The following is a 57,671-nucleotide window of genomic DNA, read 5'->3' as shown; positions in this document are numbered from 1 at the left end:
GAATTGTTATGGCTCGGTTAATGAATAAGATTGATTTCTTACAGAACCATTCATCTTTTCGGATGATTGATGACCCAGCCTATATGACGGTAGAGTTTCCAGATCAAACGGAATCAGGGTTTGAGGTTATTTTTCGCTCAAACGTATTTCCTGAAGGACATGATGAAGGAATCTGCATGATTGCTGCTCTTGTTCAAGAGCCTCTGCCAAACGAAAAATCGAGACTGTGTCAGCTCATCATGAAAATCTCTCAATCAGAATTCCGCTCCTTAGAAAGCGTAAGTTTAGATTGGTTTAAAGTCTATTGGAAATGTGCTATTGAATCATTATTAAGGTTATACGATGAGTATGGGATAGCTCTCGAAGCACATCAACAAAATAGTGTGTTAAACATTTCTTCAGGATATCCATCTACTTATTATTATCGAGATAACCAAGGATATTACTTATCAAAAACATATAAAGAAGAACTTCTTTCAATAGAGCCTTCTTTGCATGAAACAGAAGAGCTATTTTACGAAGATGACCTTATTCATGATAGATTTATAAATTATTTGTTTATGAATCAATTGTTTCCCGTTATTTCCCGATTTGGAGCAGATCAGCTAATCGATGAAAAAGTACTACTGAAGTGGTCTTACGATCAACTGCATTTATTAGAAAAAGAATTTACAGGTCTCGGGAAGGCATTTGTTCGTAACATTCTAAATCAAGAAAAGCTTGCGTTCAAAGCAAATTTATTAACAAGGTTTCATGATGTAGATGAACTAGAAGCCGAACTTGAACAAGCGGTATACACGAAAATTCCAAATCCGTTTGTTCTTCAGTATGAGGAGGCAGAATATGCAGCAGCTACAGCATTTAGCTTCTAAACAAGGGGAGCTACGTGTAAGGCGGCAGCTCGTGGAAGCAATGATATTTGAAGGACTAATTAAATATGAAGAAACTTGTCTAGATAAATGGACTTCAAACCTTACTCTTGTTGGACAGAAGTGTACCTATCGTTGTGAAGGTAGAAGAATGGCATTTGATCGCATCCGAATAAAGGAAGATAGTATTTTTCAAGTAGGAAAGGATGAAACGTTACTAGAGGCAACGCTTGAGGATCTAGTAGATGAATTACTTTCGACTCATAGAGACAAAGATAGATTACTGAAAGAACTTCATTTAACGAGTTTGCTTTGTGACTGGAATAATCGTCATCTTCAAATGCAACTGTCGAGAAGAAATTCGAGCTATGAAGAATTAGAATCAGAAATCATTGAAGGACATCCATATCATCCTTGTTTTAAATCAAGAACCGGTTTTACAATCGACGACCATAGAGACTATGGCCCTGAAGTAAAGCAATCATTTACCCTTCAATGGGTTGCAGTGAGAAGAAGCTACGTACATATCACTGTTCTTGAAGAGGAAGAGAGCTTTTGGAAAAGAGAGTTAGGGCATTTGATGTGGGGAGACCTTCTTGAAAAACTTGCGGCATTCGATGGAACTCCTGAAGAATATACATTTTTACCGGTTCATCCTTGGCAGTGGTCCAACATGAAACATGAAATAGCCGGATTAATAGAGCAAAAAGATCTAATTCCTCTAGATGTGAAAGGAGATTACTATCGGGCAACCCAATCGGTACGAACATTATGGAACTTTTCAAATCCTGAAAAGGCGCAATTAAAATGTTCGATGAATATGGTGAATACCTCTTCACTACGAAAGTTACATTCTCATGCTGTTTGTGCTGCTCCTCACATTTCAGCATGGCTTAGGCAGGTAATTCAATTAGACTCCTATTTACATAAGGAAGCGTCTCTTATTGTACTGGAAGAATATGCTGGGATTATTTTTGAACCGAATGCAAAAAAGCATAGCGGAAAACTAGAAGGTCAACTTGGCTCAATATGGCGAGAAAGTGTGCGCTCGTATATGAAGGATGATGAGGAAGCGGTACCGTTTACGGTGTTAATGATGATGGAGAAAGATGGGCGTCCGTTTATAAATGAATGGCTTTTACGATATGGAACGGAGGAGTGGGTAAAGCGCTTGATCGAAGTGAGTGTTATTCCTGTGTGGCACTTGCTTGTCGCTCATGGTATTGCTGTTGAGGCTCATGCGCAAAATATGATCTTATTACATCAAAATGGCTGGCCGACTCGGGTTGTACTGAGGGATTTCCATGACAGTATCGAATATATTGAAGAATTTATTTCAGACAGAACCCTCATTCCAGATTTTGAAACGATACACGAACGTTTTAAAGATGCACCTGTCGATCATTATTATTGGATGTCTTCTGTAGAGGCTTTACGAGAGTTAGTTATGGATACATTATTCGTGTTTCACTTAAGTGAACTATCTTATTTGCTAGAAGAGCAGTATGGATTTGTAGAAACACGTTTTTGGAGTCAAGTTAGGGACGGAATACAGAAGCACTTTGAACGTTTTCCATTATTATGCTCAAGAAATGAACAGCTTCAGCATACTAGCACACATATTTATGTTGAATCTTTGCTAACAAAGAAACTTCAAAATCAAGAAGAAGGAAATTTTCGACATATCGTCAGCAATACGTTAGCAAAAGAGGATAAAAAGGAGAAATGATGATGTTTTATGTCAATGATCAATTTTATACAGTAGAAGATATCGAGAAGCAATATGAAATATACGAAAGCTTATCTCATCTAAGAGAATGTAACAATCGTAGATTAGCTATTTGTACGGATGATATTTTCCAATATATAGCTCTTTGTTTATATATACGCCAAAAAGGTGGATCAGTCGTCCCAATCCATCCAGCGACGCCAAAAGAGGGATCTGTGCGGCTTGCTTCTTCAGCAGGTAGTCATCTTTTATTATTCCAATCGATCGATTCTTTCATCGAACTATCAAATCATTCCAATAACCAAGAAGGAGTATTAGTTCAAATGAGCTCAGGTACAACAGGAGCTCCGAAATGTATTGAACGACCGTGGAGTTCAGTAGAAGAAGAGATTGAAAGCTATGTGAAAACGTTACCTGTCGATTCCTTGACGAATTCTGTTGTCGCTTGTCCAGTTACTCATTCATATGGATTTATTTGTGGTGTCTTGGCTTGCATAAGAAGGGGAGCAAAGCCGATTATTATTACGAATAGTAATCCTAAATATATTTTGAAAAAGCTAAAAGAATATCCAAAGCACATTCTCTATGCGGCTCCAACGTTACTTTATACATTAAGTCGATTATTACCAAGTGATCAACAATTTGATCGTGTGATGACGTCAGGAACTGTGATGCCGCATAGTTGGTTGACCTTATTAAGAGAGAAATCTCGCCAAGTATTACAGCAGTATGGATGCTCTGAATCCGGGTGTGTTGCGATTCACCCTAATGTGGAAGATCCGAAAGAAATGGGCTACCCCCTTCCTCATGTGAAAGTGAAAGCTGGTGACAAACAAACACCGAGCGAAATTATCATTGAATTGTCTACACAAACGATTTATACAAAAGATCTTGGCTATTTAAAAGATAATGTTCTTTCTTTTCTTACTAGAATGGATGACATGATTAATGTAGCAGGCTTGAATGTGTATCCGCAAGAAGTTGAAACCGTGTTAATGGATGACCCAAGAATAGTCGAAGCAGTCGTATATAAGAAACAAAATAACCTATCAGGAGAGCGAGTATGCGCACTATACGTGTCTACTGAACCAATCGAAAATATGGAGCTTAGAGAATGGTGCAGTAAATTTCTCGCTCCCCATCAAATTCCGATGGAGTTTGTGTTTGTTCATGAAATTGAAAAGCTGCCAAATGGAAAAGTAAGTAGAAAAAAACTTGGAGGCATACCAGTATGACGAGACAACAATTGATGAAGAGCATCTATGATTTTATGGAAAATTCATTAGAGTTGCAGACACTTTCTTCTTTTAATGAAGATGCCCGGTTAAATGAGGATTTGTATATGGATTCAATTATGATCCTTCAACTGATTCTTCATTTAGAGTTGGATCATGGCATTTCCATTCCCGATGACATTCTCGTTCCTAAAGATTTCAAAACAGTAGGAACACTAGCAAGTTTTTTAGAAAAACAGCAAAAAGTAGGATAATCGGAGGAGAAAAATGATAAAAGTTCATTGTTTTGTAAGCTGTGTTTGTGAAGTTATTAAGAAAACGAAAGGCGTTGATCATAGACCCTACTATTTTGGGGTATGGGACGCAGATTTTGATGTGCTCGATAATGGGGTGCTCTCATACCACTCAGATCGTATTGATCATCATTTCTTTCAAACATGGTATGAAATGCTCTATGGAATCAAGCTTTACAAATGGTATGACGAAGAACAATCAAAACAAGAAAATATAAATAAGTTACTAAGGTTATTAGAAAATGAATCTCCACATCAACATGTGATGGTGATGCTGGATTTATCGATGCTTCCAGAGCGAGAGAATAAATTTCATCAACGTCCATTTCCACATTATGTGATGCTAGAAGCTACAGAAAATGAAGCAGAGTGGTTGATGTATGACCCTGATTTTCGCTGGGAAGGGATATTGCCGAAGGAGAGGATTTTAGATGCAATCCAAGAGCCAACTGTCGGAGGTGGCTATTACTTTGATTCCGAGACGATTATTACTCCAACTACAGAGACGGTTGAAGCCTATTTTAATACATGTATAAAGCATCATATTAATCCGTTGACAGAAGCAATTACCGAGATTATTAAAGAGCATATCGTAGGAAAAGAAAAGGAAAGTATGTCAAAACTTCCGACTGCATTAAAACAATTGCCAGTTTTAGCGATTAGAAAGTATGCATATGAACATGCGTTTGCATTTTTTTGGGAAGCTCTTGGCCGTGATGAGGAAGGCTTTGAAACATGGTGTGATGAAATTGAGCGTCTAGTGAATGGTTATACAACGATTCATTATCGAGCAATGAAACTTACGATGACACAAGATTTGTTATTAGCTGAAGATATTTATGTGAAGTTGGAAGAGCAAAATCTACTTGAGTTCAAGATTAAGCAAGGATTACAAGAATGTTTTCAAGCATGGTTAACATTACAGCACAAGAAAGAGGTCATGTTATGAAATTATCTATCTGTACTATCTCGTTTAGGCACCATCTCCACTCGATTGATCAATTAGCTGACTTTGCAAAAACTCAAGGTTTTCAAGGAATCGAGCTCTGGGGTGTTCATGCAAAAAACTTGGCAGATGAACTTCATTATGGAGCAGATTGGCTAAGCTCCTACGGTTTGGAAACGAGCATGCTTAGTGATTATTTGCCATTAGAAGCACCAATTTCTGAGATGATGGCTGAAACAGAGAAGTTATCTTCACTTGCAAAGCGTTGGGGAACGAACAAGATTCGTACATTTGTAGGAAAACAGGGCAGTTCAGACACGAGTAAGAAAGAAAGGGAAGAACTTACTTTCAGACTTAGAATGCTCTGTGATTACCTTGAGTCAAAAGGACAATATTTACTTGTTGAAACTCATCCAAACACATTGACAGATAATCTACCTTCAACGATGCAGTTACTTGAAGAAATGAATCACTCAAGCCTAAGAGTGAACTTTGACGTTTTGCATATATGGGAATCAGGTATAAAACCTATTGTCGCCATGAACCAACTTCTTCCTTATATCTCACATTTTCACTTTAAAAATATTGCCTCACGTGCACAACTTGGTGTTTTTTCTCCAAACAATGTTTATGCTGCATCAGGGTCTAGAGAAGGGATGGTTCCATTGTTTGAAGGTGCAATTGATTATTATGAATTCCTATCGGATGTACTCCCAATCGTGGATGTAGATGCGTCATTGGAATGGTTCGGATCGAATGTGAAAAGCGTATTAGCGAAAGATATTCAGGAGGTTAAGAAGGCGTTGCAGTTGGTACAAATATAATAAAAGGTTGTTTAAAATATATATTGATTATGTAAAAATTGAGTTTTTTTAGCTACCCACTGTTACAGCAGTAGTGTATTTGATAATTTGGCTATTGTGGTTGCATTAGGAGTAATTCTAGGGCCTTATTGAGTGACATAAACCATAAAATTCCCACAAAATAACCCTAAACTTCCCCTCCCAATATTAACAAGGCTTAAAGCCATTTTATAGAGTGAACTAAACGAATTATTATACGAAATTTGTATACTTGGTTGGATATGTACATGAACACAATTGAAAATAGACCTATAAAAAGAGGGGGCTGTAAGAATTTATTTTAATATTGCTTCAAAACTTTAATATTTAGACTAGAAACTGACAACTTCTAACCAAATGAAGTTGTCAGTTTTTGCTTAATAGATTTAATCTAATCTGTTTTTTTTGAAGTAATCCACTCTTTGTTAAATTTAAAAATAACTTTCTGTTCAAATGTGCCTGTAACGCAAACGAAGGAGGAAGCAAAAATGGCACAATTATTGAATGAAACAGGTCGAATTGAAATCCGTGAATTACTAAAAAAGGCTCGTAAAGCTAGAATTATCGATGCAGCATTCCATACAGATGAAAAAATAGGTAAGTACACGGACATTGAATTAATGAGCTATCAAGCAGCCTTCGTTAATCGTACTTTTAAATAAAAATCAGTAAAGCCCGTCGCACTTTAAAAATCAAGTGTTCCCCTTTAAGTAGACAGTGGAATAATAAAAACACATCATTAAGTGAAAACAGACTTTCATGAAAAAACTCCCCATTGGATAAACAGATTTTATTTTTTATCTGTTAACCTAAAGGGGAGCATATCATACAATACACGCTTTTCAACGAAAGGTGTTTTTATTTGTCTCATTTTTTTGGGTAAGTGCTCGGCTCGTCATCAGAGAAATCTGTAGTGCTTTGTATTTTATTCGATTTACACTCTAAATTTAGACACTATTTCTTGTAATTCAGATGATAACTCACCTAATACCCGTGCGGAAGTTGAAATTTCTTCCATTGTTGCGTTTTGCTCTTCTGCAGCTGCAGCAACCGTTTGCGCCTTATCAGACGAACTTTCTGACAAAGTAGAAACTTCGTATATTTGCCCTTTAATGCTAATTGTATTCGCATTTAATTGTTCAATAATAGCAGAAATATTTTCTGTTTGATTCGTTACTCCTTCTATCATTGAAGAAATACTGTGGAAATTATCTTCTGATTTCTTCACTAATACCATACCTTCATTTACATTATTAGTTGATTTCTCCATAGCATTTATAGCTTCCGTTACTTCCTGTTGAATCGACACAATTACCTCACGAATTTGATTGGTTGCCACGGATGAATTTTCGGCTAATTTTCGGACTTCATCTGCTACCACAGCAAAACCTTTGCCGTATTCTCCAGCCCTTGCTGCCTCAATAGCGGCATTTAAAGCAAGTAGGTTTGTTTGATCTGCAATCACAGTAATTAGCCCTAAAATTTGGCTTATTTCAGTTGATTTTTCTCCTAACGATTGAACGACTTTTGATGTCATTTCAGAGGAACGTTGAATATTCATCATTTGTTTCATCGTTTGATCCATCATAGATGCCCCTACAGATGTATACTCCTTAGTAGATATAGCTAGATCAGATACCGATTGAACTGAGGAAGTTGCATGCTCCATACCTGTTACCATTTCTGTAATTGCTTCATTGCTAGTTTTGGCTCCCTGAACTTGCTGATCCGCCCCTTCGGAAACATCTACCATAGCACTTGTAATTTGTTCTGTCGCTTTACTTGTTTCTTCCGCACTTGCAGAAAGTTCTTCAGAAGTAGTAACTACAGTTTGGATATGTTCTTGTAAACTCCTTACCAATCCTTTCAGATGTGCTAGCATGATATTAAAATCTATCCCCAATTGACCAATTTCATCTTTATTTTTAATATTTACTGGTTCTATTGTTAAATTGCCATCTGCTAATTGTTTAACTTGTTCTGAAAGCAATTCAACAGGCCTCTTAATAGAACGTATAAAGAAGACAGTAATCCCAATCGTTAGCATGAAGGTAATCAAACTAGCTACAACTAAAATAATAAAAGTTCTATTAAAATCAGCTGTTCCTTCATTGCGAATGACTTCCGATTGCTGTTTGAGTAAAGCGAATAAAACTTCGACGTTTTCCTGCGTTTTATCAAATAGAAGGTCTACCTCATAATACTTTTGTATTGCTTGTTCCATATTACCAGCATTGCTTAGACGAATAACTTCATTATTTTGCTCAATTAAGTTAGCCCAGTTTGACATAAGCAAATCTAACGTTTCTATTCCTTTTTTTGTTTCCACGATTTTTTCATAAGATTTGAACGAATCTTCTATTTGCTTATTAATTACGGCTACTTCTTCTGCATATTTTTCTTTATAAGGTAGATCAATAGCCAACAGATTCTTTTGAGTACTAATAAACATGTCATCAGTTTGATTGTTTAATTTGGTGATCATTGCTATTTCGGGCATTACAACGTCATTAATAGTTGTTGTATTCTTATTTAAGTTAAAAGCACTACTAATTGAAATAACACACATTAATAAAATTAGTAACATAATAACCGAAAATGAAATACCTACTTTTTTTCCTATTGTCCATTTCATAGATTTTCCTCCTGAAGGTATGTAGATACCTCTATATTATTTCTTTACTACGTTAAGTATATCGACTTTAATGAGTGATTATTTAGTCCTTTACAAAACATTTACAAATACCTAGTTTATAGGCGAAAAAAATAAAAAACTGACATTTTTCAAGTTTACGAACCCTTCATTCCCGCCATGGATTAACGAAAACAATAGGACGCTAATTTATAAAGAAGATAGTGAATATGCATTCAATTAATCTCGCTCGGAGTTCAAGGGACGGAAATTTTACAATAGATGAAACTGAAGAATATTCAACCAGAAACGTTTGCTGGCTAAAGATAAAATTCGCGTTGTAAAGTGGACGAAAATTGACGAACATTTCAGCGATGTCACGATAGCAACGGCTGGTGAAGATATAACCATCCGTTACGCTAATCGAGCAATAAAAACGCATGTTGAAAATTTGCTTTTGGTTAGAACAAGCAATTGATTATGTTACTTTATTTATAGGGGTAGTTTCAGAAAAATGCGGATTTACAATGTGAAGAAAAAAATTACCAAACGACGCTTTGGGAACTATCCCGAACATAAAATCCATAAATAAGCATTTATGATATAGTTTATTAAATAAATCTAACGAGAAGGAGGGGAATTTATGAGTTTTTTATCGAAGAAGTTTTTAGGTAATACTTTAATATTTTGGATATTATTCATTTTATTGGGACCAATTGGATTTTATTTAGTTTTTATGGAACATGATTCAAAAGGTTTTTATTTTTTAATTTTAATGTGTGGTTTAATGATTCTTTTTGAAAGTGTTATATTTAAAAAATATAAAAGATAAATAAAACATCCATGATTTTATCACTCTCAACTTTTTTTTATTACTATTTCCATCTTTTTTATCTTTTTTTTGAATCTCACTTAAATTTTTGTATTCATTAAGATCGATGAGTTTGCAGTAATTGTTACTAGAAAAAAGGTCATGAGACTATTGGGGATGCTTGGTATTTATATAGTGATACGGCAAGACTATCCACACTTCAATTAATTAATAGAGCCTCGATGAACGGCTTTGTTACAGTTATTAGTAATACGGTCCCATAAGGTTAGACAAAGGTGCTTTCTTATTGTGTTAACAGGTGATTTAGTGCAACAAGGATTTATAACGTATACAAAACAAACCTAGTAAACGTTCCCAAATGAAAGTTTTGGGACGAAATAAAACACTTGAAACGTTGTCATACCAATGCGCACTGACCTAAAAAAATGAGACAAATAAAAAACACCTTACGTTTAAATTAGGTATTTAATACCAATAAATTAACGTGGAGGTGTTTTTTCTATGGGAACAAGAGTAAGTTATCCAGCTGAAGTTAAAATTAAAGCAATTGAAATGAGATTAGCAGGTATTCCAGTTAAGGAAATACTAGAGGAATTAAAAATTAAGAATAAATCACAATTAATGATTTGGATGCGATGGTATAAAGCAGGAGAAACTCAGCGATTGCATCAACCGGTAGGAAAGCAATATTCCTACGGAAAAGGGCCAGAATATGGATCTGAGGAAGCTCGTTTACAGGCTGAAAATCTTTATCTTAAACAACAAATCGAAGTTTTAAAAAAGTATGTAGAATTGGAGAGGAAGTGGTTGGGGTAGTATTCGTAGATTTAGTGGAAAGATTGAAAGGATTTATGTCAATTCAATCGATTTGTGTGCATATGGGTGTAGCACGTGCGACCTATTATCGTTGGCGAAAGAATACCGGAAATACTTCTAAAAAAGCCGAGCGAGATCAAGCGATTGGTGAAGCTTGTGCAACCCAGAAATATCGTTATGGTTATCGGAAAATAGCAGCCTTATTCTCTGGAATCAGTGAAAAGACTATCCAAAAAGTGATGCAGAAATATAATTGGTTATGTCGGGTAAAAGTGAAAAAGCGCAAACGGACTGGTCAACCATCTAAAGTAGCTGATAACATGTTAAACCGTGACTTTAACGCAACAGCTCCTTTACAAAAGCTCGTAACCGATATTACTTACTTGCCTTTTGGACAGTCGATGTTATATCTTTCAAGCATTATGGATTTGTATAATGGGGAAATCATCGCGTATACAATTGCCAAAAGGCGTCCTTTTGCATAGTGATCAAGGTTCAGTTTATACGTCTTACGATTATCAAAAAGAAGTGAAAGAAAAAGGAATTACCATGAGTATGTCTCGTAAAGGCACACCGGCGGATAATTCCCCAATCGAAACGTTTCATTCCTCGTTAAAGTCAGAAACGTTTTATCTTGACGACATACACAGCACGACTAATGCATGTGTAATTCGTATCGTCGAAGAATATATCAATTATTATAATAATACCCGTATCCAAACGAAACTAAACAACCTGTCACCGGTAAAATACCGACAACAGGTTGCTTAAAATAGGTGTTTTATTACTGTCTCAAAAACGACAGGCAGTGCCAACGCATCAAATGGGACAATGTAACAGCACGTTTTGGGAGAATGTGCCAAATCGTAACCGATTGGAATAACGCAGTGGAAAATGGGTTATATATGGCTAACAATTCGGCGAATGGACCCGCCGCCACTTGGGTCATGGGACAAGTGATAGTGCATGATATCAACTACATTGAACAACGTGCGGTTGCATTCACTGATGAATTTAAAATAAAATTCACTCGCTACAAAGAAGCGGGTACATGGGGCGGATGGTCATTCGATTTAGCGGTTAATACCCGTAGGCGTGGTGTCCATGTAAACTTAGATTTTTATATTTACCCTGGCGAATATGCAATGAGTGCTGATTTTTCTAATGGTCCTCATGGAGACATGGCTACTTTTAGATGGGGCACATTAAAGGTTTTGGTTTCCGAAGATGTTATTACCCAAGTCTTATATGGTAGAGGTAATGTAGTTTGTATGAGAACTAAAAGCGCAAGTCTTGATTGGTCAGTGTGGAAACGAATGCTGAATGAAGATGATTATAACACGTTTTTCACATCTGTCAGTAATGGTAAGGCTACCGTAAATCGGGCGGTTACTGACATGGGTGTATATACACCGCCCGATGCAACATTCGATACCACTGCGGCTAATGTACGCAAATTAAGTAGTGCGCAGTCTGGTAATGGTAGATCATATACAATTGGCGACAAGTGCTATTTCGCTATAACTGGATTACCATTCATCCTACGAGCTGTTTTCATACATTTTGACCAGTTTGAGGGAAATATAGTCTACAATACGAACTGGAGCCACCAAGCGAGAACCTATTCAGTGAATAGAGGCATCCCAGCTCCGTCTGGGTGGCAAAGTTGGTCTACTGATACTACTAGAAGCGGCAATGACATAACATTCATAGTTGGAAACGGCAATCACGTAACAAACTTTAGATTTGACGCAATCAAATGATTGGAGGAAATTGCTTTGGGAATTGGAAATAGAATCTATTACAAAGCTAATAATGGCTTTGTAATCTTCCAGACTGGTGAACTAAACAACACAGAAGGGCAACGCCCAGATGAAGAAATTAAGTATATTGATGTTCCGTTTGGCTCCATTGACTACTCTACTAGTTATATTGCTGGTGTGGATATCGAAAGCGGAAAGCCGATAGTGAAAGTATTCATAGAAGGTGTGCCAGAAGAGGGGTATACCAGAGAATTAGAGGACGCTTTACTATTACAAACAGAAAATGAAACTGGAGGTATTCTATAATGACAAACACGACAAAAGTAAATGCAGTAGTAGTGCGTATTGCGGCAGAACGAATCATGAGTGGCGGGTTAAATCCAAATACTGGAAAAGTTTATGTAATTGATGATGTTACGAATCCCGATTACCGAAAAGCTATTGAAGATTACATCTTAAATGCTTCAGAGGGAGTTTAAGCAATCGTCCCAAAACGTGTAGTAACTTTAAATTTCTTAATGAACCAACGGCGCAGGTTAGTTTAACACTTTTATAACTAAAATGGTTCAAATGATGAAATATTTCGGTACTTTAAATGCCATTATTAACCACTTGACGATTGGCTAGTAAAAAAGTTAGTATGAAATTAACTTCACGTGAAACAAACTTCACTAAAGGGGAATAAGTTGGTTAGGAGAGGTATATTTGAAAAATCTATTCATGCAGCGACTTTTAGTATCAATCTTATTAATAGTAATTGGGTTCATTCAAGTAATTCTCGATGCATCAGTAGGATTTAATAATGGCTATATCACAGTATTGTTAGGTGGAATAATTTTATTGTTCTCAACAATTTCTATCATTAAATCCCGAAAGAATAAATCAATAGAAAAGGAATTAGCAAAGGAATATGACGAAAGAGATGCCTTAATTGATGGAAAGGTAGCTCGCTTCACCTTGTATATCCTGATACCCGAAATTTTAATTCTTATGTTTTTAACTAATTTTGTGCTAATTCCATCAAATATTGCATTATTTATTATTTTAATATCTTTAATGATTATTGAATTCGGATCTAGAAAATATTATACTCATGTCCTTTAATTAGGAGGTATTTATGGAAAATAGAGTAAAAGAATTACGAATAGAACATGGAATAACGCAACAAGATTTAGCTGATAAAGTAAGTGTATCTTCAAGAACAATCATCTCATTAGAAAAACAAAAATATAATCCATCTGTACTACTTGCATATAAAATAGCTTCAGTTTTTAATTTATCAATTGAAGAAACTTTTGTTTTTGATGAAGATGACAAATAATACATTTCATAAAGATGCACATATAAAGTAAACAACGGAGGAATGTAAATGTATATTATAGGACTTATTTTTGGGATGATTTTAGTGATTTGGGGTATTTATCGTATGAGAACAGATGATGGCTTATTTGGAAAAAATCAAAAAAACAAAAACTTATTTAATTTACTGTTAATGGGAGAAGCTTCAGGAATAGGACAATTTTTGGGTGGAATTATTTTAATTATTGCAGTGATTATCGGATTTTTTGTGAAGTAGAAATAAATATGAATTTCAATTTCTCACTGAAACATTGTGAACGAAAACACTTAAACTAACGGAGTGCATTAGTTAAACAAGTTAAGTCAACAATTTGTTGGCTTTTTTTGTTGAGTATTCGTCGCAAAATGCGTAGTAACTTTTATTTTCTTATTGAACCAACGGGCAGGATTGTTTAAGAAGGATAATGTAAATTATGTTAAAATAACACGGATAAGGACTCCTATTTCATTAGGGAATGCTTATTTAATTAAAGTTTAGGGGTAGGAAATATGGATAATTTAACTGTACTGGAATGGCTAGAAAAAGAGAAATTAAGTGAAGATGAAATAGATTTTCTTTTAACATTTATACCTAACATCTCTGTGATAAAATCGCAACCAGCTAAAACAGTTGTAATATGTCAGTCAATGAATAAACTGTTTCCAAGGGCTAATTTAAAGATGGAAGAGAATTATCTGGATTATGATGTATTTAAATTTACCATTCAAAAATATATAGTTAACAAGATTTCAGTAAAAGAATTATTAATACGTATGTCTGCACAAAAAATATGCAAGCCTTTATGTGATTATTTTCTACAATCGGAAATTAGAAATTAGAAATTAGTTTTTATTAATTATAGTTTGTGAAAAGAATTGATTTTATGAGAGTAATTACACTTCTTATCGAAAGAAGGAAAGATTAGTTATATGAAGTTTATATCTAGATAGCTATATATATATTCAATATATATAATAGAAAATGTTCTTATTTTTATCAAGGGAAGTAAAGGACCAAAAACATAAGTGTTATTAATGTATTGGAGGATGTGCATGAAAAGCGATATTGAAAGGATTTATTCAATTGATATCATTAGAGGAATAGCAATTATGGGGATTTTCTTAATTAATATTAACTCTTTTATATCGGAAAAAGCATATGAGAATTTACAAGATTCTTTATATGGAGTGATTACAGGTCTCTTGATTCACGGGAAATTTCATTTTATTTTTGCATTTCTCTTTGGTGTTGGATCTCACATTTTTTTATCACGATTAAATAAAAAAGGATTAAGTAATTGGACTTATATTCGCCGAATGTCATTGTTATTTGTATTTGGATTGCTTAACGCTATGATGACAGCTCCGGATGTATTAATGGGCTATGCTGTAATTGGTATTATATTTTTTGGATTTATGCGATTCAATAAATATTTCCTTTTGGTTTTGGCTCTAATCTTGACGCTATCTGTCGATATTTACTACCTGATACACCATTTTACTCGCATTACAATTTCAAATGGTGTAGTCAACGGATTTGTAGTAGGACAAACTTTAGGACATATGCTCCTAGGTTATACGATGTATGGAATTGGTCTGTTTGATTTAAAAACAAAGAAGTATTTTGTAAGAAAGATATGGATTGGTACGTTTATTTTATCAATCGGTATTGTTGCATTACAACTAGGATATGGACTAAAGCTTACTCTTTTAGCAAGTGTGCTAGGTCTTATGTATATTACTGGGACGTTGCTAGTTTTAGAATATAAAAATATTTATAAGTGGTGTAAAGGTTTAGTTGCATATGGCCAAATGTCGCTTACAAATTACATTATACAATCCATTTGTGGAATTACATTTATTGCATCGCAAGTTACAACAGTTAATGAAGCTATTTTATACAGTTTACTTATATTCATAGTTCAAATTATCTTTTCAAACGTATGGATGAAATATTTCCATTTTGGACCATTAGAATGGCTATGGAGAACGGGAACATATATGACTGTTCCTAAGTTTAAAAAGTAAGAAGAATGCCACTTGGTTTTTAGTTTATATTTGAAACACTTGATATTTTATATGTATCAAGTGTTTTTGGTTTGCATTGAAATGAAATATATAAAAATTTATCCCGTTATTTCGGGACTATAATACCCCTATCTCAAAACATAGGAGAATACGGAGAAGTTTGATGAGGGACTAAATAGTGAGTTCAAACTAAAAAATATAAATTAGGGGAGTTGAAAGTGAAACTACTAAGAATAGGTGAACTTTCTGAATACTGAATATTAATGACAAAGACGCTTGGGAATTTTAAGGATACGCTATTGCGTGACCTTATTAAATAAAAAGGATGGTGTGCAAAATGAGTATTGATATCCTTATTTTAGTAGGTATAGGAGGATTGTTATTCGCTGTTTTTGGTTATATTCTCAATCGTGACCGTGAAAAGAAAGTAAACGCTACAAGTGAAGCTGAAATGAAGGTGACACTTGCTCATATTAGTAGAGGTGTAGACGACATTAAGCTTGATGTTAAAACGAATAAAGAGCAAATGAACGCATTTTCTCGCGATTTGGTGAGAGTAGATGAAATTGCGAAATCGGCGCATAAACGAATCGATAAACTGGAGGGAAAACAAAATGAAAATTAACTGGAAAGTACGTTTAAAACACAAAACTTTTCTTGTATCACTCTTTGCCTTACTACTTTTATTGGTGCAGCAGTTGGCAGCGGTATTTGGATATGACACAACACTTTATAACGAGCAAGCAACCGAAATTTTTAATACGGTGCTTGCTCTTTTGGTTCTCGCAGGTGTTGTTATTGACCCGACGACAAACGGTACAAACGATAGTAATCAGGCGCTTAAATACGTCAAACCAAATGGTGATACGAAATGACAAAACCAACCGAAATCGAATTGCACGTAGGACATTACGGCGACAGGACAGGTGCAAGTGGGTATGTTGACGAGGTACAATTTGCTAGGAAATTTATTAAGCGAATTTATGATATTTTAGTAGCCAATAAAGTACCTGCGACATATTACGAAGATATAGTTTCTAAAAACCAAACTCAAAACATTAATAATTTAATAGCTCACCATAATGCTGATCGCAACGGCTTAATCGTATCTGGACATTTAAACGCAAGTGGTTCATTAACAGAACGGCCTATTGGCGTAGAGGTGTTATACACTACCAAAAAGGATTTAGCGGCAGCAGTAGCAAAAGCGATGAGCGATGCTTCTGGCTTAATAAATCGTGGCGCAAAATACCGAGATAATATTGGTGTATTCACGAAAACATACGAGCCAAGCATTTCAATCGAGTTCGGATTTGTGAACAGTAAAAAAGATGTAGAGTTATTGGATAAACATTTTGAAGCTATTTGCCAAGCCGTAGCTAAAGAGTTAGCAGCAGCTATTGGACATAAAATTACGGGAAACAAAAAGGAGGAATCAACAGTGTCGCAAGTATTATTAAATGAAACGGGACGTGCTGAAGCAAAAGGACTGATTAAGAAAGCAGTAGCTGCAGGTATATTTGAAAAATCCCATTTGGATAAATTAGATAAGTACTCAGATGTTGAATTAATTAGTTATAGCGTTGCTTATGTAAATCGTACAACTAAATAAACGAAACGGACCAGCAAAGCTAAAATAGCCGAGCTGGTCTTTTTTATTTTATTCTAATTTATCTAACGCTTTTAATAAAACAACTAAAATAACTGTAGAAACGATTGCGATAATTAAAATCCCATTGGAAGATAACTGAACAGATGTTAAGTGAAGAGTTTTCATCCAATAATACCCTACAATTATAGAAAGGAAAGATGAGATTACTGAAATAATAGTACCCAGAAATCCTAACTCGTCTATCTTTTTTTCTGTTAAACCTATTAGACTTAAAATCTTAGTAAAAATACCAGCTATTACAAATAGCTCAATAGATAAAATAAATAAAGAAATGGTTCTTGTAAAGGAAATTTCATCTGGCATCCACTTATCTAAAGCCATCATAATAAATGCGGGAAGAAAAATTGGCAATATTAGACCTGCAATAATAGTTAATGCAACTAGAGAATTTTTTTTTTTATTCTGGTTGCTCATATTTCCTCCTGAAATATTTGTCTTAAAGATGGTTTAAACTATAGCACAGTAGAATAGTAGAATTAATATTATTATTTATTCAGACAAAAAATATTATTTCTTAAATATTTACACTTGCCAAACAAGAACGTTCGTTCTATTATAGATACAAACAAATGTTCTTATTAAGGGGTGCTTATAATGCAATAACAATTAGTGAAAGCATTGCAACGCAATCAATTAATCGATTTAATGTACCATATATCCTTGATGATTTTAATGGATCTGCACCAAAGACTTCATGTTTTATACCATCTTAATCGTATGTAATAGGCTTCTCATCTCTTTTAATAAACTCTATCGACTTTACCTTTACAGGTGAATCACCTGTACAATTAATTAGAACAACCAAATAAAAAGTTTCTTTTTTTCAATCAGCACCAAACGTTAAGTTTGAGTGGATATTTATTCATTGGACGGGACGTGTGAACTTACTAGAAGCCCGTCAATCCAACGAAGTATATTTGAATAATAATATAAGGATGGAAGAAAAGAAGAAGAAGTGAGATTCCGTAAAGGTTTGGCTGTAGGGGATTATATGCCCATTCAATAAAATATATTTTTCATACTCTATATAAAAATGTTAATTATATAGGAGGAGAATTAGTTTGGGTGAAGAAAGAAAAAGTATTGCAAATGAAAAAATTAGTAGTGCAAGAGAAAAAATAAGTAGTGCAAAAGAAAGAAAAAGTAATGTAAAAGAAAAAAAGGATGAGGATTATGAATTAATTGTTAAAAATAAAGATAAAAAAGATATAAAGGTAAGTATTATTATGCCTTCATACAATAAGTACGAATATGTTTCTTTATCTCTATATTGCTTATTGAGACAAACATTTGATTTTTCTAGTTTTGAAGTTATCTTAGTTGACGATTGTTCCTTTGACAAGACTTCTCATATTCCTAAAGAATTCGATCCACCCTTTAAGTTTAAATATGTGCGTCCAAGAAAAAACCAAGGTCGGTCACGCGCACGTAACTTAGGCATCCAGCTTGCGGAAGGAGAAGTGATAATCTTTCTAGATGCGGAAATGCTCACTGAGCATAACTTCATTGAAAATCATTATAAACATCACATTAATGATAAGAATATAGTAGTAAGTGGTGCAATGCACTATAGAGGTATTTATACCTTTCTGACTTCCGATTTCAATAGTAAACAGTGGGAACACATAGATGATTTTGTTCCCATTGATCCATATTTCACATTCCTATATAATGAATATAAACAAAATCATCAAAACTCTAATCAGTTATTCCCACTCATCACTAAGAAGGATATAGATAATAATTCCTTTCAAAATCTATCATTTCCGAATTGGTATTTCACCAAGGAGCTTAACAATGGATTAAGCAATTTTGGATTAGATCTAAGTAATTATACGCTTCCTTATATTGCGTTTTTAACAGGGGACGTATCAGTCAATAGAGAACTGCTGGATAAGGTAGGATACTTTGATGAATCATTTCGAGGGTATGGGGCAGAAGATTGGGAGCTTGGATATCGCTTGTACAAAAATGGCGCCCGCTTTTTATTAGATTCTTCAACATTTTGCTATCATCAGGAACACCCAATATCTTCAAATAACTTTCCAGAAGCAATGAGTAATTTACATCAATTCATGAAAAAGTTCCCTAATTTCGATGTTCTAGCTTTAGCCTTAGAACATAAACCAGCTCTAAGTTTCACTCAAATTCATTATGTGGTCTCTCAATACAATGAACTATGCAAAATACATCCACTTAAATACCGAGAATTTAAACAAGTATTCCGTACCATGCTTATTAAACTGGTAGAGAATTTGAGAGATAGTAAGCCCATATCAAACCTCTATGATTGCAACACTTCTTCGGAAATGAAAATATCAGAACAATTAAATGAAATAAAAAAGCTTCGATTGTACGCACTTACTAATTCTTTTGAAGCACTCTCAGAAAACAAATGGAGAAACAGCTAGACGGGGTGCCGCTTTTATATAGGTTCTCAATAAAAAAGTCAAGTTCATTCAATTTTTATTTGAGAATAAACCAAATAACGGCAAAAAAAGAAATTTCGGGACTTTATATAGATTTAATTACCACTTTACTGTAAATTTATGCGTATAAGGGGTGATTTGATGTATAGATACAAATTTCTGACGAATTGTGGAATAAACTTAAAGTTTGAAAGTGAATATCATATCGACGACTTAGAACCAGTGATATTTACCGATGCGGTGTTCGTTAGATTTGAAGATGTAGAAATTGTAGTAAAATTAACAGAAATAAAAGATGCAGAGGTAAACGGTGTTAAACATCAAATTAGATCATATGCAAATTAAAAAATAAGCCTTCCACAAAAGTGGAGGGCTATTTTTATTTCACTTTATAATCTTGTCGTCTCAATTCACTGCACGGTATTTTAAATGAAACTATGAGTTATAAAATAATTCGTCACATATCCGTCACGCAACAGTAAAAATGATTCAATTTTAGGTGTAATTTATCGAATAAAAAAAGCTGAAAACCCTTATTAATAAAGGCTTTCAGCGTGATGGTCCCGACTGGTCTCGAACCAGCGACCCCCACCTTGTCGAGGTGGTGCTCTCCCAACTGAGCTACAAGACCGAGATAAGATACAAAAAACTTGTTCTTATTTATCATCATAGCATTTTAGTTGGAAGAGGTACATAGAAAACTACTAATTTAACTTTTTATGTTATTTTTATGTGGAATGATCGCGCATTCCTCTTATGCACTAACGTCTTTTCTTTTTATCGTCTTTTAGTAATAGACTCTTCTTTATTAATTTTTCTAATTCTACATGGACGTGGTATTTATTTTCTTCAATTTGGGTGACATTTAAAACCTTTCCATTACGTCCTTTAATTCTGATACTTTCATCGACTTCAGGTATACGTCTTAAACATTGACTTAGTACTGATGTGTTTTTTTCATAAAAATGAATCGCAAACATTTTGATACACCCCTTATAAACTCAAATAAAACATTGAGTGAACTTTTTTCCAATTTATGATGAATCCGAGACGTATAGAACTGTCAGAAAAGGACATTAATAAAATTTGAAAAATAGTTTCCATCTTTTAATAATATGCTAGGGTAATCGGATGAATTGAGGTGGAGAAGAAATTAAGAAAAAATGGAGTTTACTTGCTGTACTAACATTTGGTCTGTACGTTGTGGCGATGTATTTCTATTTTTTTCATAACCAAAATAGTGAGATACCAGTAGCTCTGAAAGGTACGGCAGCAGATCCAAGTACTTTTCTAACAGCGCGGGAATTGGTGTTAAGTGAGGATTTATCAAAAATAAGAAATTTCCTATTTTTTATCGCAATGCCGTTTGAATGGTTGCTCTACTTTGTTATTTTGATTACGGGTATCTCACGTTTGTTCGAAGGATTGAGCCCCAGCCAACATAAATGGGCCATTTGGAGAAATGCAAAGTATTTATTTTTACTATCGCTTCTATTGTTTGTCCTCCAATTTCCACTAGATTATTTCCGGTATGTACTGAGTAAAAGCTATGGTATTAGTACGCAGCTTTTTTCCTCGTGGATGAGGGATAATGTGATTAATTTTTGGATGTCTTTCGGGATGTCCGTTATCGTGGTCACGGTTCTCTATTGGCTCATCAAAAAAAGTCCGAAGAGATGGTGGTTATCAGCCTGGACATTAACTGTTCCATTTTCAATTTTTCTTATGTTCATCCAACCAGTCGTGATCGACCCAATATACAATGACTTTTCTCCACTAAAAGATAAAGCATTGGAGACGAAGGTTTTGTCACTCGCACAGCAAGCAGATATTCCTTCAAATCATGTATATGAAGTGAACATGTCAGAGAAGACGAATGCATTAAATGCGTATGTAACAGGGATTGGTGAAAATTCGAGAATTGTGTTGTGGGATACGACATTAAACCGATTAACGGATGAAGAAATACTCTTTATAATGGCACATGAGATGGGCCACTACGTGAAAAAGGATATTTACCTAAACATCACAGTATACTTGTTGATGACGCTCATTGGACTATGGGGAATTGCAAAAATCATGCCTTGGATGATTAGACGTTATGGATCGATATTAAAAATTAAACAAATGAGTAGTATTCATTCATTGCCATTGTTTTTATTGATTTCATCTTTTCTAGTATTCTTTTCAAGCCCACTATCCAATGCAGTTTCACGCTATCAAGAGGCCCGAGCTGATGAATATGCAATGGAACTAATGGAGAATCCCGAGGCTGCAATCTCGACGTTTCAACAGTTGACCAAAGTTGGGCTGGGCGAAGTAAATCCATCAGTACTTGTCAAATGGTTTCGCTACTCCCATCCGCCTATGTTAGAAAGAATCAATAATGTAGCCGATCAAGCTGATAAGGAATTGAACTAGGTTTGAATCAATTGAAAAGCGTATCAAATCCTTTCATATCATGGATGTGACGCGTTCCCCCTTTTTCTGAGAAACTACTTTATTTCAATCAAAAGTTGTAAAGTATTGTCCTACCTTTTTCATTAAAATTGAAGGAGGGGGAATGATTATGAAACAGTGGACACAAACATTGCATATCGCACAATTTCGCATTGCGCGACCAACAGATAAATTAGATCTGATAGAAAAATTTTATTGCGAGGGTCTAGGGCTTACGAAAATTGGAGAGTTCAAAGGACATCGTGGATATACTGGCATTATGATTGGGTTACCAGATGAGTCGTATCATTTAGAATTTACTGAGCATGTTGATGGAAGTCCATGCCTTGCACCGACCAATGATAATTTACTCGTTTTTTATATGCCCGATAACTCGCAAATTCAAGTTGTACAATCTCGACTCGCTAATATGGGCTATCCTGAAATTCCACCAGAAAATCCTTACTGGGAAGAAAAAGGTGTGACCATCGCGGACCCTGATGGTTGGCGTATTGTATTGATGAATACTGAGGGGATTTAAAAGATATCAGAAATAGTTACTCAAAAAATTTTCTTAAATGTAACTTTTGAATCGAACCAAAGAGCCACGAATGTCACCAACATTCGCGGCTTTTTCTCTGACTATTATTTATAATGCTTAATCCGAATGGAACTTTGTGGTAAAGTTTACTGTGAGGGGTTGATGAAATGTTAGATGAAATGAGAAATATGATTTATCAGTTGGATGAGAAAGAATTGAAGTCCACATTATTTCTATTCTATTGCCGCGTGCAAGCTGTTGAGGAAGGTGACGGTTATTCAGAGGAGCAATTCTTTTTAGATATAAAAAATTCATATAATGATTTATTAGATTTCGGAAAAAATAAGGCGAATGATGATCAAGACGCGCAATATGAAGCTACCCATATTGTATTTGGGGATTCTCCGATGGGTAGCTTAAGATTGGCATTAAAAGAGTTAGAATTAAATCAAAAAGAAAAAATTATTACTTTTTCCGATTTATTTTCAATAGGTCCGATTTGGCAATTACATGCCGCACAAGGAATGGATCATCGGTATGAATGGTTAAGAACGCACATTAATATTGATGATGAAGTGCTATCTAATTATCAAACGAACTTTGAACGGACTATTTTAAACATTGAACAAATCCCAACCAATCATCCAATTATTATTTGGGCTGGAGAAAATGCACATGAGCAAACGGGTTTAAGACTTGTACTCAAGTTATTAAAAGGGAAAACAAACGACATCATAATCATTAATACAAACGAAGGATATAAAACTCATTTTGATCGACCCGAAATCGATTTTACACCAAGAAACATGGGGGAACTTTTACATGAGCAATTAAAACAAATTTATGAAAATGAGAAAAATGGTAATACATTAACGCAATCTGAACGGAAAACGCTTGAACAACAATGGGAACAACTATGTGAGGAAAAAGAAGTGTTAAGGATTTGGCAAAATCATAAAATAATTAGTGTTTCTGAAACTTTTTACGACGAGTATATCATTCAAACAGTTAAGACATCTCATAGTAAGCGAAAAAACAATGACTTTATAAAATCAGCTCGAATCATTGGTGAAGTAATCGGTCATTTGGATCAATATGTTGGCGATCAATTTATCGAATATCGTGTTAGACGCTTAATCGTGGATGGCATATTTGATATGGAAGGTGTTCCGAAGGCAATGAGATATTATAGTATTAAAATGCGATAAGACTGGCCTTCAACTAAAATGGATTAGTGGATTAAATAACAGTGGGACAAGGTGACAATGGAAGTAAAAATTCTCGAAGCAGAAACAAATGTGAATATTAGAGAGTTTGAATTTCAAATAAACATGCACTTTACTCAGGTTTTTTAATAAAATGCAGTGATTTAGTACAACGAGGATTTATGAAGTAAGAATTTAGCTATGGAGGGGGCAATGACTTTGAATAAAGGCAAAGTGAGTACAATTTTAGGTGCTTTATCAATTTTGCCGGTGATCGTAAGTAGTATTGTATTTTTTGCACTCAGGGGACCTAATGCTGATGTTTATTTAATAATTATTATTTTTGGTATTTTATCTATTATCGGCATTATACTTGCCATTATTTCTATCTTTATGTCGATATCGTCTAGACTCATAAGGAAATTATTATTTGGATTAGTAGGGTTAAGCGCAAATGTATTTGTTTTATTTTTGGCTTTCTTATTATTGTTAGCAATGGGAATTGGTGAGGCTTAAGTATTTTAGATAAAAGGGGATAGAAAGTGGGTTTACTATTTTGGCTAACTCTTTGTATCTGCATACTCGGTTTTATTGTCCTCGCCCTTATAAAAAGAAATATGGGAAGAAAGAGAAATATTACTACCCAATCGAATGTTTGGTTTATAGTGGCAACCACAATTTGGGGAGTAGCAAGTATATTTCTTCTTGTACAGACAATTCAGCGCAACGAATATTTGTAAAATTGAAAAAGTTAAACCAAAACTCTGATTCTAAAGATGAAAGTAGGTACAATATATGAACATTATTCCTATCAAGTCGACTGGCATCGCTGCTGTATTGTTAAAAGAGATAAATAACATATATCATGTTTTACTACTAAAAAGAACATCCCATAATTTAAATAATATTTGGTGCTATATAGGAGGCAGTATTGAAGATGGAGAAACGGCAATAGGAGCTGTTTATAGAGAAATTGCAGAAGAAACAGGTATTACAGAACTTGTATTGTATTCCTCGAATCAATTTGACCAAATTTTTTCTCCACAAGAGAATTACATTTACATTGCACCCGTATTTGTAGGGTTTGTACATGAAGAACAATCTGTCGTTTTAAACGATGAACATAGTGAATATCAATGGATTCCTTTTGAAAAAGCAAAAGAGGTTGTAAGTTTACCTGGCAATGAAGAAGTTCTCCAATCGATCGAAAATAATTTTGTTAAGAAAAAACCTTTAACATATTTAAAAATTAAACTGCTTCAAGATATTTGATGCGGTTAAGACTTCGAAAGGGTGTTCGTATATCACATGCTAATAACTACGTTTAAAAGTGTAATCAATGCCATAGAAAATACATATCAAACATTAGATTGTACGGGTGCAGCTCTTGTGATTTTTCACAATAACGAGTTGCAGGTCGAGCGATATTGGGGGAAACATTCTGCCAAAAAAGATGCTCGTTTAGTGCAATCGGATACAAAGTTTCATATCGCTTCCTGTCGTAAAAGTTATGTCGCATTTGCTGTTGCGTATGCGCTTCATCATGGATTCATTCAATCATTAGATGCTGAAATTTTAATCTACCTCCCATTACCGCAACAGAAGGAATTGTATAAAGGAATAACAATTCGCCATCTTGTTACGCATTCACACGGACTTATAGAAAGAAATGGCGAAGTAGTTAGAGAATTTACTGCTGGCACGAGCTGGGCATATCGTGATATTAATGTTGAGTTGATTTCTGAAATTATTCAATTTACAACGAAAAAAACAATTGCGGAAATATTAAACTATGAAGTATTTACACCTTCAAATTTCATTGAAACAAATTGGTATAACACATTTGATGATACTTTCGTTGACGTCATAGGAAAAGAGAATAATAGGCATTGGTCTGCTTCCCTAAATCTGGATGGCAGCAAAAAGAATTTGTATGCCTCAGCACGTGAACTAGCGAAATGGGGGCTTTTACATCTAAATAACGGCTCGTTAAATGGTAAACAAGTGATTGATTCAAACATTATTCAACTTGCTACGACTTTACAAAGTCCTTCTTATTCAAATGCGGATTTACCTGAGAACGGGATTTTTTGGTTTGTGAAAGGTTCACAAGCGAAAAAATCTGAAATTGGTGCGCTTGTGCCAAATGGTGCCTATCAAATTTTAGGCTATACGACGGTTACACTATTGATTATTCCAAGTGAAAATATCGTAGCTGTAAGAGCATTTAATAGCTATGGAAATCCTGAGGGCTATGATTATTTGAAGGATGTAAGAGCTTTTGGAGATGCCATAATGTTGGATTTAACTTGATTGTTATTTACAATTAACAGACTAAGAGTATCGAAATGGGGAACCCTCCAAACAATGTATATCACTTATTAAAATAGCTTTTCTCTATATAATTATAGAAGAAAAACAGAAAGATTGGTTAATTTATAATGGAAATAAAGTTCAATAGCTTTTTTAGAGAAGAACTATCAATCGATCGAATTCAAGAAGCCATGGAAAGTGGAGAAATAACATCAAAAGAATTAGTTATGTATTATTTATATAGAATTGCAAATATTGATCAAGGTGGACCGCGAATTAATTCCATGCTTGAAATAAATTCTGAAGCGATATTTATAGCAGAAGCACTAGATAATGAAAGAAAATTAAAAGGTTCCAGAGGCCCCTTACACGGCATTCCGATTGTACTCAAGGACAATATTGAAACAAAAGATTCCATGCATACAAGTGCTGGAACACTCGCATTAGAAAACCACTTAGCCTGTCAAGACGCTTTTCTTGTAAAAAAACTTCGTGAGGCAGGTGCTGTTATATTAGGTAAAACCAATATGACAGAATTAGCAAATGGTATGTCGAGTGAAATGTGGGCAGGTTATAGTGCAAGAGGAGGACAAACATTAAACCCATATGGTGATCCGACACTTTTTGTTGGTGGTTCTAGTTCTGGATCCGCAGTGGCAGTAGCCTCGAATTTTTCAGTACTAGCTGTTGGGACTGAAACAGATGCCTCAATTCTTAGTCCTGCTATTCAAAATTCAGTAGTGGGAATTAAGCCAACTGTTGGTTTAATCAGCCGCAATGGTATTATTCCTTTTACATACTCTCAAGATACTGCCGGACCGTTTGCGAGAACTGTTAAAGACGCAGCCATTTTATTAGGTGCATTAGTGGGAATAGATGACCACGACATTGCTACTTATAAAAGTGAAGGGAACGCACAACAAAATTACACAAACGATTTAGATACGAAAGGATTAAACAACACTAAAATTGGCATATTTAATGATGCACCCAAAGACTATTATGACTCTGGAGAATATGATGCACAATTATTTCAACATGCGATTCAAGCTTTAACTGAACAAGGCGCAACGATAATTGAAAATATCAATATTCCTTCCTTTCATATGGATTGGAAATGGGACGTACCTTTATATGAATTGAAGCATAGCCTAGATAATTATCTTTCTAAGTTGCCTTCTCATATGCCAGTACATTCAATATCTGAATTGATTCAATTCAATAAAAAATTTGGCGAAAAAGCATTGAAATATGGGCAAGATAAATTAGAACGTAGAGAAAGTTATTCAAATACACTAAGAGACTCAAAATATTTAAATGCAAAATTAGAAGACTTATATTTTTCTCAAGAACAAGGAATTGACTATGTATTGAAGAAGTATGACCTCGATGCAATTGTTTTTCCTTCTTACATTGGTTCAACTATTAGTGCGAAAGCGGGCTACCCATCTATAGCAGTACCAGCTGGCTATATGGCCAATGGCAGAACGTTTGGTATAACTTTTGCAGGCACAGCTTTTAGCGAAGGGGACTTAATCAAATTCGCTTTTGCGTTTGAACAGGCGACAAAGCACCGTATTGCTCCAAAACTCTTTTTAGAACGTCGTAGAAAAGATGCAAAAGAATAGTACAGGGAGGCTATGAAATGAACATAACAACGGATAGATTAATAATACGTAAATTTACTTATGACGATTGGCAAAGTGTACATGAATATACATCCGATCCGAATGTTATGAAATATATTCCCGAAGGTGTTTTTACTGAAGGAGCGACAAAAAAGTTTATAAATCAAAATATGGGTGATCAAGCTGAAAAATTTCCTGTTATCTTGATAGATGAAAACATTCTTATTGGGCACATCTTTTTTGGTAAATATTTTGGTGAACATACATACGAGATTGGATGGGTATTCAATCCGAAATATTACAATAAAGGTTATGCTTCTGAAGCAGCAAAAGCGATTTTACAATTTGGTTTTGAAAACATGAAGTTACATCGAATTATAGCAACATGTCAGCCTCAAAATATTCCATCGTATCGAGTTATGGAGAAGATTGGAATGAGAAGGGAAGGCTACTTTAAAAAATGTATTCCGAGCGGTAATGATTGGTGGGATGAGTATTATTACGCAATTTTAGAGGAAGAATGGAAAACAGATATAATAAATTATTAGTAAAATATTGATTGTGCACCTGGTGTATTAATTTTTGTAAAAGGTGGTGTTATTGATGCTTATGAAAGAAGGGCATTTTAATTTCCCTTTAATATATTGGATATTTTTTATTCCAACATTTTTAGCTTTAAGTTATAAAACACTAATTTTAGACGTACAAATTTAAAATTTTTACTTCGATGAACTTGAGGATTTTGGTAGGTATGTATTTTTTCTTGGAGTTAGTTTTGTCGAAGCCTTTATATATTTTTTAATCATTCGAATAGTTGTTGGATTACTCCAATCTTTTTTTAAGAAATTTCATGTTCATTCATAAAAAAAGTTCCCAAATAAAGGTTTAGGTATACATTATTAAGCAATGACTGTTGTTAACTTGACATTCTAGTTATTTGTATGCTAAATGCATTAATCTTACATTCCAAAGTAGAGCTTTGCTATATAGCAATATTGAGAGAGAAAAATCGTAAGGGAGGAATAAAATGTTAGGTAATTTTGCAATAATTATACTTTTAATCACACTTGTGTATATTGTAACGAAAAAATTAAAATTTACAAATCCAATTCCTTTTGCGCTCTTAATGGGCTTAGTCTGTACGCTTTTATTGTGGGTATTAGACTAAATTAGATATAAAGAGATGCTTTGAAAAAATTTGTAATTATACCTTATTTATAATTTCGAATTTGATTGTGCGCTCGGTGTATAAATTATAAGTGTAAAATCAGCATTTTATGGATTACTAATAGGCTGCTTTACTTAAAAATCATTGATTTGCCGCTGTAGTTTTTAATTCTATATTAAACTAAAGAGTAGGTCGTTTGTAAAAAAATGTAATATTTTCGATAAGATGAACGGGAAAAGGTGAGTATAAAATGGAGTATAGACCTTCGTTAAAAGAACTGTTGTTTCAACTAGAGGAGAAATTGTTGAAACCAGAAATCAGGACATCAAAAGATGAACTAACTAATCTTCTAGCAGACAGTTTTTTTGAATTCGGAAGCTCAGGTAAAGTATTGTACAAAAATGAAAGTATTGGTGAAATGAGTCTTGGCATAGTGCGGATGAAAATGAGTGACTTCGAAATTCATCCATTGTCAGAGGGAATAGTTTTAACAACTTACCGAATTTATAACGAGATAAACAAACAATATTCATTACGCAGTTCGATATGGAAGTTAAATGATGGACGTTGGAAGATGCATTTTCATCAAGGGACAAGAGTAACTTCTTCACTTTAATTATTGCTCATTTACAAGGTTAACTTAGTTAAACAAGGATTGATAAAGTATACAAACCTACAAACCGAGTAAACGCTTCAAAATGCAAGTTGGGGGATATACTATTAAGCTACGACTGTTGTAAATCAACGTTCGTGGCTTTTTCTCTTAGCACTATTAATACATCTTTGTATGTATTAATCCCCCAGTTACTACAATGACTTATGGATGCTGAAGAGGACTATTTGTATCCAAAGGGTCAAATGACAAGCGTTCGTTTTGTTTTTTGACCTTGTGCACGAAGAAATTTCAGCAAAGCCTAGACAATTATAGCTGTGAATAACTGAATGATTTCACACTCCTGTTTTTTTGATTAGTTTGAAAGAAACACTTGAATTCTACAGGTCGATAAATCAACAAACGTGTTAATTTATAGTATAATGATGACTTGAAATAATTTGTTGGAAACAGGGAAAAGAGGGAACCAATGCCTACTATACTAGTTGTTGACGACGATGCGAACATTCGCGAACTCGTCTGTTTATTTCTACGCAACGACGGATTCTCAACAGCTGAAGCAGCGGACGGCAAGGAAGCACTGGCCGTCTACACCTCAACGAATGTCGATCTTGTCGTACTTGATATTATGATGCCGAATATGGATGGTTGGACGTTATGCAAGGAACTTCGAAGAGCCAATCCTGATCTGCCTTTACTTATGCTGACTGCGAGAGGAGAAACATGGGAGAAAGTGAAAGGTTTCGAACTTGGGGCGGATGATTATTTAACCAAACCATTCGATCCGTTAGAGTTGACGGTTCGTGTTAGGGCATTACTCAAACGATACAAGATTGGCTACACGCAGAAGATACATCTCGGGAACGTCATCCTTGATCGACAGACCTATAAGGTGATGAAAGGGACAGAGTCGCTTACATTGCCGCTAAAGGAGTTCGAATTGCTGTATAAGCTCGCTGGAACACCCGGACAAGTCTATACGCGCGTGCAGTTGATCGATCAGATTTGGGGAATTGATTACACCGGAGATGATCGAACAGTAGACGTACATATTAAACGCCTGCGTGAACGGTTCGCGACAATAACCGATTTTCGGATCGAAACGGTGCGCGGGCTTGGGTATCGGCTTGAGGTTTATGAATGCTCAAATCCTTATATATACGTGTTGTCCTGACATTTTTAGTCTCCATCATCGGGGGCACAATCATTTCTTTTTTTGTGTCAACTTGGATATTCGAAGATAAATTGAACGAAAACGCTCAAATCAACATACGAAACTTTGGCCAAGACATCATCCAGATTTACAATACCATTCCGTTTCGTGAAGCGGACTTGTTCGTAAGTGAAATGAAGCAGCTTGATTCTTATTATATTCGAATTTACGAAGCAACGGGTCAGTTCAAGTCTTACGGTAAACCTCATGGACACAAACCTTCGCCTGTGACGATGGAGCAACTAAAGAAAGTATTAGATGGAGATGTTGTTCAGGACACTCCTAATGGTATTGCCACGGTTCTCTTAGGGTTGCCGTTGAAAACGGAAATGGGAACGAAAGCGATATTTTTGGAAGCGCTCGCCCCTCCTTCAGCCTCATTTGTCACAAAGTGGGCATTGGTCTTTGCAACATGTTCGTTGATTGCAGGAAGCGTATTGATTCTAGTTGCCTCTGTATTCCTGGTAAGACCGATCAAAAAGCTGACAAAAGCGACCAAGCGGATAGCATCTGGAGATTTCAACGTCAAGTTGAATATTAAGCAAACGAGTGAGCTGGGTACTTTGGCTCGCAGCTTCGAAGAAATGATGCACGATCTTCAGCAACTTGAGCAGATGCGCAGGGAATTCGTATCGAACGTGTCGCACGAGGTTCAATCACCTCTCACTTCGATATCCGGTTATGCTCTAGTGCTTAAGCAAGTTGACCTTACAGAATACGAACGAAGCCGATATCTTGATATAATCATCGCTGAAGCGAAAAGGATGTCCAAAATGAGCGATAGCCTGCTAAAGCTGAGTTTGCTTGAATCGCAGTCAAAGCAACTGCGGCTCTTCACGCTTAGTCTCGATGAACAAATTCGACGGATAATCGTGGCGCTCCAGCCACAATGGTCTGCTCGCAATATACATTTTGAGCTTGATTTACAGACAGTTAAAGTAACGGCTGATCATGACCTGTTACATCAGGTATGGACGAATATCCTCGGAAATAGCATCAAATTTTCCGATGATGCTGGCGTGATTAACGTAAGCATCAAACAAGATATTAAAAACGTGACAATCCTAATATCCGACACTGGTATTGGTATTCACCTTGCCGACCAGAAGCGTATATTCGAGCGTTTTTTTAAGGCCGATCGTTCCCACAGTCGTAAGTATGATGGAAGTGGTATGGGACTTGCTATCGTTAAACAGATTGTGTCACTTCATCAAGGTGACATCCGAGTGAAAAGTGAACCTGGTCAAGGAACAACCTTCATTGTCACCTTGCCAATCACTACACCAACAGATTAGTTAGATTTATTCTCTATGCTACGGCTCTATATGCAATCTTACTTGCATATAGAGCCGTAGCATTTTTTGGACAGTTCATATTCAGTTCATATTGTCGTCATGGGGAGTACATCTTCATTGGTTAAGATTTCATTACAGACACATGAAGGCAAACAAACAGATCAGGACACGACAGGAGAAGATGACAGTGACACAACAAGAGGAAAAGAAAATGCGGAGTGGAATGAAAATAAAGAAAGTGCGAAACATCTTACTTAAAATCATAGGAGCAATCGTTCTAGCCATTGTACTTTTTTTAGGTATTGTTTATATCGCAAATGTGATGAGTAGTCATTCGGAGCAAAAACGAATAGTGCCTTATGGGCAGCACGTATCTGTAGACGGGAAAAACATGAATGTGTTAATTCAAGGCGAGGGCGAGGAAACGATAGTGCTCCTGCCTGGTTATGGAACAGCTACTCCAGGGCTTGATTTTAAGCTTCTTATCGATGAATTATCTCCATTTTACAAAGTTGTTGTGGTAGAGCCTTTCGGTTATGGATTAAGTGATGAAACTGTAAAAGAGCGAACTACGGAGAATATTGTTAGTGAAGTTCATGAAGCACTACAGCAGCTTAATATTAACAGATACATGCTCATGGGCCACTCTATTACAGGCATTTATGGAATTGATTACGTGAACAAATATCCAAACGAGGTGACAGCATTTGTCGGAATCGATAGCAGTGTTGCAACACAACCGGGTATGGATGTCAATTTCCCATTGAAAACGTTTGCATATCTCAAAAAATCAGGTCTCTTAAGATTGACTATGAAAATCAGTGCTGACCCCTATGTTGGACTGGCATTTGATGAAAAAACCGTAGAGCAAATGAAAATGATTTCGAATAAAAATATGTTTAATGACACAACCTTGAATGAAATGAGCCATATTTCGTCTAATTTTAAAGGGGCTCAAGGTTTAACCTTCCCTAAATATCTTCCACTTCTACTCTTTGTACAAGCGGATAATGAAGATGTAGCAGGATGGATACCTCTGCATGAAGGGCAGATTAATGACTCGGTACATGGAAAATTAGTAACCATGGATGGATCACATTATTTACATCATACCAAATTCAAAGAAATCGCTGAAAACGTTAAACTATTTATGAAAGAAGTAAAGTAAGTGTTCAGAGAAAGGTTCATCCGTTATTTTATTCATTTGTCTACAGTCTGCAAGACCATCATTTCGATGGTCTTTTTCTTATTTTTAAAACTGTCAATATATATAGTATCGGAACTAAATCCAAGATAGGTAACCTATAACGCAAATTTATAAGATGCGAAAGGTGAGTTATTAGTTTTTTATTTATTGAATTTGTTTGATCTGAAGTGGCTGCCAACAGGGGAATACCATACGGAAGAAATCTCTCCTGATGGCACATATACTTTAATAGCCTATGTATCGAGACCTAGCTTAAGCGCTGATGCTGTGAGAGGTGAATTAGTATTTAATAGGCGTAATGGTAAAACAAAAAATATTTACTGGAATTATCGAGAATTAACAGCCAAAATTGAATGGTTTGATAATAAAACAGTAGTAATTAATGGGCATACTCTTGAAATACCTAATGAAAAATATGATTGGCGTAAACAATAGTTTGGTTTACATTATTTCGTTATGCTTACTTATTCTAATCTATTTTTTTCAATACAAGAATCTCCACAAATAGAATGTTGCATAGGATTCCCAGCCTTTCCAAGGGGCAGCAATTTTCAATATTTCTTCTTTCGTTGGATTCTCATCTGCACCCGTTAAATGTTTAATCGCATTATGCAAACCGACATCAGCAATTGGAAATGCGTTCGGGAATCGAAGACAACGCATTAATACATAGTTTGCAGTCCATGGACCGATACCGCGGATTTTGATCAGCATTTTTTCTGCTTCTTTAAAGTTTCCATTCCCCATTATAAGTGATTTTGAAATACGACCTTCAACAATTAGCTGCGCAACCCCAATAAGGTATTCACATTTTTTAATCGTCATTTTTAGCGAGGCTAGATCTTCAACAGTAAGATTGGCAATGTCTTTCGCTTTAGGGAAAATCCAATATTGACGGCCTTCCCATTCAAGTGACTTGCCAAATTTTTCGACAAGGCGTTTTTTTAATGTGTAGGCATATGTCAAATTAATCTGCTGTCCGAGAATTCCCCAAGTCAATGCTTCAAATAAGTCTGGAATCCCTACGTTACGTAATCCATAAAATTCATCAATCGCTTTATGTAGCAACAAGTCATTTTTGGCCATTTCATAAAAAGGCTTTAAATCATTATCCAAATCAAACCATTCCCGTACATAGTTAATAACTTCGTCGCGTACTTTTTGGCTTGTCGGATGAGTATTTCCTAAAAACCGAAGTACAAGATTTCCATCAGTATTTCCGCTAACCTCAACCAATAGAACTTCATCTAGTACAGGAATCGCTTTAATAATTTTGTCTTCGCGAACTTCAAACATGCACTCATTTGAAGAGCGTTGCATATAACGAATATTTTCTATAAAGCTGAATTCGTTTGGAACTTTTATTACTAAATCATCACTTTGATAAACAACCATACATAAACACTCCTTCAACATTAACTACTTATCTTAGTTGTATCATAAAGTTGCAATTAAATATTTCGTTATCTTGCTCTTACATCCTATTAAGTACTGATTAGCAAATAAATGCGGGTATACTACAAGTAGTAAAGAGGTGATTTTATGAATAACAATCAAGACATTTTGCAATTAACCGATGAACGATGGCAAGCAATTACGCGAAATGACAAATCGTATGATGAGGTTTTTATATACGCAGTAAAATCAACCGGCATCTGTTGTCGTCCCTCTTGTAAGTCGAGAGATCCTAAAAAAGAGAATGTCCGCATTTTTAACGATGTGAACGAGGCCATTGCTGAAGGTTTTCGTCCTTGTAAACGATGTAAACCCGGAGGCATACATTTACCTGATGAAGAATGGGTCACTCAAATCAAAGTATATATAAACACGGATTATTATAAACCGTTATCGTTGGAAATATTAGCAGACGTGTGTCATGGAAGTCCCTATCATTTGCATCGGACATTTAAGAGAATCGCAAGGCTGACACCTGTCGAATACATCCAACAAGTACGTATTTCAAATGCGATGAAGGAACTTAAAACAAGTGATAAATCCATCGCAGAAATTGGTTTTTCTGTCGGATTCCCGAATACTCCCTATTTCATTACATTATTTAAAAATAGAACGGGCCAAACACCTAAACAGTATCAAAAAAAACAAATGGAGGCGAAAATAGATGGAGAAAAACAATGAAAATCTTGTATATTGGATGCTACTCAATAACGGGAAATGGGCAATGTATATTGCAGCAACAACAGAAGGACTTTGTTATGTCGGTTCACAACATGCCCCATTTGATGAACTTGCCACTTGGGTGAATAAACAGCTGCCCTTTTATGTACTTTCAAAAGATGAGATTGTATTGAAACCTTATGCAATAGAATTAATTGATTACTTAGAAGGGAGGCGTCAAGAATTCACATTGCCAAGAGTCCTCCATGGCACAGCGTTTCAACAAGTAGTCTGGAAAGTGTTGCAGGAAATTCCCTATGGACAAAACGTTTCATACACAGATATTGCCGAACGAATTCAAAAACCAAACGCAGTTCGCGCCGTCGGAACTGCCATTGGCGCCAATCCTGTCTTAATCTCAGTTCCTTGTCATCGAGTCGTTGCAAAAAGTGGAAAATTGACAGGTTATAGAGGTGGTTTAGAGATGAAGGAACAACTATTAGGGCTAGAAAAGGGAGGGGAAATAACAGGTGACTACAAGTATTCATGACCGAATTATAGCTTTGAATTGGGGAAATATACACGAACAGTTAGATGATTTTGGATTTGCAATTTTTTCCGGAAAGTTAGCTCTATTTGAGTCAACAAGGATTCGAACCTTGAGAGTAACTGACAGTAAGATTCCGAACTTGTCTCGGCTTTTTTAGGTCACTATATAACAATGCGGCATTCATTTATATGAATGCCGCATTGTTATCTTTTCGTTCATGCTATTAACTTACCAGTCATGAATGATCAATCTCAATATCATTTATACAGCTTTATATGCAAGAATCCTCAAATGTAATCCCCAGTCCATTAATTTCATTCCCCGCGCGCAAGCTCTCGTGATCGTGTTTCGGCACTGCGTATACAACTGGCAATCGCTTCGTTAAACTGCATCGCTTCTAACGCACGAATGCCAGCCTCCGTTGTACCACCTGGACTTGTCACTTTGCGTCTTAAAACTTCAGGTTCATCCTTACCAGTTTTCATCATTTCCGCTGAACCAGCAATCGTTTGCACCATTAATTGGCGGACAATTTCTTTTGAGAGCCCGAACTCAGAACCAACTCGTTCAAATGCTTCTAATAAATAATATAAATATGCAGGACCACTACCTGAAAGCGCGGTAACGGCATGCAGTTTATCCTCTGGAACCTCAATCACAATGCCAACTGCTTCTAATAATTGGCGGTATAACGCACGCTGAACATCTGAAACGAGCAAATTAAAAGCAATGCCTGATGCGGACATTCCAATTGTGGCAGAAGTATTTGGCATGACGCGTGCAATTGCGCGTTGTCCGAAATGCTGTTCAATCGTTTCGATACTAATTCCAGCTAAAATGGAAAGAATCGCAGCATCCGAATTAATATAGGGTTGTATTTTGTTCATTGCTTCTTTCGCATCTTTTGGTTTCATCGCTAAAATAATTAAATCTGCATCTTCCATTTCTTCATACGCTGTCAGTTGGTTGACACCATAGTTTGTTACGAGCTGTTGTAGTCGATCGATATTAGAGCGATTGGACACATAAATAGCGGCTGGATTGACGACTTTATTTTCAACCCAACCATGTATGAGTGCTTCAGCCATTGAGCCTGCACCAATAAAAATGATTTTTTGCATAGTTTATTCCTCCAGTTTACTATCAATTTCGCCTCGGCTTCATCACATCTAGATTTTAAATTATGATTAGCGCTGTACTTTACACGATTTATCACAGTTGAACAATACAAAAAGCGCTCTCATCCTTAGCATTTGCAAGGACGAAAACGCTTGTTTCCGCGGTACCACCTTATGTTCACATCAATATGTGCAACTTCATTCGCCTTTTTATCGCAAAGGATACGGTTATGTTGTCATAACGGCTCCAAAGTAGGTTCAATTATTTGAGCGGGCTATGCCGATTCCAGCGTTTACGGCACTCTCTTTAACCATCAAAATAATTTACTTCGCTTTTTCATCGCCTGTAAATTTAGAATTATCAAGAATTATATAAGTGTAATGCAAAACTGTCAACCTTTGACGTGACGAATCGATGAGAAAGAGGTAGAATAAATGAATAACCATTCACAAATAGATAGACAAAAAGGGGAATTGACGATGGATATTTTTAAAATAGAAATACCAACACCATATGCGGTAGGGGATGTTAATGCTTTTTTAGTTAAAGGTGATGCACTCACATTATTTGATGTAGGTCCAAAAACAGAAGAAGCTTATGATGCACTGAAATGGGGAATTCGAAGTGCGGGCTATGATATGAAAGATGTGGAGCAAGTTGTTTTAACGCATCACCATCCAGATCATGTAGGGTGGGTAGATGCTTTTAGCCATGCTGAAATATTAGGTCACGCTTATGTCGATCATTGGATGAAAAAAACACCAGAATTTCTTAGCTATCATGAAACATTTTATGCGAAACAATTAAAAGAAGGCGGCGTGCCAGATAAATATATTCAAAGAATTTTAAAAGTTAAAGGTGAAATTGAATTGTTTGGTTCTATTCCTTTAACGGGATATTTAAAAGAAGGGGATGAAATACCAGGTCATAAAGGGTTAATGGTTTATGAAACGCCTGGACATGGGCAAAGTCATCTCGTATTTTTAGAGGAAGGGACGAAACAATGCATTGGTGGTGATTTATTGCTCGAACGCACATCATCTAATCCGTTAGTGGAGCCGCCTGTTGATTTATCGATGGAACGGCCAAAATCATTATTACAATATAATGCGTCACTTCAAAGATTGAAGGCATTAAACGTTTCAAAATTATATACAGGTCATGGTGGGGAAATTACTGAAGTTGGTAAATTAATAGACGATCGACTAGAACGCCAAAAGCAACGTTCTCTAAAAGTATATGATTTACTCGTTAAGTCACAATCGAATTTTGAGCTAACGACACAGCTATTTGAACGACTTTATCAACAGCAGCTAGGTTTAACACTGTCAGAAACGCTAGGTCAGCTTGATTATTTAGTAGCCAATGAAATGATTGAAGAGAACATGCAAGACGGGGTTATTTATTATAGTAGAGTGTAGAATAAATGGAAGAAAGTCATCATTTTATTGTTTTTAAAATGATGATTTTTTCTTGTCCTTGTAACGGATACATGCATCGTGAAGGCAAAAATTTGATAAACTGAATCATCTTCTTTAGAATCATATAAGGAACAACTAGAATTTTTTAGAGAAGCTGGAGGAAATTAAAACGTGAAGAAATATTGGATATTCCTTCTATTATTCGTGTTAGCAGGTTGCAGTAGTAGTGATAACGATGATGCAAAGCAATTTACGGAGAAGCAAGCGGTACCATTTGAAATCGTTCATTATGAAGAAAAAATTGCACCAGTTTATGAATCGCTTGTGCCATATATTTCTTATGCGGGCACAGATGGGCAATTAAAAGAACTAAAAAGCCGCTTTCAAATAGATGGTTTTACAGTAAATATGGATGAATATACAGCTTTATTTCTCGTGACCTATTCGGGCAGTTGCGGCATTGCTGTGGACGGGGTTTACAATGATGCAGGAAAATTAGCGGTTCAGCTAATGGAGCCACTAGGAACAGACTGTGAAAAAGAGGGCATTCCACATACATTTGTGTTGCAAGTACCAAAGCAACAATTTGAGAAAGTGCAATTGTATAACGGCAATATTATTAAATCATCTATAGAGGTAAAAAATTAGGAGCACCCTGTGTACAAACAATGCGGGGAAATGTCATAAATGAAACCTGTTCAAACGTACATCTGAACAGGTTTTTTTCTATTGTCTGCAAAAGGGAGGATTAAATGGATATTGTCTTTGCACTCCGTGAGGAATATTTTGACACTTACAATGAAAAGATGTAACGTATAACATGGATCATCCAATCTATTTCAAAGGAGCACGAAAATTGAGTGACTTTCTTTTTTTTGCTATTGTCTTTTTAGTTGTTCTCCTACCGACCTTACTGTGTCTGCGTGCTTTTTTTGTGCAATGGCGCATTCGGAAAGCCATTCGCAAAGGGCTTAAAATAAATAAAAAAGAATTGGAATTAATGAGTGGCTATACAAATGGTGAATATGAAATTTATCGGCATGTGTCAAACTATGCCAGGGCAAAAACGGGCTATTTGCGAATTTTTAAATCGCGGGGCAAGCTGGAGCAGCAAATTAATCGAGAATTAAGTCGTAAGACAAAAAGTTCTTTGACACGCTTTTTTTCATGGTTCCTTGTAACAATGAAATTTGCGCTGTCCTTCGTATTAGTAGTTGCTAGTCTTCTATTTGGATCGATAGCACGAGATGAATGGAAGGCAGCTGATTTACGCTTACCAACATTAGATTCCAATTTAACAATCACGCGAGACATTGATCCAAGTAAAAGTATCGCTGAGTTACTCGCTGTTTTTTCAGATAACCCTACGCGACTGCAAAGTTTTAATTATGCAGATTCGAATGACTTGATTACACCTGTTTACGCAACGTATCAATTACCACAAGTCGTAAATTCGGCTGAATCGTTAGGGCAAGCTATGTCATTTTATATGGGCAATTTTAAAAATAAATTTGCCGTAAATGTGGATACAAGTCAGCTTTCAATTGCACAAATAATGGACGAAACCTATAATTGGCTCGACAAAAACGAGCCGTATCTTTACCGCACAACGACAGGGATTTCATCTTATTACTATGATTATGGAAGCTATGCCGAGGTTCATTTCACAACCAATTATGATTTATCAGCCGAGCAGCATGCGCTCATGCACGGGAAAGTAAAGCAGCTTGTAGAGATGATGCCACCAAACTTATCCGATGTTGAAAAGGTGAAATATGTAAATGATTATATAGTTTCGCAAACGGTATATGAGCTAGAAAGCGAAGTAAGTCCGTATTCACCATATTCTGTTTTGATGAACGGGGAAGGGGTTTGTCAGGGCTATGCTTTAGCAGCGCTTTTATTATTTGATGAAATGGGCATGGAAGCACAATATGTTACGGGAGATGCAATTCCAGTTGGAGGACATGCGTGGAATCTAGTGAAGGTAGACGGCGAATGGTATCATTTGGACACTACATGGAATGACCCAATACCTGATCAAGGGAAAAAGATTCGCTACGACTATTTTTTACTTGCAGACGAAACGATGGCACGTGACCATGTATGGGCGTTTGACGAATTCCCTAAGACGGCAGAAGTGAATTACTACTAAGCTAAATAGCAGCTATAAGACAAAAATCCGCCACTTACAACGAGGGAAATTGTAGAGTGGAGGATTTTTGTTATTTCGTTAAGTCTACTAACACTTTAATCGAATTTTTAGCAGCAAACACCGTATTAAGCAAAAAACTCTTTGTTGAGGTATTGAAAAAATAAAAATTAATGGTAAAATCTATTTTAGCCCGTAATTATGGCAAGTAAGAAAATAGTTAGCGTTGAGAAGGAAGAGTAAGTAAGCCGCGTTTTTTAGAGAGCTTCTGTTGGTGGGAATGGAGCAAACAAAACTTACTGAATATGACCTTTGAGCTTCGTACCGAAATTTGAGTAGGCTACGACGAGAATGGCACTCGTTACAACAGCAGCAGTATGAACACGTACTGATAGAGGGTAATAGTGCAAACTATTAGCAAAACTTAGGTGGTACCACGAGTAAATTCGTCCTAATCGTATTAATGCGATTAGGGCTTTTTTTGTGGGAAAAAATAGTTGATTGAATCGACATTGGATGGATACGTTCAAGTCGCACAGGAGGAATTGCATCATGGCAGTATTAATCGGAGGCGCGTGGCCTTACGCAAATGGATCGTTACATTTAGGACATATTTCATCATTATTACCAGGAGATATTTTAGCAAGATATTACCGTTTGAAAGGCGAAGAGGTGTTATACGTTTCGGGCAGTGATTGTAATGGAACACCTATTTCAATTCGAGCAAATCAAGAAAATACAACCGTAACGGCAATTGCTGACCGTTATCACGAAGAATTTGTTGAAACATTTCAACAACTTGGCTTTACATATGATTTATATTCTCGCACAGATGCACAACATCACCATGAAGCAGTGCAAAGTATTTTCTTGAAATTATTGGAAAATGGTCATTTATATACAAAAAAAATTGAACAAGCGTATTGTCCGATTGATCAGCAGTTTTTACCGGATCGTTTTGTTGAAGGCATTTGTCCAGATTGTGGGGCAAAAGCGCGCGGCGATCAATGTGATCAATGTTCAAAAATTTTAGATCCATTAGATTTACTTGAAAAACGCTGCAAAATATGTGGAAATGAACCGGAAATAAAGGAAACAGAACATTTTTATTTTGCCTTTAGTCAATTTCAAAAACAGCTTGAAGCGTATGTTGAACAAGCGGCACAAGATAAAAGATGGCGTGAAAATGCCATTCATTTAACACAGCGTTATTTACAAGAAGGGCTGCCTGACCGCGCTGTGACAAGAGATTTACCAAATGGCATTGATGTACCCGTCGCTGGTTTTGAAGGCAAGAAAATATATGTGTGGATTGAGGCGGTTGCAGGGTATTATACCGCGAGCATGGAGTGGGGGAAGCAGCACCAACAAGATATCGGGAAATGGTGGAATGAGCAAACGAAGGCCTATTATGTACATGGCAAAGATAATATCCCGTTCCATAGTGTGATCTGGCCTGCTATTTTAATGGGAATTGAAAACAAGGGCTTGCCAACAAATATTGTTTCAAATGAATATTTAACGCTTGAGAAGCGAAAAATTTCAACTAGTCTAAATTGGGCAGTGTGGACGCCGTATATGGTAGAAAATTATCATCCAGATTCATTGCGCTACTTTTTAACGATTAATGCGCCAGAAAGTCGAGATGCTGATTTTTCGTGGAGGGAGTTTATTTATAGCCATAATGGTGAGCTTTTAGGAGCCTTTGCGAATTTTGTCAACCGTAATTTGAAATTTATTGAGAAATCCTTTGCAAGTCAAGTACCTCAAGTTGCGATTAATGCCGCAATGGAAAAGCTTGTCGGGCAACAATATGAGCTTGTAGGTGAATTCATTGAAAAAGGAACGAGTAAGGCAGCCCTAGAATCCATTTTTGACTTAATCCGAGCGTCTAATCGTTATTTTGATGAAGAAAAACCATGGGTCACGGTTAATGAACAGCCTGAAAAATGCGAAGAAACACTAGCAACTTGTGTGTTTGTCATTCAAAATTTAGCACAATTACTGCAACCATTTTTACCATTTGCATGTGCAGAAATTCAAAAAATGTTGGATACTTCATTGAATTCATGGACTGTAAAAACGACATTACCACAAGTAATCAGTAACATTCAGCCATTATATGAGCGCATTGATGTGAAACGAATCGATGAGGAATTATTGAAAATGCAGGAAAATGAAAAGTAAATAATAGTGCAAGAAGTAAAGTCATCATTTTTAAACGGAATGATGACTTTTCGTTTTTACATAACTAATTTTACCCACAAATTTTTAACAATGAGTAATTTGTGTAATTTTAAGTAAATAAATCAAATCATTTTATAATTTTCAGACAAAATACACAATAATTACCTTTCTTCTTTTGATAAAATAAAGTAGGAGGTGCATCGAGATGATGGGTGACGAAGCTAAAGCGTGGGGACTATTAATCAAATATTATCGCCAGGAGCAAAATTTAAAGCAGGATTATGTTGCTGTCGGGATTTGTACCCCTTCTTATTTAAGCCGAATAGAAAATGGTGTTGTCATTGCTGAGCCAAAGGTTTATGAGCTTCTTTTTAGACGACTAGGCATCGATTTACAGCAAGAACAAAATGAACGCAATAAAAAAATCGCGTTTCTTGAGCAACTTTACGAAAAGTTAATATCAAATGAAGCACTTTCTGATGAAGAAATTATACAGATGAAGAAAATACATACGAAACAATATCAACAGGAGCTTGCGATTTTCGCAGGGCTTATTTATACACGTCATTTATTAGCTGAAAATAACCTTAACGAAGCGAATGACTTAATTCAAACGATGGCGCCGTTCATAACATGGCGAAATGATCGGATGACGCAGCTTTACGTTTCCATTACGGCATTTGCACATTTATCGAATCATCAATTTATGGAGTTGGTCGAAAAGGAAAAGGCGCAGCATAGCGGGCAATTTTTGCTCACAGCAAGTGCTTTCGAGCGGGCAAATTATGAATATCATTTAGCGTTTGCTTCCCATCGTTGCTATATGTTTCAGCAAGCGCTTGTTCATATCGAAAATGCAACGAGGCTCTTTTCACATCAATATAAACCGCTATTTCAACTAAAGCTATATTCTATGAAGGGAGTGATTTACAATGACCTTCACCGTTTTCATGAAGCGCATATTGAATTTGATGCAGGCCTTGATTTACTGTCGAAAGTAGAAGCCATTCAAAGCCCGATTCAGTGGAGTTTTTTACATAATAATATTGCCTATTGCTTTGAATGTCAGGGGTTATTTGCACAGGCAATGCATCATTATGAACAAGCAAATGAGCATGAGGAAGACTTGCTTTCGGCCATCAACTGGATGCGTACATGCTATCAGCAAGGTGATATAGAAAAGCTTAATGCGCTGTTATTTAAGTACTCAGAACATCAATTTCAAGTAACGCATCAAATTTATCAAAGACAATTACTGCAATTCGCTAGTTGTGGGGAATTGACATTACCGGCATTAAAAGAGCTAGAAGAACGGATATTTCCATACTTTGACGAACAACAATATTATTCATTAGTGCTATATTATGCACCGGTGTGGGGTGATTTTTATGAGCAACTCCATGCATATAAACAGGCAAATATTTGCTATAAACGCGCATTGGAAGCAAGTGAAAAAGTAAGACAGCGCATGAGTAGCTAAGGGGGGAAATGTATGGCTTTTTTCAAAAAATACGGTGTGTTGCTAGGGGCACTCGGATTTTCTACTTTAGGAAATTGGATTTACTTAATCGCGTTAAATTTATCGGTATGGCATTTAACGAACTCTCCGGCAGCGGTTGCGGGAATTTATATTGTGGGTCCTATTGCACGTATTATAAGTAGTATTTTTGCAGGCTCCATTATTGATCGGCAAAATAAAAAGAAATTGATGATTATAAGTGATATTGTGCGGGGGATCATCGTTTGTATGATGCCATTTATGACATCTATTTGGCTTATTTATGTACTTATCTTTTTAGCGAATATCGCGGGCAGCTTCTTTGGTCCTAGTAGTACGTACGTCATCACAAAGCTTGTGAATGATGACGATAAGCAACGATTCAATGCACTAAACAGTACTCTTAGTTCAGGCTCGTTCATGATTGGACCGGCACTTGCTGGGGCAATTATAGCGGTGAGTAATACGAACGTTGCGATGTGGGTTAACGGCTTTACATTTTTCGCATGTGCGTGGGCTATTTCTTTATTACCTACGATTGCGGAAGACAATGCAATGAAACGACAAATGATTTCATGGCAGATGATCCGCACCGATTTCCAACAAGTGTGGGCATTTATTCAAAATCGACCTGAACTATTTATTTTTTTAACTGTTTATACAAGCGCATTAATGATTGCCTTTGCACTTGATTCGCAGGAAATGACCTTTTTAAAAGATGTACTGGTCACATCTGATACAATGTACGGCATTGTTGTAAGTGTCGCAGGTGTGGGAGCCATTGTTGGAGGAATCGCTGCAACGGCGCTCGTAAATAAACTATCGTTAAAAACTTATACCGGATTAGGCTTTCTATTAACGATTTTAAGCTATACGCTATTTTATGCGTCACCGACCTTGATTTTCGCAATCATCAGCTTTATTGCGCTCGGCTTTTTCATGGCATTTAGCAATTCGGGCTACGCGACCATTTATCAAAAAACAATTCCACCTACACTCATGGGACGTTTTGGTAGTTCTTTAAATTTACTTCAAAGCGTTGCTCAAATTATCTTCACATTGTTATTGGGAATGTTTGCAGAGTGGTATTCTTTGCAGCATGTAACGGTCCTATTTGCGCTCATCGCACTGTTACTTGCGATTTATTTATACTGGCATATAGCTAGGAATATGGATCAAATTCAACTATCAACTGAATAAAATGAATAGGGTAAGCTTTTGTGAAGGTCTTACGCGCGGGCTGTAGTAACGAAACGTAAGAAGTTTGTCACAGTATACATCATTTAGATAGCATTGAAAAATTCCCTTAGTATTTTTCGATCCGCAAAACATATAGTGTATATGGAACATATGTGAAGTAAAAATCGTTAAGTAAGGAAAGGGGATTTCGTGGACAAATCTTGGTCTAATCGGGGAAAAGATGCGGATGCTAAAGAACAACAGCTTGAGCAATTTCTTGTAAATAATGATGGGAAAAAGATGACGACAAATCAAGGTGTAAAAGTTTCAAATGATGAGGATTCGTTAAAAGCAGGAGTTCGGGGTCCAACATTAATGGAGGATTTTCACTTACGGGAGAAGATGACACATTTTGACCATGAGCGGATTCCAGAGCGTGTCGTGCATGCAAGAGGTTATGCAGCACACGGGGAATTTGTATTGTATGAATCTATGAAAGAATATACAAAAGCAGGATTTTTACAAAAAGCAGGGTCAAAAACGCCTGTCTTTTTACGATTTTCTAATGTTGTTGGGAGTTCTGGCTCGATCGATACAGCACGAGATGTGCGAGGATTTGCTGTAAAGTTTTATACAGAAGAAGGGAATTATGATTTAGTTGGAAACAATATTCCAATATTCTTCATACAAGATGCGATGAAGTTTCCTGATTTAATTCATGCCGCGAAGCCAGAGCCTAATAATGACATGCCACAAGCAGCTACCGCACATGATACGTTCTGGGATTTTGTCGCGAATAATCAGGAAAGCGCTGCTATGGTCATGTGGCAAATGTCGGACCGGGCGATTCCTAAAAATTACCGAATGATGGAAGGTTTCGGAGTTCATACTTTCCGTTTTATCAATGATAAAGGTAAGTCAAGATTCGTAAAGTTCCATTGGAAACCAGTATTAGGCGTTCATTCACTCGTGTGGGATGAAGCGCAAATGATTGCAGGAAAAGATACCGATTTTCAACGGCGCGATTTATGGGATTCAATCGAACAAGGTTATTTTCCAGAGTACGAGTTTGGTGTACAAATGATTGGGCAGGAAGATGAGTTTAAATTTGATTTTGATATTTTAGATCCAACGAAACTTTGGCCTGAAGAAGTCGTACCTGTAAAAATTATAGGGAAGTTGACATTGAATCGTAATGTTGACAATGTTTTTGCAGAAACCGAACAAGTGGCTTTCCATCCAGGTAATATGGTGCCAGGTATTGATGTTACAAATGATCCGCTATTACAAGGTCGATTATTTTCATATATTGATACGCAGCTCCTTCGTTTAGGTGGGCCTAATTTTGCTGAAATACCTATTAATCGACCGGTATGCCCAATCCACAATAATCAGCGCAATGGCTTTAGTCGGCAGGCGATTAATGTTGGTCGGGTTAGTTATCATAAAAACTCACTAGCAAATAATTCCCCTTCGACATCTACTGCAGCTGAAGGTGGGTATGTACATTATGAGGAAAAAGTGGAAGGGCATGTTACGCGTGCGCGAAGTAAATCTTTTGCGGACCATTTCTCACAAGCAAGGCTGTTTTGGAATAGTATGTCACCACCTGAAAAGCAACATATTATTAATGCCTTTAGTTTCGAAGTAGGGAAAGTGGCTAGTCAATCTGTCCGGCAACAAGTTGTGGATATGTTTGTCCATGTAGATAAAGAAATGGCGACCATACTTGCGAAAAATGTAGGCGTGAACAAACCGACTGGTGAACAATCAAAAATTACAGCATCCTCTCCTGCACTCAGTCAAGCGAATACAATCAAACTGCCGCAAACGCTTAAAGTCGGTGTGCTTATTGGCAATGGTTTCGATGCTTTAGAAGTGAATAATGTGCTTAAAACATTTAAAAAATTCGGTGTGAGATATAGTATTATTGCGGAGCGAATAGGGGCAGTAGTAAGTAGGGAAGGCGTCCAATTTACGGCGACTGAAACTTATTTAACAACGGACTCTGTCTTGTTTGATGCTTTATATATTGTCGGTGTAAGGGCAGACAATCAAGCGAAATTTAATCAAGATTTATTAATTAATATTAACCAAGCATTTCGCCATTATAAACCAATTGGCGTTGCACAAACAGGTATGCCATTTTTACAAGCATCGAATGCAAAAATTGGACCGGGTATTGTAGTAGCTACGGGCAATCCCGATTTTGGAGAACAATTTGTCGACGCCATTGCCATGCAACGTTTTTGGGATCGAGATATTTATTAATCTTGATTTAGCCGTATTCCTCCACATCTATAAGTGGGGGATGAATGCCAAAAAATGCAACTCTATTCAGTGGGGTGTTAAACCCTGGCTAAATTGGGGGACAAAGGCTAAACCCGTCACGTCCTGTGACAACGCCTTTGTGATCAACATCGTGTTGACCCAAGCCCCGGCGGATGTCACAGATTTTTAAGGGAAGTTTTTCGAGCGAGCTCGAAAAAATCTGGACGCAATTACGCCTTGGCGTAATTGATATGTTACACCGCGATAATCACAAAAAATGCCCGCCCTCACAATTAATGGAGAGGCGGACATTTTTGTCATTTATATGCTTACTACTATAGGAAGTGAATTATTTCCATAAACCAGCTTTTTCTAATTTCTTTTTACCATTGAATGCTACAAATACTAATAGTGCATTTAAAACTAACATAAAGCCAATTGCGTACAGTACAAATGTATAGCTACCAGTAAATTCGAAAATATAACCGTATCCTGGTAATGCTACGATACCTGCAACTGCTAAACCAATCGCAGCTGTAGAATAAATTTGACTGTATTCTTTATTTCCGAATAATGCTGTTGTTAATAGAGGTCCCATTGTTCCTAGTGAAGAAATGATGAAACCAAAAATAACGATCGCTACCATAAACAGTGTTTTGTTATCAGGAGCAGTTAAGAAAATACCTACTGGAATTAAACCGATTAACATCGCGAAAATTGCTGTGTTTTTTGCACCAATTTTATCACTTAATACACCAAATGATAAAGCACCAACTAAAATACCGATTTGCATTACACCAAGTGCAGTACCTGCAAATTTAATATCGTAACCAGCACCAATTGCGAATGGCGCTAAATGCTGACTGAAGCTCGCAATCGATGTAATGAAGAAGAAGAATCCAAATAAAGCAAAGAATGCGCTCGATTTTTTTGCTACAGCAGCTGTTACACCTTTAGCTGTTTCTTCAGGAGCAGCAGTTTTATCAGTTGTTGCTACCTCATCCGTACCAAGTGGTTGTAAACCTTTTTGTGAAGGAGTCATTCGAATAAATAATAGAACAAGTGGAATAATAACCACTGCTACCGCAATACCTGAAGCGATATAAGAAAATCTCCATCCTTGATCTGCAATTAAAGTACCAACTACTGGTTGAATAATTGCACCAAATACACCACCGATTGCAACCATAAGACCGATTGCTAAACCGTTATGTTTTTTAAACCAGTTATTAATTAAAACAGGTCCTACCATTTGTGTAATGAAAATTGAACCGATTGCCATTGGGATACTGAATAAGTACCAGCCCCATACTGAGTTCATAAATCCGAACATTGCGAATGAACCTGCCATTAAAGCAACAGAAACGATTAAAATTAATCGGATATCATATTTCGCCATTAATTTACCTGCAATTGGTAAGAAAATCATTGTAACGATCGATGCGATACTAAAGTAAAGTGTTAAGCTACCCATCCCAATACCTAAGTCTTGAGTAACAGGAGCTAAGTATTGTCCACCTGCAGTTGAAATACCATTTTTACCGACAGCAACTATAATCGATACAGCGATTAGTAGTAACCATGCATAATGGAATTTTTTGTTTTGTTTACTCATAATAAAATCCTCTTTTCCCTAATTTATATATAATTCCGATTGTTAGTGCTAAATGGTATTTAAGTTATTTATCAATACCACTTCTTTGTTGATATGGTTCCTGTTTTCCTCCTTAGTATGCATATAATATTTACATCTAAAATTTTTATGAAATTTTAGAGTTATTTCTTGTAAACTCAATGTATTTACGATTTTGTGAACGCTCACACTAAAAATAAAGAAGTGCAATGCAATAAAATCATATATCGTCGCCTATTAAATTGTTTAACGTTAAACTATCAAGGTTTGAGTTAACATATGGAACTATAATAGCCCGAATAATTAAATGTGTCAATAATATGTATTTTGTTTGATTAATCAATTAACTCTAGATTCATATAAGTAGGATTATATGGTAATATGAAGAAGATAAATAATCCCTAGGTTACTATAAGTGTACTTAAAAGGAGCTGTTAGTATTGATTAATCAATTAAATGAATCTAAAGTTTGTGACAAAGTGGAAACAGCCTATCAATTGATAGGGAAGAAGTGGGTGTGTTTGATCATTCATTCACTAATGGAAGAACCGAAAAGATTTAGTGAAATTAACGCTATTATTCCCGAATTAAGTAAACGTATGCTAACAGAGAGAATGAAAGAGTTGGAGGAATCTGGAGTTGTCCTGCGAAATGTCATAATAAACCGTCCTATACGTACAGAGTATTCTCTAACAAGAAAAGGACATGAATTAGGTATTGCCCTTCGAACGGTGGAGAACTGGGCAGATAACTGGCTATAAAAGTTGAATTCGGAATGGAATTCTTAGGTTAGAAAAAGAATTCCATTCATTCAAGTTATTCCTGTGAATTGTACTTTTGAATTTTTGGTCTGAAAGCCAAGTGTTAATTGGAAGTACAAATAAAGTTAGTACTTACAATGTCGTATTTCCAATTTAAATTTCTCTAGGAATGCTTGTGCAATAGGCGAGCTTTTTTGTTTCTTATGTTGAATAAGACAAAATTTAATCAATGTTGAATCTACGTTTTCTAAATACCTCGCATTCGTTTCTCCATTTAAAATTGTCGGTTCATATTCGAGGGAATAATCAAGCGCGAATGTTATGCCAATTTCGTTTTTGAGGGCTGTTCGAATAGCATCTGTATTGTTGGTTTTAAATAGAATGTGTAAATTCCCATGATGCTCCTCGAAATTTCGTATAAACCAATTAATAGGTTCATCATCATAAATGACAAATGTCTGATTCAAAAAATCTTGAGGTAGAAGTGATTTCTTAAAGGCTAAAATAGAATTATTATTAAAACAAACTTTTATACGCCCATTAAAAAGTGTTTCAACAGTAAGGTCTTCATGATGTTTAGTGTCTTTGTAAATATTAATGAGGCCAATATCACAGTGATTATTCAACACATCTCTCACAATTTCTTGAGAACCTTTTTCTACAATTTGAATATGGACATTCGGATGTTCCTTTTTTAAGAGTGTTACTACATTTATTAATATAGGCATGGTGCCTGGTATGGTAGCCACTTTCAAATGTCCATAAAGTTCATCCCCCCAAGAGTTTGCGACCTCCATTAATCCATCATATGTCAACATTAAATGCTTGGCTTTTTCTATTATTTTTATGCCGAACGCTGTTAACTCAATTCCTTTTCGTGAACGGATGAAGATTTTATTTCCTAATTCTTCTTCAACAGCCGTAATTGACTGACTAATAGCTGATTGTGTTATATGTAAGTTTTGGGCCGCTACAGTAATTGACTTCCACTTCGCCACTTCTAAAACATATTGGATTCGATCAATTTTCACCTTCATCCATCCTTTCAATCATTAAAAAAACTTAACAAACACATTAATAAGATTAAATTTACTTTATTATAAAACAATTATATCATTATTTACAAGATTGAGAATATTCAATCGGGTTGTTTTGTAAGCGTTTTAATAAATTGTGTTATTGAATATTATTTAGGGGAAGTAAGTGCATTCAAAGGGGGGCAATAAAATGAATCTTAACATTAATGAATTATTAGGTAATAGCGCTACTAAATTTGGGGAAAGAAAGGCCATTATATTTGGTGATACGAGTATAACGTATTATGAACTACAGCATAAAGTAGTTCAGTTTTCGCAAGTTTTAACGACGAAGGGCATTCAAAAAGGGGATAAAGTTTCTCTTTTATTAGGGAACTGTCCTGAATTTGTGATTGCTTATTTCGGTGTCCTTCGATTAGGAGCGGTCGTTGTTCCGGTTAACCCTACTTACACTGAAAACGAACTGGAATACATCTTGGGAAATAGTCAGTCAAAACTAGTGATTGCTCATGCCACTTTAGAGTCAATGGTCCCTAATTTGCAAGAAACTTTACCTTGCCTAGAAAGTGTGATCTATGTAAATGAGATGGAACAATTACTGACTACTTATGATGGATGCCTATCACCTACGGTTATTAACGACGATGAGCTTGCGGTAATTTTGTATACCTCAGGAACGACAGGAAAACCAAAAGGGGCCATGCTTTCTCATAAAAACATGGTATCCAATGCACAATCTCTTAATGAATTGATTGGTATTACAGAAAAAGATGTTATGGTAACCGTTTTACCAATCTTCCATGTGTTTTGTATGACGGTTTGTATGAACGGCCCACTTGCAAAAGGTGCTGCCATACTAATGGTTCCGAAGTTCATTCCTAGTGAGGTCATTAAAGCTATTTCGAATGAAAGTGCTACCTTATTTGCAGGTGTACCTACCATGTACAATTATCTCTTGCAAATACCCGATGAGCTTGTGCCAAGTTTTTCATCCATTCGTGCTTGTATATCAGGTGGTTCCTCTTTACCACTAGAGGTCCTGCAAAACTTTGAGGCGAAATATAACGTAGCAATTGCAGAAGGCTTTGGTCTTTCCGAATGTTCGCCAGTTTCAGCATTCAATCCTATAAAAGGTAAAAGAAAGCCCGGATCTGTCGGGGTAGACATTCCTGGTGTGACTAACAAAATTGTGGATGCTGACGGAAATGAAGTACCTAGAGGTGAAATTGGCGAATTAATTGTCAAAGGGCCTAATGTGATGGTCGGATATTTAGGAATGCCTGAGGAAACGGCTGCGACGATTCAAGATGGATGGCTCTATACAGGCGATTTAGCCACAATGGATGAAGAGGGCTATATATTTATCATAGACCGAAAGAAGGATATGGTGCTGACTGGCGGCTACAATGTGTATCCCCGGGAAGTTGAAGAGGTATTGTATGAACACCCAGATATTATAGAAGCAGCGGTGATCGGTATACCGAATCCTACATTTGGGGAATCGGTGAAAGCATTTATTGTATCTCAATCGACTGAACTTACGGAAAATGAGGTCATCTAATACTGCCGACAGAAGCTAGCAAATTATAAAGTACCGAGAGAGATTGAATTTTTGGAAGAGCTTCCGAAAAACACAACCGGAAAAATTTTGCGAAGAAGTTTAAGGGATAATGTCCTCACTACTAATTAATGTGAAGCATTGATGGGGGATTCAATCCCTACTAATCCTTAGATGACCAAATCATGTTCTAAAGGCATCTGGATTCGCTTTGGCAAATGAGATCGAAACCTTGCACCTTTTAGAACCAACTATCGGGTATTATTTCAAATTTATATATACCAAATTAAACGTGGAAGTAGGATGAGGAATATGAGTAATCAAACGAGTAAGCAACTTGAAGGTGTAATGGATGCAAATTATGTAAATGTAGAAGCACTACCGTGGTTTGACTTTTTTGGTACAGAAGCAAAATTGTGTAAGGTAAACGCGATTACAGGACAGTTTATTGCAATCTTGAAGGGGAAACCTGGAAGTGCTCTGCCGATTCATGTTCATCATGGTCTAGTTATTGTGCATACAATTCAAGGTCAATGGAAATACTTGGAGCACGATTGGATTGCGAAGGCAGGAGACGTCGTTTATGAGCCAGCAGCTTCTCTACACACTTTAATAGTACCTGAGGATCAAGAGGAAGATGCCATCTTAATGAATATTGTTGATGGTGCAATTGAATTTAGAGACGAAAATGGTCAAATTATATATATGCTAAATTGGCGAGAAGCCGTTCAACTGTACTTGAACCATTGTGAGGAACATAACTTGGAAGTTTTAGATTTAGGACAAGGTTTTACGAATTAAATAGAAGCTTTATACTTTAAAGTAGTTATTAAATAACATATATTTGTAAAAAGTCGGTTTCCATACTTTGGGGAAATCGACTTTTTGCATTAGGAAATGCTTCAAATTTTTACGTTATTAGAAGGGGTGTTTTATGATGAAAGTAGCTGTATGATGCAGTAAAGAAAATGGAGAGTAAAAAATATAGAGGAACGTAACCTTTTATCAGGAAAAGTCAAAGAGGCTTGGATGGGTCTTAGCGGCAGTCTTTTGTATGTATATCATGGTTTTGGAGTAATATATCAGTAGGAAGCTGGGCAGAGTGATGTTTGTAAAGCATTGAATAGGATAGGCTCATTTTGGGTATGTATTTCCTGTTTTAAACGTAGCCGTGTATTTTTCGTGGAAGTATACAAATGAATGGATTTATACATAAAGTGGAATGTTAGTAATTAAGAATAGTATCAGATATAAAGAAAGGGGAGTTCATATGAAAAAAATAATGATTGCTATGTTTTTGATCTCTTTTTTTATAATGCCAAAACAAAGCTTTGCACTGTCGTGTGTAGAGCCTTCTCCACCAAATATTGCTTACGAAGAATATGATGCTGTTATTATTGGCACGGTAGAAAAAATAAAAGAAAAAAGTGAAGAAAAAATCCTAACAATAAAAGTTCAAAAAAGTTACAAAGGCGTAGATAAAAAAATTATCACAGTAAAAGAAAATATTATGTGGGGAGAAAGTCAACTTAATACCGATTATTTATATTTCCTTAATAAAGAAGGGGAGAATTGGGTTCATCCACTTTGTTCTCCCACAACAAACAACACGGAAATAGCAGATGAATTTTTAGGTGATAAAGTAGGAATGGCTTTACATCATGTCGATGAAAACGGAATCGACTTTAAAAAGTGGGGACTAATTGCTTTTTCAGCAACACTTTTTATTACTGTATTAGTTGTTTTTTTTATAAGGAAAAGGAAGCAAAAATAATTTGCAATTTATTAAAAAGGCGAAAACCTGTAATTTAAATGGTTTTCGCCTTTTGAATGTAAAAGAAATTATGGACCCGTTGTAATAGAAGAATTTTTTATCGCAGACTACCGCTCTAAGAATAAATGGTATAAAATTGTAAATGACCATATGACGAGGGGGATGCTCATGTTTCCAATTTTACAAACAGAACGATTAAATTTAAGGGAAATTGAACTTGAAGATGCAGCGGATATTTATAATGTTTTTTCAAATGATGAAGTAACGAAATACTACGGAATGAAAACATTTGATACGATAGAGCAAGCTGAAAAGTTAATTGAGGCATTTGCAATCAGCTTTCAAGAAAAGAGAGGCATTCGTTGGGGGATTGAAATAAAAGGCAAAGCGGGTTTAATCGGGACAATTGGTTTTAATTTATGGTCACCTGCGCATAGAAGGGCAGAAGTTGGTTATGAAGTTCATCCTGATTTTTGGAGAACCGGCTATACATCCGAAGCACTAAAGAAAATCGTTGAATACGGCTTGCAGGAAATGAAGCTTACACGCATAGGCGCGGTTGTTTTTCTGGAAAATGAAGCGTCCAATCAGTTATTGTTGAATCAAGGGTTTGAAAAAGAAGGCCAGCTGAAAAACTATATGTATCAAAATAATAAGGCGCATGATGTCACGATGTATTCGAAAATTCCAAAAATCAATTGTAATGAGGAAATATAAATGCAAACACAAACTCAAAAAAACGTATTCGGCAAAATGCGAATACGTTTTTTCATATAAAACTGTGAAATTAAGCTTTTGTCGGAATTTGTAATGCCATTGCTGGTCCGAAAAATTCGTAATGGATTTTTTCAGAAGCAACACCTAACTCTACTAATTGCGCGATAGCAGTTTCCATGAATGGTGCAGGACCACACACATAAACTTCAGAATCCGCAGTTAGGAATGGTTCGATCATTGTTTTTGTAACAAAGCCATCTGTATCGCTATAAACTGCTTTATACGTACCATCTAATTGTGTGATTTTTTCTTCGATTGTTTCTTTGAATGCCGCTACTTTTTCGTTACGTGCACATTGAATGAACGAAGCTTTGCGACCTTCCATTGTATTTAACATACTTTGTAATGGTGTAACACCTACACCACCGCTAATGAATAATACAGGATTGTCATTATCTACTAATGTAAATACACCAGCTGGAGCACTTACTTCAAGCGCTGTACCCACTTCAGATTCATGTAAGAAGTTCGAAACAACACCGTTTGGATCATTATCGTCTTCACGTTTTACAGAAATACGGTAATATTCTTCTGTGCCTTCTGTAACTGTGTATTGACGGTTCATTAAATATTCTTCACCTGGTACTTGTACGCGAATACTAATATATTGACCCGCTGTGAAAGTAGGTAGTTTTTCACCATCGGCAGGTTGTAAATAGAATGATGTAACCGCATCGCTTTCTACTACTTTTTTAGCGATTGTAAACGGTTTAAATAAACGCCAGCCGCCTGCATTTTCAGTTGCTTTATATAAATCTTCTTCAACAGAGATGAATACATCCGCGATAACGCCGTATGCTTGACCCCATGCCTCAATAATTTCATCTGTTGCAGCGTCGCCTAATACTTCTTTAATGGCTGCTAATAAATATTTTCCAACAATCGGATAATGCTCAGGTAAAATACCTAAACTAACATGCTTGTGCGCGATTTGCACAACAGCAGGTACGATTGCTTCTAAGTTTTCAATGTGTACAGCTGCCGCATAAACTGTATTTGCTAATGCAGTTTGTTGACGATCTTTCTTTTGGTTCGTGTGGTTAAAAATGTTCAGTAATTGAGGATTATCATTAAATAAGTTCGAGTAAAAAGTTTTTGTAATGGCTACACCGTGTACTTCCAATACCGGTACAGTAGCTTTAATCGTTTCAATTGTTTGTTTTGTTAACATGTTTGAACACGTCCCTTCGAAATCAATATACGGCTTATTAAACTTTAAAGCAATATGTGAAATGCATCTTTAACAAAATGGACACAAACATATATACGAAATACATCTTTAACAAAATGGACACAAAGCTATATTGAAAATACTTCTTTAAAATTAAGCGCTTGTAGTCGAACTTTCTAAAGAAAATGTTATACTAATAAATAGAAAGCTGGTGGAAAACGTGCGCTTAACGGTATATACGGATTATTCTCTACGAACGCTCATGTATTTAGGCGTTCGAGGTCAAGAACATTTAGCAACGATACAAGAAATTGCAGATGCCTATCAAATTTCAAAAAATCATTTAATGAAAGTGACATATGATTTAGGGCAGCATGGCTATATTGAAACGATTCGCGGACGCGGAGGTGGAATTCGATTAGCAATGGCTCCTGAAGAAATAAACATTGGCGGGGTCGTAAGGAAAACAGAAGAAGACTTTCATATCGTGGAATGCTTTAATCCAGAAAGTAACTTATGTAAAATTTCTGCAGAATGTCAGCTAAAAGGTGCCTTGTATCAAGCATTACAGGCTTATATTGCGGTGTTAGATTCCTACACACTTGCAGATGTCATCACAACAAAAGATGCGCTCGCTGAATTATTTGGCATAACGAGAAACTAGTAAACGGATAATAAGTTTACTAGTTTTTTTTGCATGTGAAATGAAATACTTCATATTAAAATAGAGGATAGGTATATCGGTTAAAATATTATTGTAAAATCGTGAATTTTTGCTAAAATTTCACATATGGGCTATATTTGGATAAAAATTTACTCTGTTAACATAAAGTGAAGTTCGATAAAATAGAAGTAGTGAAAGAATAGGTGGTGAAAAATTGAAAAAAACAATTTTTATTACAGGAGCAACGAGTGGCATTGGGCTAGAAATGACGAAGCAATTGATTGCACAAGGGCATACCGTTTACGCAACAGGTCGAAATCCGAGTGCACTAAAATCGTTAGAACATCTAGGGGCGGTGGCGATTCAAGCAGATTTACGAAATACGGATGATATTGACCGGGTCGTTGCTGTGCTACCAGCAATTGATGTCGCCATTTTAAATGCAGGGCTTGGTTATTTTGCAAACGCTTTTGATCTGCTAGATGAAGAAGTGGATCAAATGCTAGAGCTCAATGTAAAAGCACCGATTTATTTAGCTAAACGTTTAGCTCCCCGGATGATGGAGCGCAACAGGGGGCATTTTATTTTCGTCGGCTCTCAAGCGGGGAAAGTGGCAACAAAAAAAGCGAGTGTTTATGCAGCAAGTAAGCATGCGATTACGGGATTCGTCAATGGATTGCGCTTAGAGCTTGCTGATTATAATATTGCTGTTACAGGTATTTATCCAGGACCGATTGATACACCATTTTTACAAAAAG

58 protein-coding genes, 1 tRNA gene, 2 pseudogenes and 1 other annotated feature (2 of these 62 cut by a window edge) are annotated in these 57,671 nt (G+C 36.0%); of the genes and pseudogenes, 52 read left to right on the top strand and 9 right to left on the bottom strand.

The annotated features are described in order from the left end of the window. From ACQKIH_RS14365 to ACQKIH_RS14335, 7 genes are all read left to right on the top strand, one after another. A protein-coding gene (locus ACQKIH_RS14365; protein WP_057984978.1) for an IucA/IucC family protein crosses the window boundary here: on the top strand, positions 1 to 872 show its 3' end. It extends 952 nt beyond the left edge of the window; the window shows 872 of its 1,824 coding nt (coding positions 953-1,824); its start codon lies beyond the left edge, outside the window; its stop codon occupies positions 870 to 872. Continuing rightward, a complete protein-coding gene (locus ACQKIH_RS14360) occupies positions 844 to 2,598 on the top strand; it encodes an IucA/IucC family protein (protein WP_427767173.1) in 1,755 nt (584 codons plus the stop codon). Before ACQKIH_RS14365 ends, ACQKIH_RS14360 begins: the two co-directional genes overlap by 29 nt. A 2-nt stretch (positions 2,599 to 2,600) precedes the next feature. Continuing rightward, the gene (locus ACQKIH_RS14355) at positions 2,601 to 3,833 is read left to right on the top strand and encodes an AMP-binding protein (RefSeq protein WP_057984982.1); all 1,233 of its coding nucleotides are present in this window, start codon (positions 2,601 to 2,603) and stop codon (positions 3,831 to 3,833) included. Then, positions 3,830 to 4,087, top strand: a complete 258-nt coding sequence (asbD, locus tag ACQKIH_RS14350; protein ID WP_057984983.1) for a petrobactin biosynthesis protein AsbD — start codon at positions 3,830 to 3,832, stop codon at positions 4,085 to 4,087. Before ACQKIH_RS14355 ends, asbD begins: the two co-directional genes overlap by 4 nt. Before the next feature lie 13 nt (positions 4,088 to 4,100). Further along, a complete protein-coding gene (locus ACQKIH_RS14345; protein ID WP_427767169.1) occupies positions 4,101 to 5,075 on the top strand; it encodes a DUF6005 family protein in 975 nt (324 codons plus the stop codon). Next, positions 5,072 to 5,896, top strand: a complete 825-nt coding sequence (locus tag ACQKIH_RS14340; RefSeq protein ID WP_427767166.1) for a sugar phosphate isomerase/epimerase family protein — start codon at positions 5,072 to 5,074, stop codon at positions 5,894 to 5,896. The genes ACQKIH_RS14345 and ACQKIH_RS14340 overlap by 4 nt, the downstream gene beginning before the upstream one ends. A 506-nt stretch (positions 5,897 to 6,402) precedes the next feature. Beyond that, positions 6,403 to 6,576, top strand: a complete 174-nt coding sequence (locus ACQKIH_RS14335; RefSeq protein WP_427767163.1) for a hypothetical protein — start codon at positions 6,403 to 6,405, stop codon at positions 6,574 to 6,576. Between the two features lie 272 nt (positions 6,577 to 6,848). On the opposite strand, the gene ACQKIH_RS14330 is transcribed toward ACQKIH_RS14335, so the two are convergent. Then, positions 6,849 to 8,549, bottom strand: a complete 1,701-nt coding sequence (locus tag ACQKIH_RS14330; RefSeq protein ID WP_427767161.1) for a methyl-accepting chemotaxis protein — start codon at positions 8,547 to 8,549, stop codon at positions 6,849 to 6,851. A gap of 640 nt (positions 8,550 to 9,189) precedes the next feature. Between ACQKIH_RS14330 and ACQKIH_RS14325 the strand changes: the two genes are divergently transcribed. From ACQKIH_RS14325 to ACQKIH_RS14265, 13 genes and pseudogenes are all read left to right on the top strand, one after another. Beyond that, positions 9,190 to 9,378 (top strand): hypothetical protein, encoded by a 189-nt coding sequence (locus ACQKIH_RS14325; RefSeq protein ID WP_427767159.1) that lies wholly within the window; start codon positions 9,190 to 9,192, stop codon positions 9,376 to 9,378. 501 nt (positions 9,379 to 9,879) lie between these two features. After that, positions 9,880 to 10,965, top strand: a pseudogene (locus ACQKIH_RS14320) (IS3 family transposase). Between the two features lie 500 nt (positions 10,966 to 11,465). Beyond that, positions 11,466 to 11,957, top strand: a complete 492-nt coding sequence (locus ACQKIH_RS14315; RefSeq protein ID WP_427767157.1) for a hypothetical protein — start codon at positions 11,466 to 11,468, stop codon at positions 11,955 to 11,957. A 15-nt stretch (positions 11,958 to 11,972) separates the two neighbouring features. After that, positions 11,973 to 12,263, top strand: a complete 291-nt coding sequence (locus ACQKIH_RS14310; protein WP_427767154.1) for a hypothetical protein — start codon at positions 11,973 to 11,975, stop codon at positions 12,261 to 12,263. Next, a complete protein-coding gene (locus ACQKIH_RS14305; protein ID WP_427767151.1) occupies positions 12,263 to 12,436 on the top strand; it encodes a hypothetical protein in 174 nt (57 codons plus the stop codon). The genes ACQKIH_RS14310 and ACQKIH_RS14305 overlap by 1 nt, the downstream gene beginning before the upstream one ends. Positions 12,437 to 12,662: 226 nt before the next feature. Next, positions 12,663 to 13,061, top strand: coding sequence for a DUF2178 domain-containing protein (locus tag ACQKIH_RS14300; RefSeq protein ID WP_427767148.1), 399 nt, complete (start codon positions 12,663 to 12,665; stop codon positions 13,059 to 13,061). 13 nt (positions 13,062 to 13,074) lie between these two features. After that, on the top strand, positions 13,075 to 13,278 hold the full coding sequence (locus ACQKIH_RS14295; RefSeq protein WP_427767145.1) for a helix-turn-helix transcriptional regulator: 204 nt from the start codon (positions 13,075 to 13,077) through the stop codon (positions 13,276 to 13,278). 48 nt (positions 13,279 to 13,326) lie between these two features. Continuing rightward, a complete protein-coding gene (locus tag ACQKIH_RS14290; RefSeq protein WP_427767143.1) occupies positions 13,327 to 13,533 on the top strand; it encodes a hypothetical protein in 207 nt (68 codons plus the stop codon). Positions 13,534 to 13,805: 272 nt separating this feature from the next. Next, a complete protein-coding gene (locus ACQKIH_RS14285; RefSeq protein ID WP_427767130.1) occupies positions 13,806 to 14,135 on the top strand; it encodes a hypothetical protein in 330 nt (109 codons plus the stop codon). Positions 14,136 to 14,348: 213 nt separating this feature from the next. Further along, positions 14,349 to 15,323, top strand: coding sequence for a DUF418 domain-containing protein (locus tag ACQKIH_RS14280; protein WP_427767121.1), 975 nt, complete (start codon positions 14,349 to 14,351; stop codon positions 15,321 to 15,323). 337 nt (positions 15,324 to 15,660) lie between these two features. Beyond that, the gene (locus ACQKIH_RS14275; RefSeq protein ID WP_427767118.1) at positions 15,661 to 15,948 is read left to right on the top strand and encodes a hypothetical protein; all 288 of its coding nucleotides are present in this window, start codon (positions 15,661 to 15,663) and stop codon (positions 15,946 to 15,948) included. After that, positions 15,938 to 16,198 (top strand): phage holin, encoded by a 261-nt coding sequence (locus ACQKIH_RS14270; protein ID WP_427767116.1) that lies wholly within the window; start codon positions 15,938 to 15,940, stop codon positions 16,196 to 16,198. Before ACQKIH_RS14275 ends, ACQKIH_RS14270 begins: the two co-directional genes overlap by 11 nt. Then, entirely contained in the window at positions 16,195 to 16,935 is a 741-nt protein-coding gene (locus ACQKIH_RS14265; protein ID WP_427767113.1) for an N-acetylmuramoyl-L-alanine amidase, read from the top strand. The genes ACQKIH_RS14270 and ACQKIH_RS14265 overlap by 4 nt, the downstream gene beginning before the upstream one ends. A gap of 48 nt (positions 16,936 to 16,983) precedes the next feature. Here the strand turns inward: ACQKIH_RS14265 and ACQKIH_RS14260 are convergent, their stop codons facing one another. Further along, a complete protein-coding gene (locus tag ACQKIH_RS14260) occupies positions 16,984 to 17,409 on the bottom strand; it encodes an epimerase (RefSeq protein WP_427767111.1) in 426 nt (141 codons plus the stop codon). A gap of 647 nt (positions 17,410 to 18,056) precedes the next feature. Between ACQKIH_RS14260 and ACQKIH_RS14255 the strand changes: the two genes are divergently transcribed. Beyond that, positions 18,057 to 19,406: a glycosyltransferase gene (locus tag ACQKIH_RS14255; RefSeq protein ID WP_427767108.1), complete on the top strand. Its 1,350-nt coding sequence runs from the start codon at positions 18,057 to 18,059 to the stop codon at positions 19,404 to 19,406. Positions 19,407 to 19,982: 576 nt separating this feature from the next. On the opposite strand, the gene ACQKIH_RS14250 is transcribed toward ACQKIH_RS14255, so the two are convergent. Further along, positions 19,983 to 20,055: transfer RNA gene (locus ACQKIH_RS14250), tRNA-Val, on the bottom strand. A gap of 130 nt (positions 20,056 to 20,185) precedes the next feature. Beyond that, on the bottom strand, positions 20,186 to 20,404 hold the full coding sequence (locus tag ACQKIH_RS14245) for a hypothetical protein (RefSeq protein WP_427767106.1): 219 nt from the start codon (positions 20,402 to 20,404) through the stop codon (positions 20,186 to 20,188). Between the two features lie 172 nt (positions 20,405 to 20,576). Between ACQKIH_RS14245 and ACQKIH_RS14240 the strand changes: the two genes are divergently transcribed. The 15 genes from ACQKIH_RS14240 (at position 20,577) to ACQKIH_RS14170 (ending at position 33,481) form a co-directional block, all read left to right on the top strand. Further along, positions 20,577 to 21,845 carry a M48 family metallopeptidase gene (locus ACQKIH_RS14240; RefSeq protein WP_427767184.1) on the top strand — a complete coding sequence of 423 codons (1,269 nt, stop codon included), beginning with the start codon at positions 20,577 to 20,579 and terminating at the stop codon, positions 21,843 to 21,845. Positions 21,846 to 21,993: 148 nt separating this feature from the next. Further along, positions 21,994 to 22,404, top strand: coding sequence for a VOC family protein (locus ACQKIH_RS14235; RefSeq protein ID WP_427767103.1), 411 nt, complete (start codon positions 21,994 to 21,996; stop codon positions 22,402 to 22,404). Between the two features lie 167 nt (positions 22,405 to 22,571). Continuing rightward, on the top strand, positions 22,572 to 23,612 hold the full coding sequence (locus tag ACQKIH_RS14230) for a DUF1835 domain-containing protein (RefSeq protein ID WP_427767100.1): 1,041 nt from the start codon (positions 22,572 to 22,574) through the stop codon (positions 23,610 to 23,612). Between the two features lie 216 nt (positions 23,613 to 23,828). Beyond that, complete coding sequence (locus ACQKIH_RS14225; protein WP_427767098.1) at positions 23,829 to 24,125, top strand: hypothetical protein; 297 nt, start codon at positions 23,829 to 23,831, stop codon at positions 24,123 to 24,125. A gap of 279 nt (positions 24,126 to 24,404) precedes the next feature. Further along, positions 24,405 to 24,881, top strand: a complete 477-nt coding sequence (locus ACQKIH_RS14220) for an NUDIX hydrolase (protein ID WP_427767095.1) — start codon at positions 24,405 to 24,407, stop codon at positions 24,879 to 24,881. Between the two features lie 36 nt (positions 24,882 to 24,917). Further along, positions 24,918 to 25,922 (top strand): serine hydrolase domain-containing protein, encoded by a 1,005-nt coding sequence (locus tag ACQKIH_RS14215; RefSeq protein WP_427767093.1) that lies wholly within the window; start codon positions 24,918 to 24,920, stop codon positions 25,920 to 25,922. A 128-nt stretch (positions 25,923 to 26,050) separates the two neighbouring features. Next, positions 26,051 to 27,550: an amidase family protein gene (locus ACQKIH_RS14210; protein WP_427767090.1), complete on the top strand. Its 1,500-nt coding sequence runs from the start codon at positions 26,051 to 26,053 to the stop codon at positions 27,548 to 27,550. A gap of 17 nt (positions 27,551 to 27,567) precedes the next feature. Then, positions 27,568 to 28,098 (top strand): GNAT family N-acetyltransferase, encoded by a 531-nt coding sequence (locus ACQKIH_RS14205; RefSeq protein ID WP_427767088.1) that lies wholly within the window; start codon positions 27,568 to 27,570, stop codon positions 28,096 to 28,098. Between the two features lie 479 nt (positions 28,099 to 28,577). Next, positions 28,578 to 28,718 (top strand): hypothetical protein, encoded by a 141-nt coding sequence (locus ACQKIH_RS14200; protein WP_427767086.1) that lies wholly within the window; start codon positions 28,578 to 28,580, stop codon positions 28,716 to 28,718. A gap of 250 nt (positions 28,719 to 28,968) precedes the next feature. Beyond that, positions 28,969 to 29,334 (top strand): nuclear transport factor 2 family protein, encoded by a 366-nt coding sequence (locus ACQKIH_RS14195; protein ID WP_427767083.1) that lies wholly within the window; start codon positions 28,969 to 28,971, stop codon positions 29,332 to 29,334. A gap of 466 nt (positions 29,335 to 29,800) precedes the next feature. After that, positions 29,801 to 30,505 (top strand): response regulator transcription factor, encoded by a 705-nt coding sequence (locus ACQKIH_RS14190; protein ID WP_427767081.1) that lies wholly within the window; start codon positions 29,801 to 29,803, stop codon positions 30,503 to 30,505. Further along, positions 30,472 to 31,839: a sensor histidine kinase gene (locus tag ACQKIH_RS14185; protein WP_427767079.1), complete on the top strand. Its 1,368-nt coding sequence runs from the start codon at positions 30,472 to 30,474 to the stop codon at positions 31,837 to 31,839. The genes ACQKIH_RS14190 and ACQKIH_RS14185 overlap by 34 nt, the downstream gene beginning before the upstream one ends. Before the next feature lie 117 nt (positions 31,840 to 31,956). Then, positions 31,957 to 32,097 (top strand): hypothetical protein, encoded by a 141-nt coding sequence (locus ACQKIH_RS14180; RefSeq protein WP_427767076.1) that lies wholly within the window; start codon positions 31,957 to 31,959, stop codon positions 32,095 to 32,097. Next, on the top strand, positions 32,051 to 33,007 hold the full coding sequence (locus ACQKIH_RS14175) for an alpha/beta hydrolase (RefSeq protein WP_427767181.1): 957 nt from the start codon (positions 32,051 to 32,053) through the stop codon (positions 33,005 to 33,007). Before ACQKIH_RS14180 ends, ACQKIH_RS14175 begins: the two co-directional genes overlap by 47 nt. Positions 33,008 to 33,193: 186 nt before the next feature. Beyond that, on the top strand, positions 33,194 to 33,481 hold the full coding sequence (locus tag ACQKIH_RS14170; RefSeq protein ID WP_427767073.1) for a DUF5412 family protein: 288 nt from the start codon (positions 33,194 to 33,196) through the stop codon (positions 33,479 to 33,481). 48 nt (positions 33,482 to 33,529) lie between these two features. On the opposite strand, the gene ACQKIH_RS14165 is transcribed toward ACQKIH_RS14170, so the two are convergent. Beyond that, complete coding sequence (locus ACQKIH_RS14165) at positions 33,530 to 34,441, bottom strand: DNA-3-methyladenine glycosylase family protein (RefSeq protein WP_427767071.1); 912 nt, start codon at positions 34,439 to 34,441, stop codon at positions 33,530 to 33,532. A gap of 147 nt (positions 34,442 to 34,588) precedes the next feature. On the opposite strand from ACQKIH_RS14165, the gene ACQKIH_RS14160 reads away from it, so the two are divergent. Beyond that, positions 34,589 to 35,182 (top strand): bifunctional transcriptional activator/DNA repair enzyme AdaA, encoded by a 594-nt coding sequence (locus ACQKIH_RS14160; protein WP_057985027.1) that lies wholly within the window; start codon positions 34,589 to 34,591, stop codon positions 35,180 to 35,182. After that, positions 35,166 to 35,711 carry a methylated-DNA--[protein]-cysteine S-methyltransferase gene (locus ACQKIH_RS14155; RefSeq protein ID WP_057985029.1) on the top strand — a complete coding sequence of 182 codons (546 nt, stop codon included), beginning with the start codon at positions 35,166 to 35,168 and terminating at the stop codon, positions 35,709 to 35,711. Before ACQKIH_RS14160 ends, ACQKIH_RS14155 begins: the two co-directional genes overlap by 17 nt. 314 nt (positions 35,712 to 36,025) lie before the next feature. Here the strand turns inward: ACQKIH_RS14155 and proC are convergent, their stop codons facing one another. Beyond that, on the bottom strand, positions 36,026 to 36,832 hold the full coding sequence (proC, locus tag ACQKIH_RS14150; RefSeq protein ID WP_427767067.1) for a pyrroline-5-carboxylate reductase: 807 nt from the start codon (positions 36,830 to 36,832) through the stop codon (positions 36,026 to 36,028). A gap of 477 nt (positions 36,833 to 37,309) precedes the next feature. On the opposite strand from proC, the gene ACQKIH_RS14145 reads away from it, so the two are divergent. The 7 genes from ACQKIH_RS14145 to ACQKIH_RS14115 all read left to right on the top strand — a co-directional run bounded on the left by ACQKIH_RS14145 (position 37,310) and on the right by ACQKIH_RS14115 (position 47,538). Beyond that, a complete protein-coding gene (locus tag ACQKIH_RS14145; protein WP_427767179.1) occupies positions 37,310 to 38,251 on the top strand; it encodes an MBL fold metallo-hydrolase in 942 nt (313 codons plus the stop codon). 171 nt (positions 38,252 to 38,422) lie between these two features. Next, positions 38,423 to 38,899, top strand: a complete 477-nt coding sequence (locus tag ACQKIH_RS14140) for a Fe-S oxidoreductase (protein WP_427767064.1) — start codon at positions 38,423 to 38,425, stop codon at positions 38,897 to 38,899. A gap of 208 nt (positions 38,900 to 39,107) precedes the next feature. After that, positions 39,108 to 40,406, top strand: coding sequence for a transglutaminase domain-containing protein (locus ACQKIH_RS14135; protein ID WP_427767062.1), 1,299 nt, complete (start codon positions 39,108 to 39,110; stop codon positions 40,404 to 40,406). A 214-nt stretch (positions 40,407 to 40,620) separates the two neighbouring features. Next, positions 40,621 to 40,860: a binding site (T-box leader), on the top strand. 95 nt (positions 40,861 to 40,955) lie between these two features. After that, positions 40,956 to 42,590, top strand: a complete 1,635-nt coding sequence (gene metG, locus ACQKIH_RS14130) for a methionine--tRNA ligase (protein ID WP_427767059.1) — start codon at positions 40,956 to 40,958, stop codon at positions 42,588 to 42,590. A 205-nt stretch (positions 42,591 to 42,795) separates the two neighbouring features. Beyond that, positions 42,796 to 44,070, top strand: a complete 1,275-nt coding sequence (locus tag ACQKIH_RS14125) for a helix-turn-helix domain-containing protein (protein ID WP_427767056.1) — start codon at positions 42,796 to 42,798, stop codon at positions 44,068 to 44,070. Positions 44,071 to 44,082: 12 nt separating this feature from the next. After that, complete coding sequence (locus ACQKIH_RS14120; RefSeq protein ID WP_427767054.1) at positions 44,083 to 45,288, top strand: MFS transporter; 1,206 nt, start codon at positions 44,083 to 44,085, stop codon at positions 45,286 to 45,288. Positions 45,289 to 45,477: 189 nt separating this feature from the next. After that, a complete protein-coding gene (locus ACQKIH_RS14115; RefSeq protein ID WP_427767052.1) occupies positions 45,478 to 47,538 on the top strand; it encodes a catalase in 2,061 nt (686 codons plus the stop codon). Positions 47,539 to 47,887: 349 nt separating this feature from the next. Here ACQKIH_RS14115 and ACQKIH_RS14110 read toward each other — a convergent pair whose 3' ends face one another. After that, the gene (locus ACQKIH_RS14110) at positions 47,888 to 49,153 is read right to left on the bottom strand and encodes an MFS transporter (protein WP_427767049.1); all 1,266 of its coding nucleotides are present in this window, start codon (positions 49,151 to 49,153) and stop codon (positions 47,888 to 47,890) included. Between the two features lie 458 nt (positions 49,154 to 49,611). Here ACQKIH_RS14110 and ACQKIH_RS14105 point away from each other — a divergent pair, with 458 nt between their 5' ends. Continuing rightward, positions 49,612 to 49,932 carry a winged helix-turn-helix transcriptional regulator gene (locus tag ACQKIH_RS14105; protein WP_427767046.1) on the top strand — a complete coding sequence of 107 codons (321 nt, stop codon included), beginning with the start codon at positions 49,612 to 49,614 and terminating at the stop codon, positions 49,930 to 49,932. A 125-nt stretch (positions 49,933 to 50,057) separates the two neighbouring features. Here the strand turns inward: ACQKIH_RS14105 and ACQKIH_RS14100 are convergent, their stop codons facing one another. Continuing rightward, positions 50,058 to 50,963, bottom strand: coding sequence for a LysR family transcriptional regulator (locus ACQKIH_RS14100; protein WP_427767044.1), 906 nt, complete (start codon positions 50,961 to 50,963; stop codon positions 50,058 to 50,060). Between the two features lie 196 nt (positions 50,964 to 51,159). On the opposite strand from ACQKIH_RS14100, the pseudogene ACQKIH_RS14095 reads away from it, so the two are divergent. The 4 genes and pseudogenes from ACQKIH_RS14095 to ACQKIH_RS14080 all read left to right on the top strand — a co-directional run bounded on the left by ACQKIH_RS14095 (position 51,160) and on the right by ACQKIH_RS14080 (position 55,018). Next, positions 51,160 to 52,659: pseudogene (locus ACQKIH_RS14095) on the top strand (long-chain-fatty-acid--CoA ligase). A 180-nt stretch (positions 52,660 to 52,839) separates the two neighbouring features. Beyond that, positions 52,840 to 53,328, top strand: a complete 489-nt coding sequence (locus tag ACQKIH_RS14090) for a 2,4'-dihydroxyacetophenone dioxygenase family protein (protein WP_057985051.1) — start codon at positions 52,840 to 52,842, stop codon at positions 53,326 to 53,328. A 469-nt stretch (positions 53,329 to 53,797) separates the two neighbouring features. Next, positions 53,798 to 54,301, top strand: coding sequence for a hypothetical protein (locus ACQKIH_RS14085; RefSeq protein WP_427767040.1), 504 nt, complete (start codon positions 53,798 to 53,800; stop codon positions 54,299 to 54,301). Between the two features lie 168 nt (positions 54,302 to 54,469). Then, the gene (locus ACQKIH_RS14080; RefSeq protein WP_427767037.1) at positions 54,470 to 55,018 is read left to right on the top strand and encodes a GNAT family N-acetyltransferase; all 549 of its coding nucleotides are present in this window, start codon (positions 54,470 to 54,472) and stop codon (positions 55,016 to 55,018) included. 70 nt (positions 55,019 to 55,088) lie between these two features. Here the strand turns inward: ACQKIH_RS14080 and hmpA are convergent, their stop codons facing one another. Then, the gene (gene hmpA / locus ACQKIH_RS14075) at positions 55,089 to 56,249 is read right to left on the bottom strand and encodes an NO-inducible flavohemoprotein (protein WP_427767034.1); all 1,161 of its coding nucleotides are present in this window, start codon (positions 56,247 to 56,249) and stop codon (positions 55,089 to 55,091) included. Positions 56,250 to 56,469: 220 nt separating this feature from the next. Here hmpA and ACQKIH_RS14070 point away from each other — a divergent pair, with 220 nt between their 5' ends. Together ACQKIH_RS14070 and ACQKIH_RS14065 are read left to right on the top strand one after the other, a co-directional pair. Then, positions 56,470 to 56,913: an RrF2 family transcriptional regulator gene (locus tag ACQKIH_RS14070; protein WP_169793437.1), complete on the top strand. Its 444-nt coding sequence runs from the start codon at positions 56,470 to 56,472 to the stop codon at positions 56,911 to 56,913. 214 nt (positions 56,914 to 57,127) lie between these two features. Continuing rightward, a protein-coding gene (locus tag ACQKIH_RS14065; protein WP_427767031.1) for an SDR family NAD(P)-dependent oxidoreductase crosses the window boundary here: on the top strand, positions 57,128 to 57,671 show its 5' portion. The gene runs 203 nt beyond the window's last position; the window shows 544 of its 747 coding nt (coding positions 1-544); the start codon lies at positions 57,128 to 57,130; its stop codon lies beyond the right edge, outside the window.

The organism is Solibacillus cecembensis (assembly GCF_050272495.1).
GTDB lineage: Bacteria > Bacillota > Bacilli > Bacillales_A > Planococcaceae > Solibacillus > Solibacillus cecembensis.
Note: the sequence above shows the minus strand (reverse complement) of the source record. Positions and strands in the feature narration are given on the sequence as shown.

Bases quoted from the DNA above. Each gene is read 5' to 3' on its own strand.
- ACQKIH_RS14190 (WP_427767081.1), top strand. From the start codon at position 29,801: ATGCCTACTATACTAGTTGTTGACGACGATGCGAACATTCGCGAACTC.
- ACQKIH_RS14215 (WP_427767093.1), top strand. From the start codon at position 24,918: ATGCTAATAACTACGTTTAAAAGTGTAATCAATGCCATAGAAAATACA.
- ACQKIH_RS14330 (WP_427767161.1), bottom strand. From the start codon at position 8,549: ATGAAATGGACAATAGGAAAAAAAGTAGGTATTTCATTTTCGGTTATT.
- ACQKIH_RS14210 (WP_427767090.1), top strand. From the start codon at position 26,051: ATGGAAATAAAGTTCAATAGCTTTTTTAGAGAAGAACTATCAATCGAT.
- ACQKIH_RS14315 (WP_427767157.1), top strand. From the start codon at position 11,466: ATGAGAACTAAAAGCGCAAGTCTTGATTGGTCAGTGTGGAAACGAATG.
- ACQKIH_RS14230 (WP_427767100.1), top strand. From the start codon at position 22,572: ATGTTAGATGAAATGAGAAATATGATTTATCAGTTGGATGAGAAAGAA.
- ACQKIH_RS14290 (WP_427767143.1), top strand. From the start codon at position 13,327: ATGTATATTATAGGACTTATTTTTGGGATGATTTTAGTGATTTGGGGT.
- ACQKIH_RS14185 (WP_427767079.1), top strand. From the start codon at position 30,472: ATGCTCAAATCCTTATATATACGTGTTGTCCTGACATTTTTAGTCTCC.
- ACQKIH_RS14265 (WP_427767113.1), top strand. From the start codon at position 16,195: ATGACAAAACCAACCGAAATCGAATTGCACGTAGGACATTACGGCGAC.
- ACQKIH_RS14120 (WP_427767054.1), top strand. From the start codon at position 44,083: ATGGCTTTTTTCAAAAAATACGGTGTGTTGCTAGGGGCACTCGGATTT.
- ACQKIH_RS14080 (WP_427767037.1), top strand. From the start codon at position 54,470: ATGTTTCCAATTTTACAAACAGAACGATTAAATTTAAGGGAAATTGAA.
- ACQKIH_RS14175 (WP_427767181.1), top strand. From the start codon at position 32,051: ATGCGGAGTGGAATGAAAATAAAGAAAGTGCGAAACATCTTACTTAAA.
- ACQKIH_RS14235 (WP_427767103.1), top strand. From the start codon at position 21,994: ATGAAACAGTGGACACAAACATTGCATATCGCACAATTTCGCATTGCG.
- ACQKIH_RS14325 (WP_427767159.1), top strand. From the start codon at position 9,190: ATGAGTTTTTTATCGAAGAAGTTTTTAGGTAATACTTTAATATTTTGG.
- ACQKIH_RS14155 (WP_057985029.1), top strand. From the start codon at position 35,166: ATGGAGAAAAACAATGAAAATCTTGTATATTGGATGCTACTCAATAAC.
- ACQKIH_RS14090 (WP_057985051.1), top strand. From the start codon at position 52,840: ATGAGTAATCAAACGAGTAAGCAACTTGAAGGTGTAATGGATGCAAAT.
- ACQKIH_RS14345 (WP_427767169.1), top strand. From the start codon at position 4,101: ATGATAAAAGTTCATTGTTTTGTAAGCTGTGTTTGTGAAGTTATTAAG.
- ACQKIH_RS14260 (WP_427767111.1), bottom strand. From the start codon at position 17,409: ATGAGCAACCAGAATAAAAAAAAAAATTCTCTAGTTGCATTAACTATT.
- ACQKIH_RS14205 (WP_427767088.1), top strand. From the start codon at position 27,568: ATGAACATAACAACGGATAGATTAATAATACGTAAATTTACTTATGAC.
- ACQKIH_RS14160 (WP_057985027.1), top strand. From the start codon at position 34,589: ATGAATAACAATCAAGACATTTTGCAATTAACCGATGAACGATGGCAA.
- ACQKIH_RS14285 (WP_427767130.1), top strand. From the start codon at position 13,806: ATGGATAATTTAACTGTACTGGAATGGCTAGAAAAAGAGAAATTAAGT.
- ACQKIH_RS14295 (WP_427767145.1), top strand. From the start codon at position 13,075: ATGGAAAATAGAGTAAAAGAATTACGAATAGAACATGGAATAACGCAA.
- ACQKIH_RS14110 (WP_427767049.1), bottom strand. From the start codon at position 49,153: ATGAGTAAACAAAACAAAAAATTCCATTATGCATGGTTACTACTAATC.
- ACQKIH_RS14270 (WP_427767116.1), top strand. From the start codon at position 15,938: ATGAAAATTAACTGGAAAGTACGTTTAAAACACAAAACTTTTCTTGTA.
- proC (WP_427767067.1), bottom strand. From the start codon at position 36,832: ATGCAAAAAATCATTTTTATTGGTGCAGGCTCAATGGCTGAAGCACTC.
- ACQKIH_RS14340 (WP_427767166.1), top strand. From the start codon at position 5,072: ATGAAATTATCTATCTGTACTATCTCGTTTAGGCACCATCTCCACTCG.
- ACQKIH_RS14360 (WP_427767173.1), top strand. From the start codon at position 844: ATGCAGCAGCTACAGCATTTAGCTTCTAAACAAGGGGAGCTACGTGTA.
- ACQKIH_RS14335 (WP_427767163.1), top strand. From the start codon at position 6,403: ATGGCACAATTATTGAATGAAACAGGTCGAATTGAAATCCGTGAATTA.
- ACQKIH_RS14085 (WP_427767040.1), top strand. From the start codon at position 53,798: ATGAAAAAAATAATGATTGCTATGTTTTTGATCTCTTTTTTTATAATG.
- ACQKIH_RS14125 (WP_427767056.1), top strand. From the start codon at position 42,796: ATGATGGGTGACGAAGCTAAAGCGTGGGGACTATTAATCAAATATTAT.
- metG (WP_427767059.1), top strand. From the start codon at position 40,956: ATGGCAGTATTAATCGGAGGCGCGTGGCCTTACGCAAATGGATCGTTA.
- hmpA (WP_427767034.1), bottom strand. From the start codon at position 56,249: ATGTTAACAAAACAAACAATTGAAACGATTAAAGCTACTGTACCGGTA.
- ACQKIH_RS14145 (WP_427767179.1), top strand. From the start codon at position 37,310: ATGGATATTTTTAAAATAGAAATACCAACACCATATGCGGTAGGGGAT.
- ACQKIH_RS14355 (WP_057984982.1), top strand. From the start codon at position 2,601: ATGTTTTATGTCAATGATCAATTTTATACAGTAGAAGATATCGAGAAG.
- ACQKIH_RS14195 (WP_427767083.1), top strand. From the start codon at position 28,969: ATGGAGTATAGACCTTCGTTAAAAGAACTGTTGTTTCAACTAGAGGAG.
- ACQKIH_RS14275 (WP_427767118.1), top strand. From the start codon at position 15,661: ATGAGTATTGATATCCTTATTTTAGTAGGTATAGGAGGATTGTTATTC.
- ACQKIH_RS14165 (WP_427767071.1), bottom strand. From the start codon at position 34,441: ATGGTTGTTTATCAAAGTGATGATTTAGTAATAAAAGTTCCAAACGAA.
- asbD (WP_057984983.1), top strand. From the start codon at position 3,830: ATGACGAGACAACAATTGATGAAGAGCATCTATGATTTTATGGAAAAT.
- ACQKIH_RS14220 (WP_427767095.1), top strand. From the start codon at position 24,405: ATGAACATTATTCCTATCAAGTCGACTGGCATCGCTGCTGTATTGTTA.
- ACQKIH_RS14245 (WP_427767106.1), bottom strand. From the start codon at position 20,404: ATGTTTGCGATTCATTTTTATGAAAAAAACACATCAGTACTAAGTCAA.
- ACQKIH_RS14200 (WP_427767086.1), top strand. From the start codon at position 28,578: ATGTTAGGTAATTTTGCAATAATTATACTTTTAATCACACTTGTGTAT.
- ACQKIH_RS14280 (WP_427767121.1), top strand. From the start codon at position 14,349: ATGAAAAGCGATATTGAAAGGATTTATTCAATTGATATCATTAGAGGA.
- ACQKIH_RS14305 (WP_427767151.1), top strand. From the start codon at position 12,263: ATGACAAACACGACAAAAGTAAATGCAGTAGTAGTGCGTATTGCGGCA.